The sequence below is a fragment of the Sphaerisporangium sp. NBC_01403 genome, assembly GCF_045040145.1.
Lineage (GTDB): Bacteria > Actinomycetota > Actinomycetes > Streptosporangiales > Streptosporangiaceae > Sphaerisporangium > Sphaerisporangium viridialbum.
Genome location: NZ_CP109534.1, coordinates 4,627,464 through 4,684,069, shown reverse-complemented (window position 1 = coordinate 4,684,069; position 56,606 = coordinate 4,627,464). Strand labels below are relative to the sequence as shown.

General features: G+C 70.7%; 55 protein-coding genes and 1 pseudogene (2 of these 56 cut by a window edge). 26 read left to right on the top strand and 30 right to left on the bottom strand.

Going from position 1 to position 56,606, the window contains the following annotated elements; genetic code table 11:
• The 3 genes in view from OG589_RS21100 to OG589_RS21090 are tightly spaced (at most 9 nt apart) and all read right to left on the bottom strand, a layout consistent with a single transcriptional unit that may run on beyond the window.
• Nucleotides 1-573, bottom strand: partial view of an inositol monophosphatase family protein gene (locus tag OG589_RS21100; RefSeq protein WP_405151540.1) — the 5' portion only. The gene continues 237 nt to the left of window position 1, outside the view; the window shows 573 of its 810 coding nt (coding positions 1-573); it begins with the start codon at nt 571-573; its stop codon lies off the left edge, out of view.
• Nucleotides 574-582: 9 nt separating this feature from the next.
• On the bottom strand, nt 583-1,242 hold the full coding sequence (locus OG589_RS21095; RefSeq protein WP_405151538.1) for a hypothetical protein: 660 nt from the start codon (nt 1,240-1,242) through the stop codon (nt 583-585).
• Complete coding sequence (locus OG589_RS21090; protein ID WP_405151537.1) at nt 1,239-2,276, bottom strand: hypothetical protein; 1,038 nt, start codon at nt 2,274-2,276, stop codon at nt 1,239-1,241. The genes OG589_RS21095 and OG589_RS21090 overlap by 4 nt, the downstream gene beginning before the upstream one ends.
• Before the next feature lie 153 nt (nt 2,277-2,429).
• Here OG589_RS21090 and uvrB point away from each other — a divergent pair, with 153 nt between their 5' ends.
• Nucleotides 2,430-4,538, top strand: a complete 2,109-nt coding sequence (gene uvrB, locus OG589_RS21085; protein ID WP_405151536.1) for an excinuclease ABC subunit UvrB — start codon at nt 2,430-2,432, stop codon at nt 4,536-4,538.
• Between the two features lie 38 nt (nt 4,539-4,576).
• Here the strand turns inward: uvrB and OG589_RS21080 are convergent, their stop codons facing one another.
• The 6 genes from OG589_RS21080 to OG589_RS21055 form a co-directional block, all read right to left on the bottom strand.
• A complete protein-coding gene (locus OG589_RS21080) occupies nt 4,577-5,944 on the bottom strand; it encodes a C45 family autoproteolytic acyltransferase/hydolase (protein ID WP_405151534.1) in 1,368 nt (455 codons plus the stop codon).
• Nucleotides 5,941-6,774 carry an ABC transporter ATP-binding protein gene (locus OG589_RS21075; RefSeq protein WP_405151532.1) on the bottom strand — a complete coding sequence of 278 codons (834 nt, stop codon included), beginning with the start codon at nt 6,772-6,774 and terminating at the stop codon, nt 5,941-5,943. Before OG589_RS21075 ends, OG589_RS21080 begins: the two co-directional genes overlap by 4 nt.
• Complete coding sequence (locus tag OG589_RS21070) at nt 6,771-7,760, bottom strand: ABC transporter ATP-binding protein (RefSeq protein ID WP_405151530.1); 990 nt, start codon at nt 7,758-7,760, stop codon at nt 6,771-6,773. The genes OG589_RS21075 and OG589_RS21070 overlap by 4 nt, the downstream gene beginning before the upstream one ends.
• A complete protein-coding gene (locus OG589_RS21065) occupies nt 7,757-8,626 on the bottom strand; it encodes an ABC transporter permease (RefSeq protein WP_405151528.1) in 870 nt (289 codons plus the stop codon). Before OG589_RS21065 ends, OG589_RS21070 begins: the two co-directional genes overlap by 4 nt.
• The gene (locus OG589_RS21060) at nt 8,623-9,570 is read right to left on the bottom strand and encodes an ABC transporter permease (RefSeq protein ID WP_405151527.1); all 948 of its coding nucleotides are present in this window, start codon (nt 9,568-9,570) and stop codon (nt 8,623-8,625) included. The genes OG589_RS21065 and OG589_RS21060 overlap by 4 nt, the downstream gene beginning before the upstream one ends.
• Before the next feature lie 90 nt (nt 9,571-9,660).
• Nucleotides 9,661-11,292, bottom strand: coding sequence for an ABC transporter substrate-binding protein (locus OG589_RS21055; RefSeq protein ID WP_405151525.1), 1,632 nt, complete (start codon nt 11,290-11,292; stop codon nt 9,661-9,663).
• Between the two features lie 140 nt (nt 11,293-11,432).
• On the opposite strand from OG589_RS21055, the gene OG589_RS21050 reads away from it, so the two are divergent.
• Nucleotides 11,433-12,464, top strand: coding sequence for a LacI family DNA-binding transcriptional regulator (locus OG589_RS21050; RefSeq protein WP_405151523.1), 1,032 nt, complete (start codon nt 11,433-11,435; stop codon nt 12,462-12,464).
• Nucleotides 12,465-12,533: 69 nt separating this feature from the next.
• Here OG589_RS21050 and OG589_RS21045 read toward each other — a convergent pair whose 3' ends face one another.
• The 3 genes from OG589_RS21045 to OG589_RS21035 form a co-directional block, all read right to left on the bottom strand.
• Complete coding sequence (locus tag OG589_RS21045; protein WP_405151521.1) at nt 12,534-13,145, bottom strand: DUF4126 domain-containing protein; 612 nt, start codon at nt 13,143-13,145, stop codon at nt 12,534-12,536.
• Nucleotides 13,146-13,215: 70 nt separating this feature from the next.
• Complete coding sequence (locus tag OG589_RS21040) at nt 13,216-14,364, bottom strand: NAD(P)H-dependent flavin oxidoreductase (protein WP_405151520.1); 1,149 nt, start codon at nt 14,362-14,364, stop codon at nt 13,216-13,218.
• Nucleotides 14,365-14,480: 116 nt separating this feature from the next.
• The gene (locus tag OG589_RS21035) at nt 14,481-15,170 is read right to left on the bottom strand and encodes an acyltransferase (RefSeq protein ID WP_405151518.1); all 690 of its coding nucleotides are present in this window, start codon (nt 15,168-15,170) and stop codon (nt 14,481-14,483) included.
• 182 nt (nt 15,171-15,352) lie between these two features.
• Between OG589_RS21035 and OG589_RS21030 the strand changes: the two genes are divergently transcribed.
• The 11 genes from OG589_RS21030 to der all read left to right on the top strand — a co-directional run bounded on the left by OG589_RS21030 (nt 15,353) and on the right by der (nt 26,944).
• Nucleotides 15,353-17,023 carry a CTP synthase gene (locus tag OG589_RS21030; RefSeq protein WP_405151516.1) on the top strand — a complete coding sequence of 557 codons (1,671 nt, stop codon included), beginning with the start codon at nt 15,353-15,355 and terminating at the stop codon, nt 17,021-17,023.
• Entirely contained in the window at nt 17,020-17,676 is a 657-nt protein-coding gene (locus OG589_RS21025; RefSeq protein ID WP_405151514.1) for an NUDIX domain-containing protein, read from the top strand. The genes OG589_RS21030 and OG589_RS21025 overlap by 4 nt, the downstream gene beginning before the upstream one ends.
• Before the next feature lie 42 nt (nt 17,677-17,718).
• On the top strand, nt 17,719-18,624 hold the full coding sequence (locus OG589_RS21020; RefSeq protein ID WP_405151512.1) for a site-specific tyrosine recombinase XerD: 906 nt from the start codon (nt 17,719-17,721) through the stop codon (nt 18,622-18,624).
• Between the two features lie 91 nt (nt 18,625-18,715).
• Complete coding sequence (locus OG589_RS21015) at nt 18,716-19,642, top strand: ParA family protein (protein ID WP_405151511.1); 927 nt, start codon at nt 18,716-18,718, stop codon at nt 19,640-19,642.
• Between the two features lie 34 nt (nt 19,643-19,676).
• Nucleotides 19,677-20,579, top strand: a complete 903-nt coding sequence (locus OG589_RS21010) for a segregation and condensation protein A (RefSeq protein WP_405151510.1) — start codon at nt 19,677-19,679, stop codon at nt 20,577-20,579.
• Nucleotides 20,569-21,174 carry an SMC-Scp complex subunit ScpB gene (gene scpB, locus OG589_RS21005; protein WP_405151508.1) on the top strand — a complete coding sequence of 202 codons (606 nt, stop codon included), beginning with the start codon at nt 20,569-20,571 and terminating at the stop codon, nt 21,172-21,174. Before OG589_RS21010 ends, scpB begins: the two co-directional genes overlap by 11 nt.
• Nucleotides 21,171-23,195 carry a pseudouridine synthase gene (locus OG589_RS21000; protein ID WP_405151506.1) on the top strand — a complete coding sequence of 675 codons (2,025 nt, stop codon included), beginning with the start codon at nt 21,171-21,173 and terminating at the stop codon, nt 23,193-23,195. The genes scpB and OG589_RS21000 overlap by 4 nt, the downstream gene beginning before the upstream one ends.
• A 52-nt stretch (nt 23,196-23,247) precedes the next feature.
• On the top strand, nt 23,248-23,607 hold the full coding sequence (gene aroH, locus OG589_RS20995; RefSeq protein WP_405151505.1) for a chorismate mutase: 360 nt from the start codon (nt 23,248-23,250) through the stop codon (nt 23,605-23,607).
• Nucleotides 23,604-24,698 carry a prephenate dehydrogenase gene (locus OG589_RS20990; RefSeq protein WP_405151504.1) on the top strand — a complete coding sequence of 365 codons (1,095 nt, stop codon included), beginning with the start codon at nt 23,604-23,606 and terminating at the stop codon, nt 24,696-24,698. Before aroH ends, OG589_RS20990 begins: the two co-directional genes overlap by 4 nt.
• Before the next feature lie 100 nt (nt 24,699-24,798).
• Nucleotides 24,799-25,434: a (d)CMP kinase gene (gene cmk, locus OG589_RS20985; protein WP_405152085.1), complete on the top strand. Its 636-nt coding sequence runs from the start codon at nt 24,799-24,801 to the stop codon at nt 25,432-25,434.
• A gap of 58 nt (nt 25,435-25,492) precedes the next feature.
• Nucleotides 25,493-26,944, top strand: coding sequence for a ribosome biogenesis GTPase Der (gene der / locus OG589_RS20980; RefSeq protein WP_405151503.1), 1,452 nt, complete (start codon nt 25,493-25,495; stop codon nt 26,942-26,944).
• Nucleotides 26,945-27,006: 62 nt separating this feature from the next.
• Here der and OG589_RS20975 read toward each other — a convergent pair whose 3' ends face one another.
• The 6 genes from OG589_RS20975 to OG589_RS20950 all read right to left on the bottom strand — a co-directional run bounded on the left by OG589_RS20975 (nt 27,007) and on the right by OG589_RS20950 (nt 32,206).
• Nucleotides 27,007-28,548 carry an MFS transporter gene (locus tag OG589_RS20975; protein WP_405151502.1) on the bottom strand — a complete coding sequence of 514 codons (1,542 nt, stop codon included), beginning with the start codon at nt 28,546-28,548 and terminating at the stop codon, nt 27,007-27,009.
• A gap of 32 nt (nt 28,549-28,580) precedes the next feature.
• Complete coding sequence (locus OG589_RS20970) at nt 28,581-29,312, bottom strand: LppX_LprAFG lipoprotein (protein WP_405151501.1); 732 nt, start codon at nt 29,310-29,312, stop codon at nt 28,581-28,583.
• A 153-nt stretch (nt 29,313-29,465) separates the two neighbouring features.
• A complete protein-coding gene (locus OG589_RS20965; protein ID WP_405151499.1) occupies nt 29,466-29,804 on the bottom strand; it encodes a TraR/DksA family transcriptional regulator in 339 nt (112 codons plus the stop codon).
• Nucleotides 29,805-29,910: 106 nt separating this feature from the next.
• Complete coding sequence (locus OG589_RS20960) at nt 29,911-30,867, bottom strand: rod shape-determining protein (RefSeq protein WP_405151497.1); 957 nt, start codon at nt 30,865-30,867, stop codon at nt 29,911-29,913.
• Complete coding sequence (locus OG589_RS20955; protein WP_405151496.1) at nt 30,864-31,331, bottom strand: TraR/DksA family transcriptional regulator; 468 nt, start codon at nt 31,329-31,331, stop codon at nt 30,864-30,866. Before OG589_RS20955 ends, OG589_RS20960 begins: the two co-directional genes overlap by 4 nt.
• A 503-nt stretch (nt 31,332-31,834) precedes the next feature.
• On the bottom strand, nt 31,835-32,206 hold the full coding sequence (locus OG589_RS20950) for a hypothetical protein (RefSeq protein ID WP_405151494.1): 372 nt from the start codon (nt 32,204-32,206) through the stop codon (nt 31,835-31,837).
• Between the two features lie 147 nt (nt 32,207-32,353).
• Here OG589_RS20950 and OG589_RS20945 point away from each other — a divergent pair, with 147 nt between their 5' ends.
• Both OG589_RS20945 and secD read left to right on the top strand, forming a co-directional pair.
• Nucleotides 32,354-32,797, top strand: a complete 444-nt coding sequence (locus OG589_RS20945; protein ID WP_405151492.1) for a hypothetical protein — start codon at nt 32,354-32,356, stop codon at nt 32,795-32,797.
• A gap of 37 nt (nt 32,798-32,834) precedes the next feature.
• Nucleotides 32,835-35,114: a protein translocase subunit SecD gene (gene secD, locus OG589_RS20940; protein ID WP_405151491.1), complete on the top strand. Its 2,280-nt coding sequence runs from the start codon at nt 32,835-32,837 to the stop codon at nt 35,112-35,114.
• 44 nt (nt 35,115-35,158) lie between these two features.
• Here the strand turns inward: secD and OG589_RS20935 are convergent, their stop codons facing one another.
• Nucleotides 35,159-35,653, bottom strand: coding sequence for a MarR family winged helix-turn-helix transcriptional regulator (locus OG589_RS20935; protein ID WP_405151489.1), 495 nt, complete (start codon nt 35,651-35,653; stop codon nt 35,159-35,161).
• A gap of 139 nt (nt 35,654-35,792) precedes the next feature.
• On the opposite strand from OG589_RS20935, the gene OG589_RS20930 reads away from it, so the two are divergent.
• The gene (locus OG589_RS20930; RefSeq protein WP_405151487.1) at nt 35,793-36,800 is read left to right on the top strand and encodes a cation diffusion facilitator family transporter; all 1,008 of its coding nucleotides are present in this window, start codon (nt 35,793-35,795) and stop codon (nt 36,798-36,800) included.
• Between the two features lie 87 nt (nt 36,801-36,887).
• Here the strand turns inward: OG589_RS20930 and OG589_RS20925 are convergent, their stop codons facing one another.
• Entirely contained in the window at nt 36,888-38,285 is a 1,398-nt protein-coding gene (locus OG589_RS20925; RefSeq protein ID WP_405151485.1) for an aminopeptidase P family protein, read from the bottom strand.
• 181 nt (nt 38,286-38,466) lie between these two features.
• On the opposite strand from OG589_RS20925, the gene OG589_RS20920 reads away from it, so the two are divergent.
• Nucleotides 38,467-38,895, top strand: coding sequence for a CBS domain-containing protein (locus OG589_RS20920; protein WP_405151483.1), 429 nt, complete (start codon nt 38,467-38,469; stop codon nt 38,893-38,895).
• Between the two features lie 82 nt (nt 38,896-38,977).
• Nucleotides 38,978-39,193, top strand: a complete 216-nt coding sequence (locus OG589_RS20915) for a hypothetical protein (RefSeq protein ID WP_405151482.1) — start codon at nt 38,978-38,980, stop codon at nt 39,191-39,193.
• Here OG589_RS20915 and OG589_RS20910 read toward each other — a convergent pair.
• Nucleotides 39,190-39,927 carry an ABC transporter permease gene (locus OG589_RS20910; RefSeq protein WP_405151481.1) on the bottom strand — a complete coding sequence of 246 codons (738 nt, stop codon included), beginning with the start codon at nt 39,925-39,927 and terminating at the stop codon, nt 39,190-39,192. The two genes, OG589_RS20915 and OG589_RS20910, sit on opposite strands and share 4 nt — an antisense overlap.
• Complete coding sequence (locus OG589_RS20905) at nt 39,924-40,721, bottom strand: ABC transporter ATP-binding protein (RefSeq protein WP_405151479.1); 798 nt, start codon at nt 40,719-40,721, stop codon at nt 39,924-39,926. Before OG589_RS20905 ends, OG589_RS20910 begins: the two co-directional genes overlap by 4 nt.
• A gap of 146 nt (nt 40,722-40,867) precedes the next feature.
• On the opposite strand from OG589_RS20905, the gene OG589_RS20900 reads away from it, so the two are divergent.
• Entirely contained in the window at nt 40,868-41,239 is a 372-nt protein-coding gene (locus OG589_RS20900; RefSeq protein ID WP_405151477.1) for a PH domain-containing protein, read from the top strand.
• A gap of 33 nt (nt 41,240-41,272) precedes the next feature.
• Here OG589_RS20900 and OG589_RS20895 read toward each other — a convergent pair whose 3' ends face one another.
• The gene (locus OG589_RS20895) at nt 41,273-42,067 is read right to left on the bottom strand and encodes an alpha/beta fold hydrolase (RefSeq protein WP_405151476.1); all 795 of its coding nucleotides are present in this window, start codon (nt 42,065-42,067) and stop codon (nt 41,273-41,275) included.
• 138 nt (nt 42,068-42,205) lie between these two features.
• Between OG589_RS20895 and OG589_RS20890 the strand changes: the two genes are divergently transcribed.
• The 4 genes from OG589_RS20890 to OG589_RS20875 all read left to right on the top strand — a co-directional run bounded on the left by OG589_RS20890 (nt 42,206) and on the right by OG589_RS20875 (nt 44,399).
• Nucleotides 42,206-43,063 carry a helix-turn-helix transcriptional regulator gene (locus OG589_RS20890; protein ID WP_405151474.1) on the top strand — a complete coding sequence of 286 codons (858 nt, stop codon included), beginning with the start codon at nt 42,206-42,208 and terminating at the stop codon, nt 43,061-43,063.
• A gap of 174 nt (nt 43,064-43,237) precedes the next feature.
• Entirely contained in the window at nt 43,238-43,720 is a 483-nt protein-coding gene (locus OG589_RS20885; RefSeq protein ID WP_405151472.1) for a GNAT family N-acetyltransferase, read from the top strand.
• A gap of 58 nt (nt 43,721-43,778) precedes the next feature.
• Nucleotides 43,779-44,027 carry a hypothetical protein gene (locus OG589_RS20880; RefSeq protein WP_405151470.1) on the top strand — a complete coding sequence of 83 codons (249 nt, stop codon included), beginning with the start codon at nt 43,779-43,781 and terminating at the stop codon, nt 44,025-44,027.
• Nucleotides 44,028-44,042: 15 nt separating this feature from the next.
• Entirely contained in the window at nt 44,043-44,399 is a 357-nt protein-coding gene (locus OG589_RS20875) for a hypothetical protein (RefSeq protein WP_405151469.1), read from the top strand.
• Nucleotides 44,400-44,583: 184 nt separating this feature from the next.
• Here the strand turns inward: OG589_RS20875 and OG589_RS20870 are convergent, their stop codons facing one another.
• Both OG589_RS20870 and OG589_RS20865 read right to left on the bottom strand, forming a co-directional pair.
• Nucleotides 44,584-45,555, bottom strand: coding sequence for a M48 family metallopeptidase (locus OG589_RS20870; protein WP_405151467.1), 972 nt, complete (start codon nt 45,553-45,555; stop codon nt 44,584-44,586).
• 78 nt (nt 45,556-45,633) lie between these two features.
• Entirely contained in the window at nt 45,634-46,437 is an 804-nt protein-coding gene (locus tag OG589_RS20865; RefSeq protein WP_405151465.1) for a DUF2306 domain-containing protein, read from the bottom strand.
• Nucleotides 46,438-46,581: 144 nt separating this feature from the next.
• On the opposite strand from OG589_RS20865, the gene OG589_RS20860 reads away from it, so the two are divergent.
• Nucleotides 46,582-49,317, top strand: coding sequence for an AAA family ATPase (locus tag OG589_RS20860; RefSeq protein WP_405152084.1), 2,736 nt, complete (start codon nt 46,582-46,584; stop codon nt 49,315-49,317).
• A gap of 933 nt (nt 49,318-50,250) precedes the next feature.
• On the opposite strand, the gene OG589_RS20855 is transcribed toward OG589_RS20860, so the two are convergent.
• Nucleotides 50,251-51,015, bottom strand: a complete 765-nt coding sequence (locus OG589_RS20855) for a transposase family protein (protein ID WP_405151464.1) — start codon at nt 51,013-51,015, stop codon at nt 50,251-50,253.
• An 881-nt stretch (nt 51,016-51,896) separates the two neighbouring features.
• On the opposite strand from OG589_RS20855, the gene OG589_RS20850 reads away from it, so the two are divergent.
• Nucleotides 51,897-53,558, top strand: coding sequence for a hypothetical protein (locus OG589_RS20850; RefSeq protein WP_405151462.1), 1,662 nt, complete (start codon nt 51,897-51,899; stop codon nt 53,556-53,558).
• A 572-nt stretch (nt 53,559-54,130) separates the two neighbouring features.
• Here OG589_RS20850 and OG589_RS20845 read toward each other — a convergent pair.
• Entirely contained in the window at nt 54,131-54,658 is a 528-nt protein-coding gene (locus tag OG589_RS20845) for a MarR family winged helix-turn-helix transcriptional regulator (protein WP_405151460.1), read from the bottom strand.
• A gap of 131 nt (nt 54,659-54,789) precedes the next feature.
• On the opposite strand from OG589_RS20845, the gene OG589_RS20840 reads away from it, so the two are divergent.
• Nucleotides 54,790-55,740, top strand: coding sequence for an NAD-dependent epimerase/dehydratase family protein (locus tag OG589_RS20840; protein WP_405151458.1), 951 nt, complete (start codon nt 54,790-54,792; stop codon nt 55,738-55,740).
• 23 nt (nt 55,741-55,763) lie between these two features.
• Here the strand turns inward: OG589_RS20840 and OG589_RS20835 are convergent.
• The 3 genes and pseudogenes from OG589_RS20835 to OG589_RS20825 form a co-directional block, all read right to left on the bottom strand.
• Nucleotides 55,764-55,871: pseudogene (locus OG589_RS20835) on the bottom strand (helix-turn-helix domain-containing protein); the annotation flags it as partial.
• The gene (locus tag OG589_RS20830; RefSeq protein ID WP_405151456.1) at nt 55,872-56,078 is read right to left on the bottom strand and encodes a DUF397 domain-containing protein; all 207 of its coding nucleotides are present in this window, start codon (nt 56,076-56,078) and stop codon (nt 55,872-55,874) included.
• Nucleotides 56,069-56,606: the 3' portion of a Scr1 family TA system antitoxin-like transcriptional regulator gene (locus tag OG589_RS20825; protein ID WP_405151455.1), read on the bottom strand. It continues 290 nt past the right edge of the window; only the last 538 of its 828 coding nucleotides appear in the window; its start codon lies off the right edge, out of view; the stop codon is at nt 56,069-56,071. The genes OG589_RS20830 and OG589_RS20825 overlap by 10 nt, the downstream gene beginning before the upstream one ends.

Sequence of the window (56,606 nt, the reverse complement as noted above, 5' to 3'; positions counted from 1 at the left end):
CAGCAGGGGCGCCCAGAGCTGCAGGACCCGCCGCGCCCGTACGTCGAGGGCGGCCTTGAGCCCGCGCATGGCCGGATCGTCGCGGGAGACGTCGTGCCCCTGCGTCCAGGCGAGCACCGGCCCGTGCGGGCTCGGCCGGTAGCGGGGGGACGGCACGGGCCCCTGGGGGCCGGAGGCGCCCCCGCCCCTGACCGCCGACCACGTCTGCCGGCCGACGGGATCGTGGACGACTCCGAGCTGCGGCAGGCCGCCGTGGCACAGGGCGAGCCCGACGACGTACAGCGGCAGGCCGATCGCGACGTTGTTCGTGCCGTCGAGCGGGTCGACGAGCCAGGTCCAGTCGCCGTCCGGATCGCCCGAGACACCGGACTCCTCGGCCACGACCCGGTGCCCGGGGAAGGCCGCCTGGATGCGTTCGAGCAGGAGCTTCTCCGAGGCCAGGTCGAGATCGGTGACGATGTCGCCCCGGCCCTTGGAGCGGACCCCGAGGTCGCCCTTCGTCCGCTCCCTGAGCAGAGCCCCGGCCGCCTCCGCGGCCACCACCGCCACGCGGCGGGCGTGATCGAGATCCACGGGATCCTCCTAGGTTCGCGCAAGGTGCTCCGCGGCCAGCCGGGCGGCCCGCGCGGTCTCCTCATCGTCGCAGCGTTCCCTGGTCACGCGGTGGGAGCGCGAGCTCAGCGGGCCGAGGGACAGATCGGTGCCGTGGCGCCCGCTGCCCAGCGCGATCGTGGCCGTGTCTGTGCCCTCGGGAACCACGCTGCGGTGGAAGACCCCCGCGGGAAGCGTGTAGACGTCCCCTGCGCGGTAGACCCCCGACCTGCCCCCGGTGTACCGCACGGTGCGCTCTGTCGGGCTGATGCTGTCGACCCCGCCCGCGCTGACCACCTCGAACACCCGGTGGGTGGCGCCAGCGCCGCTGTCGGCGACGCTGGCCAGCTCGTTGCGCACCTGGCCGTACAGGACGTAGCTCACCAGGTCCCAGCTGTGACAGTGGACCTCGGAGGTGGTGACGCCGGTGCTCGGGAAGCTGCCCGACCACAGGTGCACGCAGACGCCGTGCTCGCCACCGTGCCCACCGCCGCGCTCCACGGGCAGGCACATGAAGCCCAGCGGGTGGCGGATCGCCCTGATCGCGGATCTTCCCGAGGCGATGTCCTCCAGCATCCGCAGCGTGCGGCGGGGGAGGGTGGAGGGGACCGCGCCCGAGGTCAGCTCGTCGTACAGATCCTGATATTTCATATCGAGTATGGGTTCTTCGCTCGAATGGCCTTACGGATGATCTCGACCACGTCGCGGTCGCCGTACGACTTCGGCAGGCCGAGGCCGAGCGCCTCGAAGAGCTTGCGGGCCTCGTCGACCGTGGGCTCGTCGCTGAGCGGCGCCGACCTCGCCGCCTCGATGGGCACACGCCTGGCCTGGTCGAGGCTGGAGAGCAGCTCGGTGGCGCAGTGGTCGTAGTAGAAGCTGCCGCGCCGGCTCATCAGGGCGCGGTTGGGGTCCTCGACCGTGATGATGACGTAGTCGGCCGACAGGTCCCAGCGGAAGGTCGTCATCGTCGCCGACAGCCCGAGGTCGATGTCGAGCAGGCTGAACCGCTGCCGGTGCCAGCAGGCCGCGAGGATCGTCGCGTACGACTCCTTGCGAGTGCGGTCGACCGTCCAGAACTCCCCGGTGCCGTCGGGGGCCTCGGACACCGACCGGCGGAAGCGCACGTACGCCTCGCAGACCCCGGCGTGGGTCGGGTCGATGATCTCCAGCCGTACGAGCAGGGCCCTGCGCTCGCGGCGGGCGGCGACGACCAGATCGGGCAGCGTCACCGCCCGTACGTACGTGCCGGTGCCGCCCTTGAACATCCAGCGGTCGGTGGAGCGCCGAGCCTGGGCGTGGGCCTGCGAGATCTCGTCGGCCCCGTTGAGCGCCTGCACGATCTGCAGGTCGTCGAGCACGCGCCGGGCGCTCTCGACGACGGCCTCCAGCTCGGAGAGGCGGTCGAGGCGCGCGGGCAGGCTCGCCAGGGCTCCTGAGGTGGTGCGGAAGTTCTCCCTGATCGTCTCCTCCATGGGCTCCTGCCGCCAGCGGTCGCGCAGGATCGCGGCGGTCAGCAGCCCGAGGACCAGGAGGGTGACCCCGCTGATCAGCTCGCCCTTCGGCTGGCCGAGGATCTGGTCGCTCGCGGTGAGCCCGAGGAAGGCGATGAAGACGGCGAGCAACAGAGCGATCACACCGTCGGCGTTCTTGCCGACCCAAGCGACGAACTTCCCCACGCGCTCCATGGCGCCCCGCCCCGCCTCGACGATCAGTCAGCCCCGTCGTCATGGTAACGAGACGGTCAAAGATGGGCCAGGGGCAGGGCGAATGAGCGGGGATTCCGGTCCGTCCGGCGCCGGGCCCGGAAATGTCGGTGGCTCCGCGTAGGTTATGGAGACGTGAGGCCGGTAACAGATTTGCAGCGCAGGGTGGCGCCCTTCCAGGTCGTCACCGACATGACCCCGTCCGGCGACCAGCCGACCGCGATCGCCGAGCTCGAGCGGCGCGTCAAGGCCGGAGAGAAGGACAACGTCCTGCTGGGTGCCACCGGCACCGGCAAGACCGCGACGGTGGCGTGGCTCATCGAGCGGTTGCAGCGGCCGGCTCTGGTGATGCAGCCCAACAAGACGCTCGCCGCCCAGTTCGCCAACGAGCTGCGCGAGATGCTCCCCAACAACGCCGTCGAGTACTTCGTCTCCTACTACGACTACTACCAGCCCGAGGCGTACGTCCCGCAGACCGACACCTACATCGAGAAGGACTCCTCGATCAACGACGAGGTCGACCGCCTGCGCCACTCGGCGACCAACTCCCTGCTGACGCGCCGCGACACCGTCGTGGTGGCCTCGGTCTCCTGCATCTACGGCCTCGGCACCCCGCAGGAGTACGTCGACCGCATGGTCCGGCTCAAGGTCGGGCAGGAGATCGAGCGCGACCAGCTCCTGCGCCGCCTCGTCGACATGCAGTACGCCCGCAACGACCTGTCCTTCACCCGGGGCACCTTCCGGGTCCGCGGCGACACCATCGAGGTCATCCCGCAGTACGAAGAGCTGGCCGTGCGCATCGAGATGTTCGGCGACGAGATCGAGAAGCTCTCGACGCTCCACCCGCTCACCGGCGAGGTGATCACCGAGGATCCCGAGCTCTACATCTTCCCCGCCTCCCACTACGTCGCGGGCCCCGAGCGCATGGAGCGGGCGATCCGCGGCATCGAGGCCGAGCTCGGCGCCTCGCTCACCACCATGGAGAAGCAGGGCAAGCTGCTGGAGGCCCAGCGGCTGCGCATGCGCACCACCTACGACATCGAGATGATGCGCCAGGTCGGCACCTGCTCCGGCATCGAGAACTACTCGCGGCACATCGACGGCCGCGAGGCCGGCACCGCGCCCAACACCCTGCTCGACTACTTCCCCGAGGACTTCTTGCTGGTCCTCGACGAGTCGCACCAGAGCGTCCCGCAGATCGGCGCGATGTACGAGGGCGACGCCTCCCGCAAGCGCACCTTGGTCGACCACGGCTTCCGGCTGCCGTCCGCGATGGACAACCGGCCGCTCAAGTGGGAGGAGTTCCTCGAGCGCATCGGCCAGACCGTCTACCTCTCGGCCACCCCGGGCCCGTACGAGCTGGGCCGCAGCAAGGGCGAGGTGGTCGAGCAGGTCATCCGCCCGACCGGCCTGGTCGACCCCGAGGTGATCGTCAAGCCGACCAAGGGGCAGATCGACGACCTGGTCCACGAGATCCGCGAGCGCACCGAGAAGAACGAGCGGGTCCTCGTCACCACGCTGACCAAGAAGATGTCCGAGGACCTCACCGACTACCTCCTGGAGCTCGGCATCCGCGTGCGCTACCTCCACAGCGAGGTCGACACGCTGCGCCGCATCGAGTTGCTCCGCGAGCTGCGCATGGGCGAGTTCGACGTGCTGGTCGGCATCAACCTCCTCCGTGAGGGTCTCGACCTGCCCGAGGTGTCCCTGGTGGCGATCCTCGACGCCGACAAGGAGGGCTTCCTGCGCAGCGAGACGTCGCTGATCCAGACCATCGGCCGCGCCGCGCGCAACGTCTCGGGCCAGGTCCACATGTACGCCGACCGCGTGACGCCGTCCATGGAGCGCGCGATCGAGGAGACCAACCGCCGCCGGGCCAAGCAGGTGGCCTACAACGAGGCCAACGGCGTCGACCCGCAGCCGCTCCGCAAGAAGATCGCCGACATCCTCGACTCCCTCACCAGGGAGGACGCCGACACCGAGCGGCTTCTCGGCGGCGGCCGCCAGCAGAGCCGCGGCAAGGCGCCCGTTCCCGGCCTGTCCGCCCGCCAGACGGGCCAGCATGCCAAGGCGATCGTGGGCGAGATGCCCCGGGCCCAGCTCGAGTCGCTCGTCCAGTCGCTCACCGAGCAGATGCACACGGCGGCCGCCGACCTGCAGTTCGAGGTCGCCGCCCGCCTCCGCGACGAGATCAAGGAGCTCAAACGCGAGCTTCGCGACATGCGCGAAGCCGGCGTCCACTGACCCCACCGTCCCGGCGACCGACGGTGGGGTGAGGGGCGTCAGGTGGTCGGGGACGTGTTCGGTGCGGTGAGGGGGGTCCAGGTCCGGGGGGTGGCGGAGCAGGGGCCGCCGTCGTGCACGTGGAGGCGGCGGGCGGCGGGGTCCACGGCCACCGTGGCCAGCGTCGCCCACCTGGTGCCCAGGCGGCCGGTGGCCGGGGGATGGCAGCACACCTCGGCGCCGCCGTCCGGGTGGACGCTCAGCAGGGCGGCGAGGTCGCCGGCCCCGTCGAGGCCATGCCGCTCGTGGGCGCGCGTGCCGAGCACGCGCAGGCGGTCGTAGGTCTCCGGTTCGAGCCGCCCGCGCAGCTCACCCCCGGCCGGCAGCGGGTCGAGGAAGTGGTTGGTGTGCACCAGCCAGCCCTCCTCGTCCGGGGGAACGGTCACCGCGCCCGCCGGGCTGAGCTCCACGGACGCCACCTGGTCCTCCGTCACGATGGTGATCACGGTGGAGGCCGACACCGGGGCGTCACCCAGGATGGACATGGCCTCGGCGAAGGACGCCGCGCCACCGAGCACCCGGCGGGCGACGAGGTGGACGGGCACGCCGCCGGCACCGTCGTCCTCGTGGCCGAGGATGTTGAACAGCACCCCCACCCCCGCCTCGTTGACGCCGATCTTGCCGAGGATCCCGTACTCGGTGATCCCGGTGAACCCCAGCGCGTCCCCGCGCACCGACTGCGTGTGCCAGGCACCGGCGAGCTCCTGATGCCAGTCCCACGTCTGCCCGCCCCAGGTCTGCCCGCCAGGGGTGTGCTCCCCCAGAGCGTGGCGATCCACGGTGTGTCCGCCCAGGGTGTGGCCGGCCACGGTGTGTCCGCCTGGGGTGTGATCGGCCATGGTGTGTCCGCCCGGGGTGTGGCCGGCCACGGTGTGTCCGCCGGTGTGGACCACCGTGGAGCATTCGCCTGAGCGTGGGGCGCCGGCGACGGCGAGGATCTCGGTGCGGGCGTTGAGCGCGGCGATCATCCAAAGCGGCACTCCGGCACCCTCGGCCACGCCCTCCATCTCGGCGACGAGCTCGGGCGCCCAGGCACGGGTCGCGCTGACGGCACCGAGGGCCAGGGAGGGTACGTCCAGGCTCATGCCTCTGGCCGCCGCGGTGGTCTCGAAGAGCTCCGAGTAGGTCCCCCACGCCCGGGCGATCTCCGCACCGGTCCGCCGGCCGCGATCATCGCCCCGGCGCCTGGGATCGGCCCCCTCCACCCGCAGATGCGCGCGCGCCCCGGGTCTGGTTCCCTCCACCCGCGTGTGCGTGTGCGGCTCCGGGCCGGTTCCCTCGGTCCGCGTGTGCGTGTGCGGCTCCAGGTTGGTCTCGTCCGCTCGCAGGTGGGGTCGGTTCGGGGTATCGCCAGGTGAGGGTGTCATGCGGTCACCTCGGGGGTGGTGGTGCGGCGGGGGTGCCAGCCGGGGCGGGGGGCGCTGTCGCGCAGGAGGCGGGTGTACGGGTGCTCCGGTTCGTCCAGCACCCGCGCCGTGCTTCCGCGCTCCACGATCCGCCCCTGACACATGACGACGACCTCCTCGCTGACCTGCCGTACGACGGACAGGTCATGGGTGATGAACAGATAGGTGAGCCGGCGGGCCCGCCGGATCTCGGCCAGCAGGTTGAGTACCTGTGCCTGCACCGACACGTCCAGCGCCGCCACCGCCTCGTCGAGCACGAGCACACGGGGTTCGGCGGCGAGCGCCCGGGCTATCGCGACGCGCTGCTTCTGCCCGCCGCTGAGCTCGCCGGGCAGCGCCCGGGCGTGCTCGGGCCGCAGGCCGACCTGGTCGAGCAGGCCGGCGACTCGCTGACGCGCCTCGGCGCCGGTGACGCGATGGTGGGCCGCCAGCACCTCCCCGATGGCCGCTCCCGCCGTGCGGCGGCGGTTCAGGGATCCGTTCGGGTCCTGGAAGACCATCTGGACGTCCCTGGCGCGGGCCCGCCGCTCCGCCCGCCGCGGCCGCCGCGCCACCGGGCGTCCCGCGAGCACGACGTCCCCGGCGTCCGCCTGTTCGAGGCCGACGAGGATCCGCGCGAGCGTCGTCTTGCCCGAGCCGGACTCCCCGACCACCGCGAGGCAGCTTCCGTCGGCGACGCTCAGGCTGACGTCGTCCAGCGCGCGGACCGTGCGCCGCCGCCGCCCCTGCCCGCTGCCGAACTCCTTGCACAGCCCGCTGATCTCGATGACGTTCCCGGTCGGATCGCTCACGCCGAGGCCTCCGTCCCTGTCGCGCGGGCCAGCTCGGCCGCGAGCTCGTCACTGCGATGGCACCGTACGGCGCGGCCGTCGCCGTGGACGAGCGGCACCTCGCCGGAAAGGCACTGGGGAGCCGCCCACGGGCACCGGTCCGCGAAGGCGCAGCGTCCTCGCACCTCGTGCGCGGCCACGGGCCGTCCCGGGATCACCGGGAGCACCGGCGCCCTGGTGGTGAGGCTGGGCCGCGAGTCGAGCAGCAGGCGCGTGTACGGATGGCGCGGCGACGCGTGGAGCCGGTCGGGCGTGGCGATCTCGACGATCTCCCCGGCGTACATCACGGCGATCCGGTCGCACACCGCCGAGGCCAGCTCCAGGTCGTGGGTGACGAAGAGCATCGCCATGCCGTTCTCGCGGCGCTGATCGTCCAGGATCGCCATGACCTCCGACTGCGTGGTCACGTCGAGCGCGGTCGTGGGCTCGTCGGCCAGCAGCAGCCGGGGCGATCCGGCCACGGCGGCGGCGATGACCACGCGTTGCAGCATGCCGCCCGACAGCTGGTGGGGGTAGGAGTCCATGCAGCGGTCGACGTCGGCGATGCCGACCTGGGCGAGCAGGTCGCGCGCCCGGCGATCGGCCGCGTCCCGGGTCTCTCCGCGCGCGTCGCAGAGCCCCTCCACGAGGAACCGCGACACGCGCAGCAGGGGATTCAGCGCGGCCCTCGGATCCTGGCTGATCATCGCCAGCGCGCCGGCCCGCAGCCGTCGCAGCTCAGGGGCGCCGAGACCCCGCACATCCTCGCCGTCGAGCGTGACCCGGCCCGTGACGCGGGCTCGCGGCGGCTCGGTGCGCAGGACGGTGCGCAGTGTCATCGACTTGCCCGACCCCGACTCGCCGACCAGGCCGAGCGCCTCGCCGGGGGACAGGGACAGCGAGACGCCGCGCAGGATCGCCCGGCCCTTCACGTCGAGACGTACGTCGTCGAGTTCGAGGAGGTTCATGCCCGGCCTCCGGCCCCGCGGCCACCGAGCCGCTCGCCGATCACGCTGAACGCGGCCACCGCGACGACGATGCAGGTGCCCGCGAGCAGGCTCTGCTGCGGGTGGCCCTGGAGCAGGGAGTCCTGCCCCTGGGAGACCATCAGCCCCCAGTCGGCGGTCGGCGCCTGGACGCCCAGGCCCAGGTACGACAGCGCGGCGAGGTCGATCATCGCGTAGCCGAAGTTGATCGCGGCGCCGGTGAGGATCTGCGGCGCGATGTTGGGCAGGACGTGCCGCCCGGTCACCACGATGCCGGACAGCCCCTGCAGTTCGGCCGCCTGGACGTACGCCAGCCGCCGCTCGCGCAGCGCGACGCTGCGGAGCACGCGGGCGGTGTAGGGCATGTACGCGACCGCGAGCGCGGCGGTGGCCTGCGCGAGGCCCGTCCCGAACACCGCGACGACGAGGATCGCGAGGAGCAGGTTCGGGAACGCGAACAGCAGGTCGAGCACGCGGCCCACCAGTGCGTCCACGCGCCCGCCGAACCAGGTGGCCACAAGGGCGAGCAGGGTGCCGCCCGCCCCGGCGAGCAGCACGACCACGGCGGCGCCCGCCAGGCTGCTCCGGGCGCCGTACAGCAGCCGGGACAGCAGGTCGCGCCCCGACTGGTCGGTGCCGAGCAGGTGCTCGGGCCCCGGCGGGAGGTAGCGCTGGACGATGCTTCCCACGGCGGGGTCGTACGGCGAGACCAGGGGCGCGAGCAGCGCCGCGAGGGCCAGCAGCGCGACCACGGCGGCGGCTGCGACGCCGAGCGGGCCGAGCCGGTTCGCCAGGCCGGCGAGGGGCCGGTGCCGCCGCGCGGGCGGTGCGAGGGTTCCGGTGCTCACGCGCTCTCACCTCCGAGCTGGACGCGCGGGTCGATCACCGCGTACAGGGTGTCGACCACGAGGTTGACCACGCCGAACACCGCGACCAGGACGAGAGCCACGGCCTGCACGACGGCGAAGTCCTTCTGCTGCACGGCGTTGATGAGCAGGGCGCCGACGCCGTCGAGGGTGAAGGCATGCTCGACGACGGCCGCCCCCGCGACCAGGGCCGCGATGTTCACCCCGACGATCGTCGTCACGGGCAGCATCGCGTTGCGGACGACGTGGCGGCGCGCCACCACCCGCCAGGGGATGCCCCGGGCGAGGGCGACGGACACGTGCTCGGCGTCGCGTTCCTCCACAACGGCGGTGCGGGTGATGCGCGCGACGACGGCCGCGGCCGGAAGCGCGAGCGCCACGGCGGGCAGGGTCAGGTGCAGCACGCGGTCGGGGAGCCCAGAGCCCGCGCCGAAGACCGGGAACCAGCCCAGCGTCACGGAGAAGACGCTCATGAGCAGGACGGCCGCGAAGAAGGTGGGGATCGCGAACCCCACGCTGGAGCCGAGCAGGACGCCGGTGTCCAGCGCCCCGCCGCGCAGGCCCGCGACCACTCCGGCGCCCACGCCGAGCACCACGATGAGCACGGCGGCGTACGTCGTGAGCCACAGGGTCGTCGGGATCCTGGACACCAGCAGCGAGGCGACGTCCTGCCGGGTGGTGAGGGACTCGCCGAGGTCGCCGCCGAGCACGCCGGTCAGCCAGTGCCAGTAGCGGAGCAGGAACGGGTCGTCCAGGCCGTACTGCGCCCGGATGGAGGCGAGGACGGCGGGGCTGACGGTCCTGCCCTGGACGAGGAAGCTCTCGGGCGTGCCGGGCGCGGCGTACATGGCCGCGTAGATGAGGAAGCTCGACACGAGGAGTGTGGCGGCGAGCGCGCCGAGCCGCCGGGTCACGAAACGCGGCACGGTGCCTCCTCGGGGGCGCGGCTCACGGGCCGGGGGGCGAGGGGCGGCACCGGGCCCGGGGCGCGCCGGAGCGCCCCGGGCCGGGTGGTGTCAGGCCGCGCCAAGGCTCGCCGCCCACGGGTAGTACAGGTAGACGAACGACGCGGGGACGCCGGTCACGCGCTTGTTGAGGAACAGCCGGACCGACGGCGCCGCGATCGGGATCCACGGCGTCTGCTCCATGACCTTCGCCTGGAGGTTCGCGACGAGCTTGGCCCGCGCCGTGTCGTCCGTCGCCGTGGCCGCCTGCTCGATCAGGCTCTGCGTCTCCGCGTCCTCGTAGCCGTTGAAGTTCTGCGATCCGCCCTTGGCCGCGATGGTGCGCAGGAAGGCCAGCGGGTCGGGAATGTCCATGTAGTTGGTCGTCATGAAGCCGTCGTATCCGGCGCGCGCCTTGGCGTCGGAGAAGAAGGCGCCGTACTGCGCGCTCGGCACCCCCTTGGGCTGGATGGTCAGGCCGAGTTCGCGCGCGGCGTTGGACATCTCCGACAGGATGTCGGCGTAGAACTGGCGCTCGCTGGGGTAGGCGATGGTGATCGGCGCGCTGCCGGGCGTGGCCCCCGCGAGGGTCTTCTTGGCCTCGTCGAGGTTCTTCTTGGTGTCCGGCAGGGCGTCGTACGCGGGCCCGAACACGTCGTCGCCGTACGTCCACCCGCCCTTCGGCACGATCGACCTGGACGCCTGGGCGGTGCCCGCGAACACGGTCTGGGCGATCGCCTCGCGGTCGGTGGCGAGCGCGAGCGCCCGGCGGACCGCCGGGTCGCCGAGGGGCCCGTTGCCGGTGCTGATGACGGCGATCATCTGAAGTGACCTGCCGAGGTAGAGCTTGCCGTTCTTGGAGGCCGTGAGCCGGTCCACGGCGCCGACGGGGACGTCGTAGGAGCCGTCGATGGCGCCGGTGTCGAGCGCGCTCGCGATGGCGCCGGGGTCCACGATGAACTGCAGGTCCAGCTGCTTGGTCTTCGCCTTGCGCTGCGCGTCCCAGTAGTCCTCGTTGCGCTCCAGCGAGATCTTGGAGCCCTTCTCCCACGACGAGAGCTTGAAGGGCCCGGTGCACATGACCGACCCCTCGGGCGTGCCGTACTTGGCGCCGGCCTTCTCGCGCTGCTTCCGCTGGACGACCACGCCGACCGGCGTGACCATGTACGAGTTGATCGTCGCGTCCGCCTTCTTCAGCCGGATCGTGACCTGGTCGTCGCCGGTCTTCTCGATGGACGCGATGTTGCCGGTGATCTGGTCCGACGCCCAGTAGCTGCCTTCCTTGGGGTCGAGGTGGCGCCGGAGGCTGAACACCACGTCGTCCGCGGTCATGGGCTCGCCGTCCCAGAACCGCACGCCCTGGCGCAGCGTGTAGACCAGGGTCGTGGGATCGGGGGTCTCGACCTTCTCGGCCAGGTTCGGCTTGACCGAGTAGTCGGGGTCCAGGCGCATCAGGCCCTCGCACAGGTTCGCGACGACCGTGTTCTCGGGATAGTTGAACGCCTTGATCGGGTCGAGCGACGCGGGCTCGCCGAAGGGCAGGTTCCAGCTCGCCTTGTCGAGTTCTCCCTGCGCCACCGGGGTGGTGACGAGGAGGTCGTCGAGCTTGTGGTCGTCGACGGCGGGAGCGGTCGTCCCGCCGCTGCAAGCGGCGAGCCCGAGGCTGAGCGAGGCGGCGAGGAGCGCCGCCACACGGATACGCATCTGATCCTCCGAACACTGCGGGGGTTTGTCCATCTATGCGCCTATACGTGGCTCTTTCGGCGCGGTAAGCGGCGACGCTATCGCACAAAACCTTTTAGTAAAAGGTTTTGGGGACTCCGATCGCGCTCTACGCTTTCCCTATGCCGGACCAGGAACCCCGAGTGGGGCGCGCGACGATCAGGGACGTCGCCCGCGAGGCGGGCGTTTCCGTCACGACGGTGTCCCACGCGCTGAACGGCAAGGGCACCGCGTCGGAGGCCACGCGGCAGCGTGTCCTCGCCGTCGCCGACCGCCTGGCCTACCGCGCCCATCCCATGGCACGCGGCCTGCGCAGGGGGCGCACCGGCGTGCTCGCCCTCGACATGCGCCCGCTCGACGCCATCGGGTCGTACCTGCCGGTGGGCGTCGACTACTTCGTGCGCTTCGCCGGAGCGGCGGCGGTGACGGCCCTGGACCACGGCCTCGGGCTCATGCTCGTGCCGGACATGACCCGGGCGGACCTTCCTCAGGCCGCCCACGGCGTGGACGGCTATGTCGTCGGCGACCCGTTACGCGACGACCCCGTCCTCACCCGGCTCCTCGACGCGGCCGTACCGGTCGTGACCGTGGGGCGTGACCCCGGGCGGCCGGAGTTCGCCGACTGGGTCGGCCCCGACGACGCGGTGGAGACCGAGCGCGTGCTCGACCTGCTCGCCACGCGCGGCGCGCACGACATCGCCCTGCTGGCGGGCACCGACGACAACGCGTGGAACGTCGACTCCGAGAGGGCCTACCGCGCGTGGGCGCGGCGCCGGCGCATGCCCGCGAGGGTGCTGCACGTCCCCGAGGCGGCGGGCGAGGACGGCGGGCGCGACGCCGCCCGGCGGCTGCTGACGGGCAAGCGGCGGCGGCCCGACGCCGTCTACTGCCAGACGGGCCGGCACGCCGCCGGAGTCCTGGCCGAGGCCCGGCGGCTCGGCGTGGAGGTCCCCGGCGACCTGCTGCTCGCGGCCGGCTCCGACGCGCAGCAGACCCGCCTGGCCCAGCCCGCGATCACCGCGCTCGACCTCGCCCCTGAGGAGACGGGCAGGGCGGCCGTCGAGCTGCTCATCGCCCGCCTCAACGGCGACGCGACGCCAGGGCCGGTGATCGTCCCCGCGCAGTTGCACGTACGGGCGTCGACCGCCCGCTAGCCATATCGACCACGTACGGGCGGCGGCTCCGGCGCGGGTCAGGGGCGCTCGCCGCCGGGCGGAGCCGCGTCAGGTGGGCTGAGGGTCGCGACGGAGGCGTTCGTCACGGCGGGCCCTGCGCCTGCGCAGGGTGCGGATCACCCACCAGGCGGGCACGGCTAGCACGACCAGCGCGACGATCACCAGCACGGGGAAGAAGACGGCGATCAGGCTCATGCCGAGCGATCCGGCGTCCTCCACGGTGCTGACCACGGGAGCGCCGACGCCCGCCGTCGAGACGTTGACGACCGGCCGGGCCGAGGCCTTCATGACGTGCACGGCCAACGCCACGCCGATGCCGAGCACCCAGCTCACCCAGGGGTTGTGGCTCATCCAGGTCGAGTGGTCGAGCTGCGAGGCCGCCTGGGTGGCGCTGAAGACCACGCCGCCCGCGGCCGGCCGCACCGCCGTCTGGATCATGTCGTTGACATGGTCGACCACCGGCACCTTGTCGAGCACGACCTCGGCGAGCAGGAGCACGCCGATGATCGCGATCACCCAGCCGTTGGTCAGCCACGCGTAGTCCTGCGGCAGCCGTACGACGTCGGTGAAGTTGGCCAGGAGACCGACCACGAGCAGCGGGATGTAGGCGTTGAGCCCCGCCGCCGTGGACAGCCCGAGGCCGGTCAGCGCCGCGAGCATCGCACCTCCACAGTCCTTGCTTCCTGAAGAAGAAGACGAAGGAGCAGATGCCCTGCGTTCCCCGGACCAATCAGGATCGGGTGATCTCGCTCACGCGTTCGACCGCCGAGGTGAACTCCTCGATCATCTCGTACACGACCTGGCTGGCCGGCTTGACCTGGTTCAGCTGGCCGACCACCTGGCCGACGAAGTAGTTCGCCAGCTCGCGGGCGCCCGGCTCGCCGCTCTCCGCGGCCTTCCCGATGCGGGCGAGCGCGCCCTCGGCGAGCAGCATCTGCAGGGGCATCGGCAGCGCCCCGGGGCTCTCGGTGGCCTCGTCCCACTCGGTGGTCCAGGCCGACACGAGCTGCCTGGCCGGCTTGCCCGTACGCGACCGGGAGCGCACGGTGTCGAGCGAGGTGGCGTCGAGCATCTTGCGCTTGACCACCGGGGGCGTCTCGGCCTCCTCGGTGGTGAGCCAGACCGAGCCGCACCACACGCCCTCGGCGCCGAGCGCCATGGCGGCGGCCATCTGCCGCCCGCTCGCGATGCCGCCGGCCGCGAGCACCGGCAGGGGCGCCACGGCGTCGACGACCTGGGGGACCAGCACCATCGTGGACACCTCGCCGGTGTGGCCGCCGGCCTCGGTGCCCTGGGCGACGATCAGGTCGGCCCCGGCGGCCACCTGCCGCCGGGCGTGCTCGACCGTGCCGACCAGCGCGGCCACCGGGACGCCCGCGGCCCGCGCCCTGTCGACCATGACGGGCGGCGGCGTGCCGAGCGCGCCGGCGATCAGGCCGATGGGATGCCGCAGGGCGACGTCGATGAGCCCCGTGGCGCCCGAGTGCGTGACCCTGCGCCCGATCTCGTCGGCCTTCGGCGCGGGCGGCCCGGCCTGCCCCGCCTTGAACGTCTTGTCCGAGCTCACCCCGTACTTGGAGAACAGGTGGGCGACGAAGTCGCGGTGGACCTCGGGGATGAAGTCCAGGAGGCGGGCGCCGGGCTCGGAGACCGACCGGTCGATCTTCCCAGGGACCAGCACGTCCACCCCGTACGGCCGGCCGCGCACCTGCCTGTCGAGCCAGGACAGCTCGCGGTCGAGCTGCTCGGGGGAGTAGGCGACGGCGCCGAGCACGCCGAACCCGCCCGCGTTGGTGACCGCCGCGACCACGTCGCTGCAGCGGCTGAACGCGAACAGAGGGAACTCGACCCCGAACCTCTCACAGATCGCCGTCCGCATGCCGTGACCGTAGCCCGCGGGGCGCGGCGCGGTCCAGATCACCGGCGGCGGCTGTCCCGCCCCGGACAGCGAGGCTCGAAGGCGGTCGGGTTGCAAGGGGATCCGGCGCCGGACGGTCAGGCTCCGGGCAGGAGCGCTCCGAGCGGGCTCGGCTCCCCGCGCGGCTCCGGGCGCGGCTCTCCGCTCGGCTCTCCGTCCGAGGCCGGAACGTGCCAGCCCTCCTCCGGCGAGTACCGGCGGACGACCTTCGCGGGGACGCCGGCGATGACGCAGTGGTCGGGGAACTCGCCGCGCACGACGGCGCCGCCCGCGACGACCGACTGCCTGCCGATGCGCGTGCCGGGCAGGATGATCGCGCCGGCGCCGAGCCAGGAGCCCGCGCCGATGGCCACCGGGTTGTTGCGCGGCCACTGGCGGCCGATGGGCATCTCGGGGTCGTCGTACACGTGGTTCTGGTCGGTGATGTAGACGTAGGGGCCCGTGAAGACGTCGTCGCCGATGTCGATGGACTGGTGGCCCACGATATGGCTGCCCCTGCCGATCGAGCAGCCCCCGCCGATGCGGACGATGGAGTCCGGGCCGAGGTCGACGCCCGGTCCCATCCCCGCCGAGATGGAGACGCGCTCGCCGACCAGCGTGTGGTCGCCGATCTCGATCCACGCCTCTCCGAAGATCGCCCCCTGGGGGAAGGACAGGCATGTACCCTCGCCGAGGTGGCGGAACCGGTACCCGGCCGGAGTCTTGGGGGTGACCGCGCCGGTCGCGCGGATCGCGGCCCAGAAACGGTGGATAAGACCGCCCAGCATCCGGCGTAGTGCATCACGGGGTGACATAACCGGAAAAGTTACTCCGTGGTTAGGATGCTGGGAACGGACGCCCGGGGGATGTTCGGGCACTTCGCAAGCGTCCTTTGATATTCTGAGAGCCCGTGGACACGCGGTCGCCCGTCGGGACGGCCACGATCACAACGGACCACGGGAGACCCTCCTTGCGCAGCGCCGCAAACACCAAGCATCTGTTCGTCACCGGAGGCGTTGCCTCCAGTCTCGGCAAAGGGCTCACAGCCTCAAGCCTGGGGCGCCTTCTGAAGCTTCGCGGCCTGCGGGTCACCATGCAGAAGCTGGACCCCTACCTCAACGTCGACCCCGGGACGATGAACCCGTTCCAGCACGGTGAGGTATTCGTCACAGACGACGGAGCCGAGACCGACCTCGACGTCGGCCACTACGAGCGATTCCTCGACACCGAGCTGCACGGCTCGGCCAACGTCACCACCGGCCAGGTCTACTCGAACGTCATCGCCAAGGAGCGGCGCGGCGAGTACCTCGGCGACACCGTGCAGGTGATCCCCCACATCACCAACGAGATCAAGGACCGCATCCGCGGCATGGCCGGTCCCGAGGTGGACGTGGTCATCACCGAGGTCGGCGGCACCGTGGGCGACATCGAGTCGCTTCCGTTCCTGGAGGCGGTACGCCAGGTCCGTCACGAGGTCGGCCGCGACAACGTCTTCTTCCTGCACGTCTCGCTCCTGCCGTACATCGGCCCGAGCGGCGAGCTGAAGACCAAGCCCACCCAGCACTCGGTCGCCGCCCTGCGCAGCATCGGCATCCAGCCGGACGCCATCGTCTGCCGCTCGGACCGGCCCATCACCACCTCGCTGAAGCGCAAGATCAGCCTGATGTGCGACGTCGACGAGGACGCCGTCGTCTCGGCGATGGACGCCCCCAGCATCTACGACATCCCCAAGGTGCTGCACTCCGAGGGCCTGGACGCCTACGTCATAAGGCGCCTCGGCCTGCCCTTCCGCGACGTCGACTGGCACGAGTGGGACCAGCTTCTGCGCCGGGTGCACCGCCCGGCCAAGGAGGTCACGATCGCGCTGGTCGGCAAGTACATCGACCTGCCCGACGCCTACCTCTCCGTCACCGAGGCGCTGCGCGCGGGCGGCTTCGCCTGCGACGCCCGCGTCAACATCCGCTGGGTCAAGAGCGACGACTGCGAGACCGTCGAGGGCGCCGCGCGCGAGCTCGACGGCGTGGACGGCGTGCTCATCCCCGGCGGGTTCGGGGTACGGGGCATCGAGGGCAAGGTCGGCGCGATCCGGCACGCCCGCGAGCGGCAGATCCCGCTGCTCGGCATCTGCCTCGGCATGCAGTGCATGGTCATCGACGCCGCCCGCAACCTCGCCGGCATCGAGCAGGCCAACAGCACCGAGTTCGACCCCGACACGGCCGACCCGGTGATCTCCACCATGGCCGACCAGGAGGACGTCGTGGCGGGCGAGCGTGACATGGGCGGCACCATGCGGCTCGGCCTCTACCCGGCCAGGCTGGCCGAGGGCTCGATCGTCCGGCGGCTGTACGGCTCCGGGAGCGCCGATGAGCGCCACCGCCACCGCTACGAGGTCGGCAACGCCTACCGCGAGCGGCTGGAGGAGGTCGGCATGGTCTTCTCCGGCCTGTCGCCCGACGGCCGCCTGGTCGAGTACGCCGAGCTGGACCCCGAGGTCCACCCGTTCTTCGTGGGCACCCAGGCGCACCCGGAGTTCCGCTCCCGTCCCACCCGGGCGCACCCGCTGTTCAGCGGCCTCATCGAGGCCGCGCTGACGTACGCCGACGTGCGCGAGAGCGTGACCAAGGCCGGGAGGGGCGCGTGAGCGCCTCGGGCCAGGGCCCCGCCGCCAGGGGGCTGACGGCGGAGGACGTCCGCGACGTGCCGGCCTCCTGGGAGGTGCTCGACTCCAAGGAGCGGTTCAGGGGCCACGTGATCTCGGTGCGCACCGAGACCGTGCGCATGCCGGGGGACGAGGTCGCCGACCGCGACTACGTCGTCCATCCCGGCGCCGTCGCCGTGGTGGCGCTGGACGAGGACGACCGGGTGCTGCTGCTGCGCCAGTACCGCCACCCGGTGCGCAGGCTGCTCTGGGAGCTGCCCGCCGGCATCCGCGACATCCCGGGCGAGCCGCTGGTCGAATGCGCCGCGCGCGAGCTGGCCGAGGAGGCGGGCTACCGGGCGGCGACCTGGCACACCCTGGTCGACGTCTACAGCTCGCCCGGCATGACCGACGAGCGCATCCGCGTCTTCCTCGCCCGCGACCTCTCGGAGATCCCCGAAGAGGAGAACGGGTTCGTGCGGCGGCACGAGGAGTTCGACATGCCGGTTGTGTGGATACCCCTGGCAGAAGGGGTGAACAGGGTGCTGGCGGGAATGATCCACAATTCACCGGCCGTCGCGGGTATTCTCGCCGCGTACGCCGCTTTGTCGGACGGTTTCGCCGCCCTGCGTCCCGCCGACGCCGAGGAGGCCTGACAGGAGGTCCCCGTCCTGAGCCCCTACGCCGACAACGAGGCCGTGCTCGCCGGATACCTCGCCCACCTGTCGGTGGAGCGGGGGCTGGCGGCCAACACGCTCGCCTCCTACCGGCGTGACCTCAGCCGCTACCTCCGCCACCTGCGCTCGCGCGGGTGCGTGACCCTCTCCGACGTGGCGGAGGCCGACGTCCTGGCGTTCCTCACCGCCCTGCGGGAGGGCGACGAGCATCACCCCGCCCTGGTGGCCAGCTCGGCCGCCAGGGCCGTCTCGGCCGTGCGCGGCCTCCACCGGTTCGCGGTACGCGAGGGCGTCTCGGCGCACGACCCCGCCCACGAGGTGCACCCGCCCAGCAGGCTGCGCCACCCGCCCAAGGCCATCGGGGTGGCCGAGGTGGAGCGGCTCATCGCCGCCGCCGGCCCGGAGGACGCGCCGCTCACCCACCGCAACCGGGCCCTGCTGGAGGTGCTCTACGGCACCGGCGCGCGCATCTCCGAGGCCGTCGGGCTCACCGTGGAGGACGTCGAGGCCGAGAACGTGCGGCTGCGCGGCAAGGGCGGGCGCACGCGGGTCGTCCCCCTCGGGAGGTTCGCCCGCGAGGCCCTCGGGGCGTACCTGGCGTGCGCGCGCCCGCTCATCTCCGCGCACGGGCGCGGCACCGCGGCCCTGTTCCTGAACGCCCGTGGCGGGCGCCTCACCCGCCAGGGGGCCTGGGAGGTGCTCCAGTCGGCCGCTGAACGGGCGGGCCTGGCCGGGGTTTCCCCGCATATGTTGCGCCATTCGTTCGCAACTCACCTCCTCGACGGAGGAGCTGACGTTAGGGTTGTCCAGGAACTGCTCGGCCATGCCTCGGTGGCGACCACCCAGGTCTACACGCTGGTCGGCGTCGACAGGCTCCGTGAGGCGTACGCGGCGGCCCATTCCCGGGCTCGGCATCCAACTTCATAGCTCTAGGGCGCGTCGCCTTGCCGCATACGTGCCGACCCCATAGTGTCCGTCCGGACGGTCCGGTTCGGGGCCGTCAGGGAGGTTCAAGCTGGTGACTGCGACCACAGACGCTTCTATCCGGGAGGTCCCCGGTGCGCCCGACGCATCCTGGGGCGAAACCAGGAACGAGGGCATTCTGGGTCCAACCGGGCGTCCGCGCCCTGTCTTCCCCGACCCGGTAGCCCCCACCACGCACGGTCCCGCGCGGGTCGTGGCGATGGTCAACCAAAAGGGCGGCGTCGGCAAGACCACCACGACGATCAACCTCGGGGCCTCGCTCGCCGAGTGCGGCCAGCGGGTGCTGCTGGTCGACTTCGACCCGCAGGGCGCCCTTTCGGTGGGCCTGGGCATCGACCCCCGCCCGCTGGAGTCGACCGTCTACGACCTGATCATGGAAGAGCCCGACGTCACCGCCGAGGACGTGCTGCTCAGCACCAGCGTCGAGGGCATGGATCTGCTGCCCAGCAACATATTCCTGTCCGGCGCGGAGATCAGGCTCGTCAACGAGGTCGCCAGGGAGTACGCCCTGGGCCGGTCGCTGGAGCCGCTGCTTCCCCACTACGACATCTGCCTCATCGACTGCCAGCCGTCCCTCGGCCTGCTGGCGGTCAACGCCCTGACCTGCGCCCACAGCGTGATGGTGCCCCTCGAGTGCGAGTTCTTCGCGCTGCGCGGCGTCGCCCTGCTGATGGAGTCGATCACCAAGGTCCAGGAGCGGCTCAACAAGAACCTCGAGATCGACGGCATCCTGGCCACCATGTACGACCCGCGCACGCTCCACGCGCGGGAGGTCCTCGCCACGATCATGCAGGGCTTCGGCGACAAGGTCTTCCACACGGTGATCAACCGCACCGTCCGGTTCCCCGACGCCACGCTGGCCGGTGAGCCGATCACCCAGTTCGACCCGGCGTCCATGGGCGCCACCGCCTACCGCGAGCTGGCCCGCGAGGTCCTCGCCCGGTGGTCGCAGGACGACTGAGCGCCACCGCGCCGACGTGCGGGACAATGGGGCGGTGACCGATCAGCCCGCCACCGGCCAGGCGCGGCCCGAGGCCTTCCAGGTGCACCTGGAGGTCTTCGAGGGGCCGTTCGACCTGTTGCTCGGGCTGATCTCCAAGCACAAGCTCGACATCACCGAGGTGTCGCTGCATCAGGTGACCGACGAGTTCATCGCCCACATCCGCTCGATGGGCCCCGAGTGGGATCTCGACCTGGCGAGCCACTTCCTGCTCGTCGCGGCCACGCTGCTCGACCTGAAGGCCGCGAGGCTCCTGCCCACCGGCGAGGTGGAGGACGAAGAGGACCTTGCCCTGCTGGAGGCCCGTGACCTGCTGTTCGCCCGCCTCCTGCAGTACCGCGCCTACAAGGAGGTGGCGAAGGTCTTCGCGGGCCGCATGGCCGAGGAGGCGCTGCGCTTCCCTCGCGTGGTGCCGATGGAGCCGCGGTTCGCCGGCCTGCTGCCCGAGCTGGTGCTCGGCATCGGCCCTGATCGCCTGGCCCGCATCGCCGCCCGGGTCTTCACGCCGAAGCTCCCGCCATCGGTCTCCACCGCCCACATCTATCAGCCGGTCGCCAACGTCCGCGAGCAAGCGGCTATCCTGGTTGCACGGCTCCGGCGCATGCGCACGGCCACGTTCCGGGCCCTGACCGCCGACTGCGCGGGCACCTTCGAGGTCATCGCACGCTTTCTCGCGGTCCTGGAGCTCTTCCGGGAGGCCGCGGTCTCCTTCGAGCAGATCGAGCCGCTCGGGGATCTGCACGTGACCTGGACCGGTGCCGACGACGGAGACATCGCGGTGGCCGACGACTACGACGAGGGCTCCCCGGGCGACGACGTCCCGGAGGGCCATGAGAGCCGGCCGGGCCCACCGGGCGCCGGCAGCCGAGAGAGCGAAGATGCAGCCGATGAGTCCTGAGGGCAGCGAGGACACCGGGGACCCCGAGGTCGCCGACGAGACCGCCGAGGCCGAGCCGAGCCTGCGGGCGGCTCTCGAGGCGATCCTGCTCGTGGTCGACGAGCCGGTCGCCGAGGTCACCCTGGCCCAGGTGCTCGAGCGCCCCTCGCGAGAGATCGCCGAGGCGCTGACGGCGCTGTCGGCGGAATACACCGCCGCGGGGCGGGGTTTCGATCTCCGGGAGGTCGCCGGAGGCTGGCGTCTGTACACGCGGGCCGAGTGCGCCGCCCTGGTCGAGCGGTTCGTCCGTGACGGGCAGCAGACCAGGCTGACGCAGGCCGCCCTCGAGACCCTCGCGGTCGTGGCCTACCGCCAGCCGGTGAGCAGGGCCAGGGTCGCCGCCGTCCGGGGCGTCAACAGCGACGGCGTCATGCGCACGCTGACGGCGCGCGGGCTGGTCGAGGAGGCCGGCACCGACCCCGAGAGCCAGGCGATGCTCTACCGCACGAGTTCGTACTTCCTGGAGAGGCTGGGGCTGCGGAGTCTCGAAGAGCTCCCCGCGCTCGCCCCGTTCCTCCCCGACGACGTGGAAAACCTAGAGGAGCAACCGAAGTGAACAACAGGCGTGGTACCCCGTCCGGTGATGGACGCGGTCGAGGACGCGGCGGCGCCGCAGGCGGTGCCTCAGGCGCGAGGGGAGGTGCCGGGTCCCGAGGTGGCTCCGGCGGCTTCCGTGGCGGTGGCGGCCCGCGAGGAGGCGCTCAGGGCGGCTCCTGGGGCGGGTCCCGCGGCGGGAGCGACCGCCGCGACGCCTTCCGCTCCGACGAGCGTTCCGGCGCGTCCGATCGCGGAGCCTACGACCGCGGCTCCGCCTCCTCTTCCCAGAGTTCGAGGGGACGCTACGGCAGGCCAGGCGGCGACGACCGCCGAGGCTCCTTCCGCGACGACCGCGCGGGCTCTCCCGGCGGCGACCGCGGCGGTTCGTATGGTGACCGTCCGTCCGGCGACCGTCCGTCCCGCAGTGGTTCGTATGGTGACCGTCCGTCCCGTGGCGGTTCGTACGGCGACCGGGCGGGCTCGTCCCGTGGCGGTTCGTACGGCGACCGAGGGGGCTCGTTCCGCGCGGGCCCGTCCGGCGGCGACCGCCCCACCTTCTCCCGCGACGACGACAGGGGTTCCTTCCGCGAGGGCCGGGGCGGCTCCCGCGAGCGGTACTCCGCTCCCGGCGGCGACGAGCGCCGAGGCTCCTTCCGCGACGACCGCGCGGGCTCTCCCGGCGGCGACCGCCGTGAGTCCTTCCGCGACGACCGTGGCGGGTCCTTCCGCGACCGGGCGGGTTCTTCCCGTGGCGACCGTGGCGACCGTGGCGGCTCGTCCGGCGGCGACCGCCCCACCTTCTCCCGCGACGACGACAGAGGCGCCTTCCGCGCCGGCCGGGGCGGCTCCCGCGAGCGGTACGGCAGGGACGAGACCGGCCGCGACCGTCCGGTCCGCGAGGAGGGCCGCTACTCGGGCGACTCCAGGAGCGGCTCCCGTGGCGGCTACGACCGGGGCGACCGGCGCGACGAGGTGCAGACCATCGGGCGCACGGAGAGTCCCTCCCGCGGCAGGTACGGCCGTCCGGAGCCGGGCCGCGCCGGTGGCAGGCCGGGCCGTACGGGCGGCCAGGCGGGCCGTTCGGGTGGCCAGGCGGGCCGTTCGGGTGGCCAGGAGGGTCGCGGCGGGGCCCCGGCCGGCCGGGGCAAGGCGACGCGCGGGGGAGCCCCCGCGGCCCGCGGTGGGGGCTTCGCGGGGCGCGGCCAGGCGGCCCGTCCCGAGCGCCCGGCGGCCTTCAAGACCTCCCGGCAGCCGCTGCGCGACCCCGACTTCTTCCCCTCCGACTACGTCGACGAGCGCGACACCACCGAGGTGCCGGACGGCATCCGCTTGCAGAAGGTCCTCGCCCAGGCGGGCGTGGCGGCCCGCCGCACGTGCGAGGAGATGATCGGCGAGGGCCGCGTCACCGTGGACGGCCAGGTCGTGCGCAGGTTCGGCGCCCGGGTCGACCCCGCCAAGCAGGTGATCCACGTCGACGGCAAGCGCATCCCGACCGCGCCCGACCTCGTCTACTTCGCGATCAACAAGCCGATCGGCGTCGTGAGCACGATGTCCGACCCCGAGGGGCGCCCCGCCCTGTCCGACTACGTGGCCGACCGCACCGAGCGGCTCTTCCACGTCGGGCGTCTCGACACCGAGACCGAGGGCCTGATCATCCTGACCAACGACGGCGAGCTGGCCCACCGGCTCACCCACCCCAGCTTCGGCGTGCAGAAGAAGTACTGGGCCAAGGTGCCCGGGCCGATCCCGCGCGACCTGGCCCGCCGCCTGAAGAGCGGCGTCGAGCTGGAGGACGGCGTCGTCAAGGCCGACGACTTCAAGATCGTCCAGGAGCACGGCCAGCAGGCGCTGGTCGAGATCGTGCTCCACGAGGGCCGCAAGCACGTCGTCCGGCGGATGCTGGAGCAGGAAGGCCACTCCGTGATCGACCTGGCCCGCATCGAGTTCGGGCCGGTCAAGCTGGGACGGCTCAAGCCGGGCACGGTGCGGTCGCTCACGCTCAAGGAGGTTGGCGACCTTTACGCCGTCGTAGGAATGTAATCTGTCCGAAAAGCCAGGCTTGCGTGGGGCGGCTGGGTCAGAAGGGGATGACATGGTGCGGGCAATCCGGGGTGCCACCCAAATCGACTCCAATGATCGTGAGGCGATCCTCGTCGCGGTGACCGAACTGGTCAGCGAGGTCATGGAGCGCAACCGCCTGACCACCGACGAGGTGATCAGCGTGATCTTCACGGCCACGCCCGACCTCACCGCGGAGTTCCCCGCGCTCGCCGCCCGCAAGCTCGGCTTCCACGACGTGCCGCTGATCTGCGCGAGCGAGATCGACGTGCCGGGCGCGCTGCCGCGCGTGGTGCGCCTGATGGCCCACGTGGAGACCGACCGGCCCCGCCATGAGATCCAGCACGTCTATCTCCGCGGGGCCGTCGCCCTGAGAGTGGACATCGCCCAGTGAGCGACCACGCGACCGGTGTCCGGAGCGTCCTGGTCGTCGGCACCGGCCTGATCGGCACCTCCGTCGCCCTCGCCCTGCGGGAGCACGGGGTGACGGTCAAGCTCGCCGACCAGGACTCCCGGGCCGTCCTGCTCGCGCGTGAGCTCGGGGCGGGCGAGGAGTGGGCGCCCGGGGCCGAGCGGGTCGACCTGGCCGTGATCGCCGTGCCGCCCCAGTTCGTGGCACAGTGGCTGTTCGACCTGCAGAAGACCGAGGCCGCCCGGTTCTACACCGACGTGGCCAGCGTCAAGGCGCTGCCCATCACGCAGGCGGCCCATCTCGGCTGCGACATGAGCACCTACATCGCGGGGCACCCGCTGGCCGGTCGCGAGCGGTCAGGTCCCGCGGCGGCGCGCGCCGACGTGTTCCTCGGCCGCCCCTGGGCGTACTGCCCGGGTCCCGAGACCTCGGCGGAGGCCGTCGAGGCCGTCCTGTCCCTGATCGGGCTGTGCGGGGGCAACGCCGTCGAGGTCGACCCGGTCGCGCACGACGAGGCGGTCGCCCTGGTCTCGCACGCCCCGCACGTCGCGGCGTCGGCCATGGCCGCCCGCCTGGCCGACGCCTCCGAGACCGCGCTCGGCCTCGCCGGGCCGGGGGTGCGCGACGTCACCCGCGTCGCCGGGGGAGACCCCGGCCTGTGGACCGTCATCCTGTCGGGCAACGCCCGCCCGGTCGCCGAGATCCTCGAGGCCGTCGCCACCGATCTGTCGGCCGCGGCGGCGGCCCTGCGCGCCGTGTCCGTCGACGACGGCGCGGCCATCGGCAGGGTCACCGAGCTCCTCAAGCGGGGCAACGCCGGTCAGAGCCGCATACCCGGCAAGCACGGCGGCCCCCCGAGGTCGTACGCCGTGGTCCAGGTGCTCGTCGGCGACCGTCCCGGCGAGCTGGCCCGCCTCTTCCAGGCGGCCAAGGACGCCGGGGTCAACATCGAGGACGTCCGCCTGGAGCACACTCCCGGCCTGCTCCTGGGCGCCGCCGACCTGTCCGTCCAGCCCGAGTCGGCCGAGGTTCTCGCCGAGGCCCTCCGCGCGCACGGATGGCACGTCCCGTAGGGGCGACGATGCCCGGGTGGTGGACGTTTCCCGGTAACCTCTTTGCGGACAACTCAATCGGGACGCAGAGGGAGAGGCCGTGACCGCACTGGTCGTCGCCATGGACGGCCCTTCGGGGTCGGGCAAGTCGAGCGCCTCGCGCGGAGTGGCGCGCGCGCTCGGGTTCCGCTATCTCGACACCGGGGCGATGTACCGCGCGATCACGTGGTGGATGCTCGAGCACGGCGTCGAGGTGACCGACCCTGCGGCGGTCGCCGCCAGGGCCGCCGAGCCCGTGCTCGTGATCGGCACCGACCCCGAGGCGCCCGGCGTCACCGTCGACGGCGTCGACGTGGCGGTCCAGATCCGCACCCACGAGGTCACCTCCGCGGTCAGCGCGGTCAGCGCGGTCCCCGAGGTCCGCGGCCGCCTGGTCGCCGAGCAGCGCGCCATCATCGGCGAGGGCGATATCGTTGTCGAGGGCCGGGACATCGGCACGGTCGTGGCCCCCGGAGCGCCGGTCAAGGTCTACCTCACCGCGAGCCCCGAGGCCCGCGCCCGTCGCCGCACCGCCGAGCTGAGTGGCACGACGGTTGAGGCGCAGCAGGCCGAGATGGCCCGCCGTGACACCCTGGACTCGACGCGTAAGGCCGATCCTCTGGTGATGGCGGCCGACGCGGTCGAGCTCGACACCACGGAGCTCAACCTCGAAGAGGTCGTCTCCGAGGTCCTGAGACTTGTGAAAGAGCGCACCTGACCGGTGACGCCGCGAGGCGGGCGTAAGACGCCCCGCCCCGTCGAGCCGCTGGAGATGAGTGAGCACAAATGGAAACGGACGTGACGTGACGGGGGAGTACGGCGACGAGGGCGGCTGGATCGAGGCCCATATCGCGGAATTCGAGGACGACGGCGTTCCGACCGAGGAGGAGCCGGATTCCGGTCCCCTCCCGGTGGTGGCCGTGGTCGGGCGTCCCAACGTGGGCAAGTCCACGCTGGTCAACCGCATCATCGGCCGCCGCGAGGCGGTGGTGGAGGATGTCCCGGGCGTGACCCGCGACCGCGTGACCTACGAGGGCACGTGGCGAGGCCGCAGGTTCACCCTGGTCGACACCGGCGGGTGGGATCCCGACGCCACCGGCATGGCGCTGCGCATCGCCGAGCAGGCGCAGATCGCGGTCGAGCTGGCCGACGTGATCCTTTTCGTCGTGGACGCGACGGTCGGGGTCACCGACGCCGACGAGACGGTGGCCGCGGTGCTCCGGCGCTCGGGCAAGCCCCTCGTGCTGGCCGCCAACAAGGTCGACGACCAGCGCATGGAGCTGGAGGCCACCTCGCTGTGGTCGCTCGGGCTCGGCGAGCCGCAGCCGGTCTCGGCCCTGCACGGCCGTTCCAGTGGCGACCTGCTCGACATCCTGCTGAACGCCATGCCGGAAGCGCCGCCGCAGCGCTTCGGCGCCGAGCGCGGTCCCCGCCGCATCGCCCTGGTCGGCAAGCCCAACGTCGGCAAGTCCTCCCTGCTCAACAAGCTGGCGGGCGAGGAGCGCGTGCTGGTCGACCCGATGGCCGGCACCACCCGTGACCCCGTCGACGAGCTGATCCAGCTCGGCGGCAAGCCCTGGCGCTTCGTCGACACCGCGGGCATCAGGCGCCGCGAGCGAGAGCTGCAGGGTGCCGACTTCTACGCGGGCATGCGCACCAAGGCCGCCCTGGAGCGGTCCGAGGTCGCCGTGGTGCTCATCGACGCCTCCGACGTGCTCACCGAGCAGGATCTGCGCATCATCAGCATGGTGATCGAGTCGGGCCGTGCGATGGTGGTGGCGTTCAACAAGTGGGACCTCGTCGACGAGGACCGGCGCTACTACCTGGAGAGGGAGATCGACCGCCAGCTCGTCCGCGTCCCGTGGGCCCTGCGCGTCAACATCTCCGCCAAGACCGGGCGCCACGTCGAGCGGCTCGTCCCGGCGATCGAGCGCGCCCTGGACTCCTGGAGCACCCGCGTGTCCACGGGCCGGTTGAACACCTTCCTGGCGGAGCTCGTGGCGGCCACGCCCCCGCCGGTCCGCAGCGGCAAGCAGCCGAAGATCCTCTTCGCCACCCAGGCGTCGATCGAGCCGCCGAAGTTCGTGCTGTTCACCTCGGGCTTCCTGGAGGAGACCTACCGCCGCTTCATCGAGCGCCGCCTCCGCGAGGAGTTCGGCTTCGCCGGCTCCCCGGTCGAGGTGACCATGCGCATCCGCGAGAAGCGCGGCGCCCCGAAGAAGAAGTAACCCCCCTGCGCTGACGGGACCCCATGGCCTTCGTGGGGTCCCGTCGCCGTTCTCGCCCGGGACTACGCCGAGCGGCGGGGCAGGGCGAGGGCCACGATCGCGCCGATGCCGCAGAGGACCGCCGTCAGCAGGAAGATCTCGGTGTACTCCGTGTGCAGGGCCTCGCTGACCTTGGCGGTGTACGCCGCGAGGCGCCGGGCGTACTCCGCGGGCTCGACGCCGAACGGCAGCGGGGTGTCCAGGTGCGCGGTCAGCGACTGGAACCGGTGGAAGCCCCAGGCGGAGAGCGCCGCGACGCCGAGCAGCATGCCCATCATGCGGGCCACCACGACCGAGGCCGAGGCCACCCCGTGCCGTCCCGCGGGCGTCACCCGGAGCACCGCCGAGGAGATCGGCGCGATCACCGCGCCGAGCCCGAGACCCGCGATGACGAGGTCGACGTCCACCCGGGGGAGCCCGAGGGGATACTCAGCGGCGGCCAGGCCGACGGGCCACCGGGAGATCAGTGCGTAACCGGCGCAGGCCACCGCCAGCCCCGCCACGGCGACGACGCGCTCGCCGTACCGGCGGGCCAGCACGCCCCCGGCGAAGGCCGCGACGGCCAGCGCCACCAGGAACCTCGACAGCACCAGCGCCCCGCCCACGGTGTCCTCGCCGAGCAGCGTCTGCGCCGTGAGCTGCACGTCCACCAGCGTGACCAGCAGCGCGGCGCCGGTGAGGAAGCTCGCGGCGAGCGAGGCGAAGAACGGGCCCTTCAGCACCCCCGACATGTCCACGAGCCTGGTCTCCGAGCGGAGCTCCCACCCGACGAACAGGACCGCGGCGACCACCCCGGCGGCGATGGCCGGCACGCCCCACGAAGGCAGCACCGCCTTGTCAGGCTCGGGGTTGTAGAGCCCGGCGACGAGCAGGCCCAGCGCCAGCGCGAGCAGCAGGCCGCCCACGACGTCGATGCGCGCCCGAGGCCCGCTCTTGGGCCGCGGCCGGGGCACCGTGCGGTGTACGGCGATCGCCGCGAGGAGCGCGAGGGGGAGGTTCACCCAGAAGATCCCGCGCCATCCGACCAGGGCCGCCAGCCCGGCGCCGTACAGCGGGCCGAGAACGCTTCCCAGCTCCTGCGCGGCGCCCACCGCTCCGAGGGCCACCGGGCGGGCGTGCTCGTCCCACAGGTCGCCGACCAGGGCCATCGTGATCGGCAGCAGCGCTCCGCCGGCGATCCCCTGGAGCGTACGGCCGGCCGTCAGCATCGGGATCGACCCCGCGAGCGCCGTCACCGCGGAGCCCGCCGCGAACCCGGCCAGGCAGGCGTGGATCAGCGGTCGGCGCCCGTACCGGTCGGAGAGCTGCCCGAGCAGGGGCATCGCCGCGATGTATCCGAGCAGGAACCCCGTGACGACCGGCGTGGCACGTTCGAGGTGGTTGAGCGGCACCCCCACGTCCTTGGCGATGTCGATCAGGACGGTGACGACGACGTAGGCGTCCAGCGCGGCCAGCAGCACCGCGGTGCCCCCGACCCCCAGCGCCACGCGACGGGTGCCGCCCGGCCCGGGTACGGGCGTCTCCGCGGAGGCGGCGCCGGCGACGGGATTGGAGGGGCTGGTCACAGGGTCACCTCACCGGCTCGTTGATCATCGGGCTACTTCGGCGGGGCGGTGATCGTGACGGGGGCGTCGTAGTCGCCGAAGGTGACGACGACCGTGCCCGCGTTGGCGCCGCCGCCTATGGGCAGGCCGGCCTTGAGCAGGCGGTTCGTGGCCTTGTCGATCCACACCTGCCCGTTCACCCCCTGGTTCACGCCGGGCACCAGCGCGGTGATGACCTGCTGCGACAGGGCCACCGCGACGCGGTAAGCGTCCACGCCGCCGACCTGCTCCTCGGCCTCGGTCCTCGGGTCGGACGCGGTGGCGAGCAGATGCGCCACCCCCTTGTCGGGGTTGAGGATGGCCGACGGGTCGTAGATGCCGGCCAGCTCCTTGCGGGTCATCGTCTGATATCCGCCGGTGGGGCCCTTGAAGTACACGGTGTCGCCCGTCAGGACGAAGTTGAGCTCCTGGAGGTTGCCGAGCACGTCGATCTGGAGCGTGCCCTTGGCGTCGCCTTCCTTGGTCAGCGAGCCCTCGGCGTGCTTGACCGGGACGGGAGGCTTCCCCTCGGTCGCGATCGTGAAGGCGACGGTCCTGACCGACCGCATCGCCTCCGAGGACTTCTTCACGAGCTCCTGCCCGCTGGGCAAGGCGGCGGCACTCGGGGACGAGGTGCACGCGGCGACCAGGCACAACGAGGCAAGGAGCAGCGCCAGGATCCGCGGCGCGCGAGCACCGGGCACGCGGAGACCGGGCGACCAATGGATGAGCGACCTTTTCGACACAGCCCGGATGCTAGCGATCGCCGGCCGTACGACAGCACTTTTCGCGGGTATCGGTTTGGGGTCGCCCCTGGCTCGTCCGCCCGCTGTGGTGCGGCGGGCGGGCGAGCCAGGGGCATTGGGGGATGCTTCGGCCGGAGTTCGAGTCCGAGGCGGTCAGCGGGACTCGTGCCGCAGCTGGCAGGCCATGCAGTAGCGGCTGAGCGGCCTGATCTTCAACCGGTCGAACGGGATGCCCGAGCCGCAGCCGGCGCACCGGCCGTAGGTTCCGTCGTCCACCCTGCCGAGGCCGTGCCGGATCTCCGCGATGACGCGGCCGGTGGCGGCGATGTCGGCGAGCACCTCCTGCCGCGCGTCCTGCACGTCGCCGTTTTCGATCGAGGCCTTCAGATCGCTCAGCTGGGTGGTCCGCCACACCAGCTGCGACTCCATCTCCTCCCTGAGGACACGCATCTGCACTGCACTGAGCCGGGTCATCTCCCCGTTGGTCGTCATGGTTCCGGACCCCTTTCGAGAAGGTCGTACTGCTTAGGGAAGCCTTCGTGCGCGTATTCGCCCGTGGCGGGCGAGCACCCGCGGACGATCACCATTCCTGAGGCCCTCATCGCATCTGCCCGGCGATCAAGGCGGAGAGAGATGGCAGACACAGGCGGGCCAGTCCTCTGACGGTCGCGTGCGCGGGCTCGGGCGCCGTGCTGACGGCGATGCGAAGCTCCGCACAGAGATGACTGGCCAGCTTCGGCCGGTTCGCCCCGCCACCCGTGAGGAGGAGGCCTCCCTCCCTCGCGCTTCTCCTCAGATGCGGTGGAAGCCGCGCGAGAAGCTCGGCGACCATCGCCGTGACCCGTTCACGGACGTGCGCCGGTTCGTCGCCGTCCGCCTGTTGGCCGTGCTGCGCCGATCCGTCGTAGTGTGCCGGTCCGTCGTGGTGTGCCGGTCCGTCGTGGTGTGCCGGTCCGTCGTGGTGCGCCGGCCCGTCGTGGTGCGCTGGTTCGGCACCGTGCGCCGGGTCGTCGGGCTCGGGGACGGCGGTGGCCTGCACGGCCCCGGCGTCGGAGATCTCGCCCTGCCGGATGAGGACCGCCTCGATGATTCCCCCGCCGACGTCGAGCAGCAGCCGGGGGCGCGGGTCGGTGACGTCGAGCCCGCAGCCGATGGCGGCGGCGAGAGGTTCCTCGACGATCACGACCGGGCATCCCGCCGCCGTGCTCACGGCCGTACGCGCGACCATGCGATCGAGCGCCGAGGCCGTCACAGGAACCCCGAGCACGACGCGCTCCAGCGGCCAGGCGTCGTACGGCGCCCTGGTGCTCAGCACCCTGCGGGCCAATCGCGAGCACGCCGCCCCGTCCTTGACCATTCCGTGCCTGACCGGCCACAGCATGTCCGCGAGCAGCGAGACCGCGCCGTCGGGGTTCTCTCTGGCCATGCCGGCCAGTACGGCGGACGGCTGGTCCACGATCACGGCGTCGCCGGACAGCAGGGTCCGGGTGCGGGAGGTGCCCAGGTCGAGAGCGGCGAGACGACCGGTGCTCGCGCGACCGCCGGCGGCCCTCATGCCGTCGACCGAGCGTGTTCGGCCTCGCCGCAGGCGGCGCACCTCTGCTGGTGCGGAGCGCGCAGCAACTCCTTCAGCGGGATGAACGCTCCACACTGCTTGCAGGTGCCATAGAGCCCGCGGTCCATCCGCTCGATGGCGGACTCGATCTCGATGACGTGCAGACGCACCTGCCGGAGGGGCCCGCCCACACCGCTCCCGGAGCCGCCATGGTCGCCCGGCGCCGTCCCGGAGCCGCCAAGGCTCCTCCTGGAGTAGCTCAGGGCGTTTCCTGCGCCGTTGGGTGCGCCTTCGGAGCCCGGGGCGGCGGCTCCGTCGTGCCCGGGCTCCTGCTCGGTGAGCCGTCGCAGCTCGGCTCTGGCCACGACGAGCCGTTCCTCCAGCAGCAGGCGGAGCTCCTCCAGCCGCGTGACGTGCCGCTGGTAATCCTCCATGAGGCTGTGCACGGACTTGATCTCGGCCATGACGGCATGACTCCTCACTTGACGGATGGGCGACGCCCGCCCGCCCGGGGCCTGAGGCGGCCCCCGGGCGCGGCACGGCGCGAGTCGGGTACGGAGGGGTACGGACCTCGCGTGATACGCGGGCCCGATCGGACGTTGAAGGAGCCGGATACCGCGCAGGTCCCACCGGTCCCGAGGATCGCGCGGTGAGCGGATCCCGGTTCAGGTGAGCGCGGCTGACAGTTCGGACGCGTCGGTTGAGATCAGCGGACCTGACTGTTCAGATGCGTTCGGAAACGTGTTGGTTCAGACCAGTGGACCTGTGGTTCACGGTGAGCCGGAATCCGGGACCTGGCGGCTCAGGGCTGGATGCGGCCTTCCTGGCCCGCCGCCCCCCGGGCGCAGGCGGAAGAGGCCGCGAGCACAGGGCGTGGTGGACGACACGCGTGTGGATCGGGCTACGCGGTCGGGTGACCAGGTACGCCGTGCGCATCGCGGCACGTCAGCGGGAGAACCGGCTCCGGCTAGGCCTGGGGCGGGCTGCGGGAGCCCGCGGTGCGATGAGCGGTCTGCTGGGGACTGCGGATCGCATCGGGATCGGGCCACGTGGAGACGAGGACCGGCGCCGGCGCGGCCATCTCGGGCGCCGGCGAGTGGCGGAGCCAGTGGGCCGGCGGGTGCTCCTGGCCGGGAGAGGACATCGGCGGCGTGGTCGACGTCTCCACGATCCAGCCCGTGGGCGCCCACACGTCGGTGGCCACGCCGGAAGACTGCTCACCAGGGCCGTTCTCGTACCAGGCCGGGGTGAGGGCGACCAGTGTCAGGGCGAGCAGAAGCAGGCCCACCACCGATGTGAAGGCGGTGGACCCGTGCGCGCTTCGCCCCCAGGTCGCCATGCTGCCGACCATAGCCCAGCCCGGCGAAAAGAGCACATGTCTGCTCCGCGGCCCGGTGACCCCTTGACCGGGCGTGCCCGGGTCCGGTGCGGCGCGGGCCATGGCCGTACCGGGTACGGTGAAGCCCAACCCGGGAGAGGAGGGGTCGTGCGGACCAGATCGCCTGCCGCGTTGCTCCTCCTGCTGTTCTCGATCTTCCTGGTCGTCGGCGGGGCCCCGGCGGCCACCCTCGCGGCTCCCGCGCATCACCCTGTCGCCGCTTCCGCGAACCCCCAGCCCAGCGTCCCCGCACACCTCACGGTTCCCGCGCGTTCCTCGGGCGCGGTTTCCGGGGGCGCGACGCGGCCGGCGATCTCGAAGATTCGTCAGGTCCCCGAGGACGAGCGGTTCCTTCCCGTCGGCACCGGGCCCGGGTTCCGGCTGGGAGCCGGTGGGCAGGCCCCGCACGGGGGTCTGGCCGCGGTCCCCGCCGCCTCGCCGTACCACGGGCGACCTCACGCGGCAACGGCCGCGGTGGCTCGCCTTGAAGCGCCCGCGCAGCCGAGCCTCACGGTGTGCCCGGCCCGGGCGCCACCCTCCACAGCGCTCTGACACATCCCCCATTTCGACAAGCCTGTGGAGGCTTCCCATGTCACGTGCGCCCAAGTGGCGTGCGGTGATGGCGCTCGCCGTCATCGCGATATCGCTGGTGCCGCTCCTGACCATGGCCCCGCGCCTCGGTCTGGACCTGCGCGGCGGTACCCAGCTCGTCTTCGAGACGAAGGACTCCCCGACGGTCAAGGCGGACGCCGCCGCCGCGGACCGTGCCGTCGATGTGCTCCGGCGCCGGGCGGACGCGCTCGGCGTCGTCGACCCCACCCTGGTGCGGTCCGGAGAGAAGAGGATCATCGCCGAGCTGCCCGGCGTGCTCGACCCCCGCCAGGCCGCCGAGGTGATCGGCAAGACCGCGCAGCTCATGTTCCACCCGGTGCTCGGCGTGGCCGAGGCCGGCGATCCCACCGCCGAGCCAGACGGTTCCGAGGCGGGGGATTCCGTTGTCAAGGCGGATGAGGCCGGGCAGCGGCTCAGGCTCGGCCCGCCCGCCGTCAGCGGCGAGGGCGTGCAGGACGCGGCCGCGCGTAGCGACCCGCAGCAGGGGCTGGGCTGGTTCGTCACCGTCGAGTTCCGTGACGCCGGTTCCTGGCAGCGGCTGACGGGGGCGGCGGCCTGCGAGCCGGTCGGCGACCCCCGGCGCCGGGTCGCGATCGTGCTGGACGACAAGATCATTTCCTCGCCCCAGGTGGACCCGTCCGTACCCTGCCGAACGGGTATCCCAGGCGGTTCCACCCAGATCACCGGTTCCTTCACGCACGAGGAGGCACGGGATCTGGCCGTGCTCATCAAGGGCGGCGCGCTGCCCGTGCCGCTGGAACTCGTCGAGCAGCGCACGGTCGGCCCGACGCTCGGCGCCGAGGCGATCGAGGCCAGCGCCAAGGCCGGGATCGTCGGCGTGGCACTCACCGCCCTGTTCATCGTGGTGGTCTACCGGCTGGTGGGCCTGCTCGCCGCGATCGCCCTGGGCGCGTACGGCCTCATCTCGTACGCCGCGCTGGTGGCGCTCGGTGCCACGCTGACGCTGCCCGGCCTGGCGGGGTTCGTCCTCGCCATCGGCATGGCCGTGGACGCCAACGTGCTGGTGTTCGAGCGGGCCAGGGAGGAGTACGCCCAGGCGCCGGGGCGGGGCCTGAGGTACGCCCTCGACCGCGGTTTCAAGAACGCCTGGAGCGCGATCGCCGACTCCAACATCACCACCCTGCTGGCCGCCGGCCTGCTGATCTGGCTGGCCTCGGGACCGGTCAAGGGCTTCGGCGTGACGCTGGCCATCGGCGTGCTCGCCTCGCTGATCTCGGCGATGATCATCACACGCGCCCTCACCCAGATGGTCATCGGCAGGATCGGCCCCCGCCTCTCCGGCCTCGGCTCGACGGGGCGGCTCAGGCCCTGGCTGGCCAGGCGGAAGCCGGATCTGATGGCGGGCGGGCGGCTCTCGCTGGCCGTGGCGGGCGTGGTGCTCGTGGCTGCGTCCGCCGGGCTGGTGGCCCGGGGGCTGAACTTCGGCGTCGAGTTCACCGGCGGGCGGATCGTGGAGTACGCCACGACCGGGCAGGTCAGCCCGGACGTCGCCAGGCAGGCGGTGCGGGACGCGGGGTTCCCGTCGGCGGTCGTGCAGACGTCCGGCGACGCGATCTCCGTACGCACCGGGCAGATCGGCACCGAGGACGTGGCCCGCATCGAGAGCGCGATCGAGGCGAAGGCCGGAGAGGTGACCAAGCGGCGTGACGAGCTGATCGGCCCGAGCCTCGGCGAGGAACTGCGGCGAAACGCGCTCATCGCCCTCGGCGTGGCGCTGGTGGCCCAGTTGCTGTACCTGGCGGTGCGGTTCAGGTGGACGTTCGGGGCGGCGGCCGTGCTGGCGCTCGTCGTGGACGGGGCCGTCGTCCTCGGCGCGTTCGCCTGGCTCGGCAAGCCGGTCGACGGCGTCTTCCTGGCCGCGATGCTCACCATCATCGGCTACTCGGTGAACGACAAGGTCGTCGTCTTCGACCGGGTACGCGAACTGTGGGCGGGGCGGCGCACGGCGCGGTTCGCCGGCGTGGTGAACGACGCGATCCTGCAGACCGTGCCGCGCACGGTGAACACCGGCATCGGGGCGCTGTTCATCCTCATGGCGCTGGCGGTGTTCGGCGGGGACTCGCTGCGGGACTTCGCGATCGCGCTGCTCATCGGCATCGTGACCGGCACGCTGTCCTCCGCGTTCGTGGCGGGGCCGGCCGCGATCGAGCTGGAGAGGTTCAGCGACCGACCGCCTCCCCAGCCCGCCGAGCGGCGCGCGCCCCAGCGCCGTGAAGGATCGGGCGCCGTGGTGTGAGCACGGCCGTCCGTCCCCGCCGGAGCCACCGGCGGGGACGGACGCTAGGCGCGCTCCTCGGCCCGCAGCCGCAGCAGGTGCGACACGACGGGGGCGTAGGCGGCTTCCAGGGCCTCGATCAGCTCAGGGGCCAGGCGGTCGATGAAGTGGTAGCGGACGTTGGCGACGTGCATGGGCGCGACCCGCTGGATGGTGTCCCAGCCGTGCTCGGTCAGCACCGCGAACGTGCCCCGCCGATCGTCCGGGCAGCTCTCGCGGCGGACCAGGGAAGCGGCCTCCATGCGGGCGATCTGGTGGGACAGGCGGCTCCTGGACTGGATCGTCGCCTCGGCCAGGTCGCTCATGCGCATGCGGTGACCGGGGTTCTCGGAGAGGTTCACGAGGATCTCGTAGTCGTTCACCGACAGCCCGAACTCCTGGAGCTCGCGGTCGAGCCGGTGTTCGAGGAGCTTGTGCGCGGACAGATGGGCACGCCAGGCTCGTTGCTCGCCGCTGCTCAGCCAGTTGGGGTCGAGGTCTTCGGATTCCGCCGTGCTCATGGTGGTGAATCTATCTCTCTCAGCCGCGAACCAGGCGCATGAGCCTGGCCGAATGCGGTTATTACTGTGATCTGTCCAAGGATCAAACTTTCCCGGCTACAACCGATAGTAAGCGGCGGTCCGGGGAAGGACGGGCGAGATGAGCGACAAGGCGGAGTCGGGCGAAGGCAGCGAGAGCTTCCGCACCGTACTGGTGGCGGCCGGGGTCAACCTCGCGATCGCGGTGGCCAAGCTGGTGGCCGGGCTCCTCAGCGGTTCCTCGGCGATGCTCTCCGAGGCGGCGCACTCCGCCGCCGACACGGTGACCGAGGTCCTCCTGCTGATCGCCGTACGGCGGGGCGAGCATCCCGCCGACCGCCTGCACCCCTTCGGCTACGGCAAGGCGGGGTTCTTCTGGGCGCTCATGGCGGCGGGCGCGACGCTGGTGATCGGGGCCGGGTTCTCGATCACCCACGGGGTGCAGACGATCTGGCACGGGGAGGAGCTGGGAGACCTCTCCATCTCCTACATCGTCCTCGCGGTGTCCTTCGTGCTGGAGGGCATCTCGTTCGTAAGGGCCGTCCATCAGGTACGCGGCGCGGCCAGGCGCTGGAGCGTCAGCCCCCAGCGGTACGTCGCGCACACCTCCGACACCGCGGTCAAGGCGGTGGTGTTCGAGGACTCGGCGGCCCTGGTGGGCATCGTCGTCGCGGCGCTCGGCCTGCTCGGCTTCCAGCTCACCGGCTCGCCCGTGTGGGACGGCGTGGCCTCCGTGGTGATCGGCCTGTTGCTGCTCGGCGTGGCACTGCACCTGATCAGGGCGAACGCCTCCCTGCTGATCGGCCAGGCGGCCCCGCCGTCGCTGCAGCGCGAGATCCTCAAGGAGCTGATGTCGCAGGAGGAGGTCAGCGACGTCGTGGAGCTGCTGACCATGATGCTCGGGCCCAACGAGGTGCTGGTGGCCGCGAAGATCGACTTCGTGGACGAGTGCACGGGGGACCGGCTGGAGGAGGCGGCGGACCAGATCGAGCACCGGCTCGCCGAGCGCTTCCCGGAGATCACCCACGTGTTCCTGGACCCCACTCCCGGTCACGCGGCCAGGCGGGCGCGCTCGGGCGACACCTCCTCCGGCGGCCACCCGGACCCGGAGAGCTCCGGGGCCGACTAGACGAGTAAGCCCCGAAGTACCTCGGCGGTCGCCGCCGACCATGCGAACCTCGGGTCCGCGTGAACCTCGGCGGGCTCCGCGCGGGCGTCAGCTCAGGAGCGTGCCCATCCAGGTCTCGATCTCGTCGGGGTGGCGGGGCAGGCCGGAGGACATGAGCCGGGCGCCGTCCTCGGTGATCACCAGGTCGTCCTCGATGCGCACCCCGATGCCGCGGAACTCCGGCGGAAGGGTCAGGTCGTCCGGCTGGAGGTACAGGCCGGGCTCGACGGTCAGCACCTGGCCGGCCGCAAGCACGCCGTCCAGGTAGACCGACGCGCGGGCGCTGGCGCAGTCGTGCACGTCGAGGCCCAGCATGTGGCCGCTGCTGCACAGGGTGTACCTGCGGTGGAGGTCGTCGTCAACGGACTTCAGCACGCCCCACTCGCGAAGGCCCTCGGCGATGACCCCCATCGCCGCCCGGTGGAAGTCGCGGAACCTGGCACCCGGCCGCAGGACGGCCATGGCCGCCGTCTGCGCCTCGTACACCAGCTCGTAGACCTGCCGCTGGATCGGGCTGAACCGGCCCGATATCGGGAGGGTGCGCGTGACGTCGGCGGTGTAGAGGTTGTCGGTCTCCACGCCCGCGTCGAGCAGCAGCAGCTCGTCGCGGTCGAGGCGGCCGTCGTTGCGGATCCAGTGGAGCACGCAGGCGTGCGTGCCGGACGCGGCGATCGTGCCGTAGCCGGTCGCGTTCCCCTCCAGCCGGGCCCTCAGCCCGAAGACGCCCTCGACGTACCGCTCACCGCGGAAGTGGGCGAGGGCCTGCGGCAGCGCGCGTACGACGTCCTCGAAGCCGCGCCCCGTCGCGTCCACCGCGTGCTGCAGCTCGGCGATCTCCCACTCGTCCTTGATCAGCCGCATCTCCGACAGGAACGAGGCGAGCTCGCCGTCGCCCTCGTGCGGCGCCACCCGCGCGTCCACCGAGGCGTCCACGCCGCGCAGCACGCGCGCCGGGCCGGTGAGCGCCTCGGGGAGGCGGTCGATGGGCGCGCACTCGATCTGGAAGAGGGCCTCAGCCTCGTCCAGGGTGGGCCGAGCGCCGACCCAGAACTCGCCGTACCTGCGGTCGCGGTAGAACTCCTGCCCCGCGGTGCCCTCGGCGGACCTTTGGGAGCGCGGGCGGGTGAACAGCGTGGCCACGCCCGAGGGCGCGATGACCAGCACGTCGTCCGGCTCCTGGCTTCCGGTGAGGTACGCGAACGCGCTGTGCGCGCGGAAGCGGTAGTCGTCGTCGTTGCTGCGCGCCTTGAGCGTCCCTGCGGGGATGACCAGCCGCTCGCCGGGGAACCGCCGCGCGAGCGCGGCGCGGCGCTTGGCGGTGCAGGCGGCCAGCGGCACGGGCGCGAGGCCGGGACGGCTCGTGTCGTCCCAGTCGCGCGTCATGAACTCCGCGAGGGCGTCGGAAATGGGCAGGTCATGGCTGCCGGTGTTCAGCTGATCGGTCATCGGAGATCCCCGTGGAGAGAGGTGGCGCGTGACATGCTACTGACTGGCCCCGCCGTGCCGGGATCCGGAGCCCATTGGATCACCCGGGTCCTTTACCGCCACACGCGATTAACGATGACGTCAGGTGGGGAAGCCACAGGTACCCTAGCCGGGCCTCTCCGAGGTTGACGAGGTGGTGTCGATGCTCATCAGCGCGATCCTGCGACACAAGGGGACCACGGTCGCCACCGTGGCGCCGCAGGCCACGGTCACCGAGCTGCTGGCAGCTCTGTCCGACCACAACATCGGCGCCGTCGTGGTGTCGGAGGACGGCATGACCATCGTCGGCATCGCGTCCGAGCGGGACGTGGTGCGGCAGCTGCACCTGCGGGGCAGGAGCGTGCTCGACGAGCCGGTGTCCTCGATCATGACCACCGCCGTACGGACGTGCGAGCTCGACGCCGACGTCGACGACCTCCGCAAGACCATGACCGACCATCGCATCCGGCACCTACCCGTGCTGAGCGAAGGACGGCTGGCGGGCATCGTCAGCATCGGAGACGTGGTCAAGAGCGCCATCGAGGAGCTGGAGACCGAGAAGGCCGCCCTCGTCGACTACCTGCACAGATGACCCGTCTACCCGCTGGTCGCGGCCTGCACCCCATGGCTGGTCCCGCCCTGCCCGCCGGCCCGGCGCCGAGATCCCCACGCGGGTGAAGGCCTCGTACATCGTGGGCATCTCGGTGCCCGTCGAGGAGTTCCGCGCCCGGCTGGCCGAGATCCCCGGCGCGGTGCTCGTCCAGGAACTGCCCCACGACCGTGTCGTCGTGGTGCTCGGATCCCGCTCGGGGAGCACGGCGCTGGCCTCTCTAAGCGGCGTGACGACGGTCCGTGAGGACCGCCCGGAGCGGCCCCTCCCACAGTCCTAGGTGGTGCGCCGCCGCAGGGTCGCCGCGGCGAGGGTCAGGGTCACCATGACGCAGCCCACGATGACGCCGAAATCGCGCCACAGGGTGCCGGTGGCCTCGGTATGCGCGCCGACCTCCTGAAGGGCCTCCACGGCGTACGTCATCGGCAGCACGTCGCTGATCGCCCGCAACCAGCCGGCCATCTGGGCCCTGGAGACGAAGAGGCCGCAGAGCAGGATCTGCGGGATCACCACCACCGGCATGAACTGGACGGCCTGGAACTCGGTGCGGGAGAACGCGCTGCACAGCAGGCCCAGCGCGACGCCCAGCACCGCGTTGGCGATCGCGATGAGGATCACCAGGCCCACGCCGCCGGGGGTGTCGAGGTCCAGTAGCCAGTAGGCGACCGCCGAGGCCACCGAGGCCTGGACGGCGGCGGCGGCACCGAACGCGAGCCCGTACGCGAACAGGAGATCCAGTTTCCCCATCGGCGTGGTGAGCAGCCGCTCCAACGTTCCGCTCGTGCGCTCGCGCAGCATCGCGATGCTGGTGATGAGGAACATGATCGTGAAGGGGAAGACGCCGAGCATTATCAAGCCGATGTGATCGAAGACGCCGGGCACGTCGTCGAACATGTAGTAGATCAGCGTCAGCAGCAGGATGGGCGCGATGAGGAGGAGCGCCACGGTGCGCTTGTCGTGGCGTAACTGGCGGAGGATCCGTCCGGCCGTACCGGTCAGGATGCGAAGGTTCATGAAATCCCCTGCTTGGCGCGGATCAGGTGGAGGAATGCCGCCTCAAGGTCCGGAGTCCCTGTCCCGGCCCGTACCGCTTCCGGCGTGTCGTCCGCGATGAGCTCTCCATCCCGGATGAGAAGCAGCCGGTCGCAACGGCCGGCCTCGTCCATCACGTGGCTCGACACGAGGACGGTGGTGCCCGCTGCGGCCATCGCACGGAACCGCCGCCACAGGTCGTCGCGCAGGACCGGATCCTGCCCGACCGTCGGCTCATCAAGGACCAGGACCTCGGGCCGGCCGACCAGGGCACAGGCCAGTGACGCCCGGGCGCGCTGCCCGCCGGACAGATCGCCGACGAGCTGACCGGCGGCATCTCCGAGCCCGACGTCGGTGACGGCGGCGTCCGCGTCGGCCGCTGTGAAGCCCTTGTAGAGCGACGCGAAGTACCGGGCATTCTCCCTCACCGTCAGGTCGGCATAGACGCTCGGCGCCTGGGTGACATAGCCGATCTTGGTACGCAGCAGGGCGGAGCCGGCCGGGACGCCGAGCACGGTCACCGTCCCGGCCTTCACCACCTGGACGCCGACGATGGCGCGCATGAGGGTGGTCTTTCCGCTGCCGCTCGGGCCGAGCAGGCCGGTGACGCTACCGCGCGGAATGGAGCAGCTCAGACCGTGCAGAACGCGGCGCTTGCCACGCTCGACGATGAGATCTCGAACCTCGATCGCAGGCTCCACAGGCACCTCGGACTTCCCGGAAGGTAATTCAACGGATGTTGAAATTAACCTAGATGAGATCGGCAAGGGTTTCAAGACGGGAGCTTGGCGCGATCAGGTCGACGATGCGGCTATGCGGCGCACGTCCCTGGGCCGTTCGCGCTCCGAGATCGGTTCGTGAGCTCCGTCGATGAGAATCGACCCTGACCAGTGCCGGACCGAGCGCGAAACGAGGAGCGTACGTGAGCCAGACTGTCCCGTACGACAGGCCGGAACAGCTCCAGCAGATCCAGAGCGGCCTCATGCAAGGCGAGCAGATCATCGCCGTCTATGACGCGATCGGCGCGGGAACCGGCTTCCTGGGCCTCACCGACCGCCGGGTGATCATCCAGGACAAGTCCTTCATCGGCAAGAAGATCGCGATCACGAGCATCCCGTACTCGAAGATCACCAGCGTCAGCGTGGTGAGCAACAAGTCGCTGGCGGGGTCCTTCTTCTCTTCGGGCTCGATCGCGATCAACGTGGGCACTCACGTCTACGAGGTCGAGTTCCGAGGCGAGCAGAAGAGCCAGCACGTCCACAACGTGATCCTGCACTTCATCGCCGGGCCGTAAGCGGAGTTCCCGGCTGTCGCCGAGAAGGGGGTGTCAGGACTTCCGGTGGCCGGGACGGTCCAGGAAGGCGCGGACCAGGTCGGCGAACTCGGCGGGGCGCTCGAAGAGCACCACGTGGCCGCTGTCGATCTCGGCGTAGTCGCTTCCCGGGATGCCGGCGTGCAGGGCCCTCGCGTTCTCCACCGGGATCGTGTGGTCCTGGGAGCAGCCGATGACCAGGGTCTCCGCCTGGATCCCGGGCAGCAGGCGGCGGATGTCGATCCGCAGGTTGAGGTCGATCTGCCGCAGCCGTTCCGGGGTCGGACGCAGGTTCGGGACGAGCTTCTCGACCTCTTCGGCTCCCAGGGCGTTGAGGAACGCCCGGCTGAACCCGGTGAGCGTGGCGAACCGGCCGAACGCGTCCGCGTCGCCGGCTACGCGCCGCCACACGGTCATGAGGTTACGCATGTACTCGTCGTCCGGGCCGCTCCAGCCCGCGACCAGGACCAGGCGCCGCACCAGCTCGGGCCGGGTGGCCGCGACGGCCGCGGCCACGGGGGCCCCGAGGGAGAACCCGACGAGGTCCACCGGCTCGGCACCGGCGTCATGGATCACCGCCTCGACCTGGCCGGCGAGCAGCTCGACGGTGAGCTCCTCCCCGCCGTCGACGGCATGGTCGCTTCCCGACAGATCGGGGGTGATGACGGTGCGACGGCCGGCGAACCGCTCCGCGATCCCACCCCAGGTGATGTCGGCGCCCGGGCCGGTGCCGTGCACCAGCAGCAGGCCCGGCCCTGACCCCTTCGTCTCGTACGGCAGGCGGGCGCTCCCCAGGGACACGGTGGGCATGGCGCGTTCCTCTCGCTTAGTGGCGGTGACTCGGTGATCAGGAGGCTTCCACCGCCGAGCCCGGACGAGGAGCGGACCGCTTTCCCTAGGACCGCTGGTCCGTGGTTACGCCCGTGGTGATTCGTGATGATTGTCGGTATGGAGATGGATCGCCGTGAGCTAGCAGACTTCCTCCGCCGGTCCCGGGAGCGGCTTCGGCCCCAGGAAGCCGGGCTGCTCTCGGGGCCCCGCCGCCGCACTCCCGGGCTGCGCCGTGAGGAGGTCTCCCAGCTCGCCGGGATGTCGGCCGACTACTACATGCGGCTGGAGCAGGCCCGCAGCCCGCAGCCGTCGGTTCAGTTGCTCGCCTCGCTCGCCCGTGCCCTCCGGCTGAACGAGGACGAGCGCGACCATCTCTACCTTCTCGCCGGTCACCGGCCGCCCGAGGGCCGCCAGGCCGGCAACCACGTACGGCCCGGCCTGCTCTACCTGCTGGACCGGCTCGCGGACACCCCGGCGCAGATCCTGAACGACCTCGGGGACCTGCTCGCGCAGAACCTCCTCGCCGAGGCCCTGTTCGGCTGTGTCTGCACGGTCAGCGAACCCGATCGCAACATCGTGTGGCGGTGGTTCACCGACCCCGTCGTGCGCCGCGCCTACCCGGCAGGCGAGCAGGACCACTACAGCCGCGTCCACGTCGCCGACCTGCGCGCGGCGTTCGGCCGCAGAGGCGGCGACGCGGCGGCCACCGGCCTGGTCAGGCGCCTGCGCGCGGCCAGCGAGGAGTTCACCTCGCTGTGGGACCGCCACGAGGTCGCCGTACGGCGAAGCAGCCGCATGCGGGTCTTGCACCCCGAGACCGGCCCGATCGAACTCGACTGCGAGACCCTGCTCACGCCCTCCGAAGACCAGTACCTGGTGGTCTTCACCCCACCGCCCGGCACGTCCAGCGCCGACCACCTCGCGCTGCTGCGCGTGCTCGGGCACGACCGGTTCGCCCGGACGGAGCCGACATAGGCCCCGGGGCCTGCCGCGCCCCACACGCGGGCGAGGCGGCGTGTCGAGGTACAGTCCCATGCCGACGACGGACCGCGGCAGTCCGCCGCCAGGCCGCGCGGGCGGGCTTGGACGCCGTGAGCGCGGGACGTCGTCGTCACCGCAGGGCACTGTCGCAGAGAAGGACGTACTCACATGGAACTTCGCCGTGTCTCGTTCGGTCATCCGGACGCGGTCAAGCTCAACGACCTGGTACAGCGTGAGTACGCCGAGCGGTATGACAGCGAAGGCGACGTGACCCCGTTGGAACCGGCCATGTTCGAGCCGCCCCACGGCCTGTACCTCATCGCGTACGACGAGAACGGCACCCCGCTGGCCACCGGTGGCTGGCGCGCCCAGGAGGCGGATGAGATGGGCTATTCGGACGGCGACGCCGAGCTCAAGCGGATGTTCGTGGTCGAGGAGGCTCGTCGCCAAGGCCTCGCACGCCGCATCCTGACCGCTCTTGAGGACGACGCCCGCGCGGCGGGGCGTACGCGGATGGTTCTGGAGACCGGCATCGTGCAGCCTGAGGCGATAGCGCTGTACACCTCCGACGGCTACGAACCCTGCGCCAAGTTCGGCCACTACCGCTTCGAGCCCCGCAGCCGCTGCTTCGCGAAGCCCCTCCGGCCCTGATGGCGATGAGGGACCCATCCCCGAGATGGAGCGGCCGAGCCGGTCGAGCGGAGGAGCCGTGATCGCAGGAGACAAGCCGGAGAGGCGGGCATTCGGGGCCGTCGCGGTGGTTCATGTGACGGCCGTGGCACTCACGTGGCGGGACCTGCGGTCCGGGACGGCCGGGCAGGTGCGCGGCGACAAGAGGGTCTGGCGGATGGCCAGCGCTTTGAACACCCTCGGCTCGGCCGCCTACTGGCTGTTCGGGCGGCGTAAGGATGCGGGTCCGCTGACGCACACACAGATACGGGCGATCGGCCCGCAGTGAAGACCAGGAGTGCAGATGAGCCGCGAGAGCACGACCCCTTATGACGACGGCGGGATCCGCTGCGACGATCAGGGCCTTACCATCCGCCGCTACTACCCATGGGGGACAAAGCAGATCTCCTACACCTCGATCAGAGGCGTCATGAGACTTCCCCTGACCGGAGCGAACAGGGTGCGGAGGTGGAGAATCTGGGGCTCGGGTGACTTCCTCCACTGGTGGAACTTCGATTCGCAGCGGCCCAAGAAGAACATGGCGCTCGTGATCGACATCGGACACCATGTACGCCCTACGATCACTCCAGACGACCCGGATGCCGTCGAGCGCATCCTTGCCGAACGCCGGCTCTGCCGCCCCCGGCCGGCGGTTTCATAGGCGTGGATGACACTCCCATCACTAGCACTATGCAATCATTCTGCTACCTGTAGTGACTAGGCATGGATCAGGTGCCCTGGCGGCGCTCCCTGACACGTACCTTCGCGAGGTCGCCTCCCCTCTCCGTCCGATGCGGTGCCCGTGTGTCCGGCGCGGCGACGGCGAAAGGGAGGCGGCAGCGGTATCAGGAGATCAGGCCGAAGCCGCGTATCGCCCGGGAGAAGTGAGGGGACAGTTCCTCGTCGACGGCCGCTGATGACGAGAGGTCCAGCAGACGCTCACCGCGAGGGGTGGTGGCGGCGCTCTCGTCCAGGTGATCCGAACCGGCCAGCGTCGATTGGATCTCGGATATGGTCGCCCCCCGCAGTGCCGCCGCCTGCACGGGTGCCAGGAAACGCCGCCCTTCGATCAGTTCGGTCAACCGGGTCACCTCCGCCTCCGTGGCGACACCGTCGATCGGCGCCGGCCTTCGCCGGAGCGCCTGGCCGTCATGCGAACGGGTGAGCCAGAGCAGCGCCCGTTCCAGCAGCAGCGCCGGCCAGCCCAGCACATAGCCGACCACCTGGCCGAGGGTGCCGGCGGCCTGGTAGGTCCCAGACGGCGCTTCCGCGCCCAGGGACATCACGATGCGATTGTGCGCCTCCTCCCGCTGCTCCAACGCCCCACCGCTCGTCAACGACTCACGCCACTGCGCCAGAGTCCACAGCGCTCCACTCACCAGGAGGCCGTGATCCTTCTTGCTGGTATAGGTGCGGGCCAGCAGCACCACCCGCTGCCTCGCTGACAGCACCAGCCAGAGGGGCAGTCCGACGACGAGGACGGGCCTGCGCCGCCAGCCCACTTCGACGTATTCGCTGGCCACCTCAAGGTCCCTGACCGCCACTGCCGCCGGTGGCCGCGCGCCGACGGCCTCGGCCACGCGCCGCGCGGCACCGTACATCTCCGGGGCTGAAGAGCGTGCCAGCACCTCGGCATCGGCGGGCAGCCGGCGTGGCCGGGGAAACAGCAGCGCGCCGATCGCGACGAGCAGGCCGCCGACCAACCAGGCGAGCAGGAACCCCGGACTTCTGTAGACGATAGAAACGCCCAATACGATGAACATGACGGTGAGCGCATGCACCGCGAGCGAAACAAGAGCAGCGGCGATATTCTTCATGACCTCCATTGTTCATGCAGTCCGTAGAGCCGTAACCGCTTTCCCGTATCGAACCGGTTGAACGGAAGGAAGAGAAGCTCACCGACGTAGGGGATCAGAAGCGGACATCGGCGGGGACGCGACGCGTCCCCGCGGGCGCCTGCGGGACTTGGGCTTGCCGGTATGGTCGGTGTACTCCAGCCACCATTCGGCGATCACCAGGTTGACGACCCAGCTGAGCCATACGCCGGCGGCTCCGATCGCTATGATCATCGCCTGCTCGTCGCCGCCGTAGGCGGTGTCGAGCCGCGGAAGCTGCACGGCGAGCAGCACACCGGCCCACAGACGGCTCACGACGATCGACGTGGTGAGCGCGAAACTGCGGATCATCCACCTGCGGTGCTCGGGGAACCGCCGCTGCCGCGCCATCCGCCACCCGGCGAAACCGGTAATCAGCCACACCACGCCGAGCATGGTGTTCCCGGCGTTTCCCCCGAACCCCGTGTGGCCGAATGGGGCGACCCCGAGAACGGCGATGCCGGCGGGAAACACCCCGCCGAAGAAGTACGCCCGCCCCATCCAGCGGTGCGCCTTGGGATACGAGCGGCGGAACCACGGCCACACCTGGAAGCACCCCGTCAGCAGGGCCACCATGCCGAAGATGATGTGCGCCACGAGCAAGGGATAGAAGAATGGGGGAGAATCGGACACTTCAACCCGTGATCGCGCCGGGTCGAAGGTGAGGTACGGCGGCACGGAGTACACCACGAAGGCGAGCATCACGATGAACAGCGGAATGATCCAGCCGAGCTGGCGCCGCCTCCTCGCCATCGGGCGTGGAGATGGCGGCCCTGCTCCGTCCTCGTCGGGTACCGGGCCCGGTGCCCCCAGCGTCGTGGCCACAGAAGGTCTCCTCATCGTCGTCGGGGCCGGCGCGCCTTGCCCGCCCATCGCCGCCAGCCTTGTGGGGACGCGGGTCTGGGGCCAGAGTCGAACCGACTGCAGTCACCCGGGACGCCGCCGGCGGAGAACCGGGACTCGCACGTGATGCACGGCCGGCACCGGGAACAAGAGGCCATCGCCCGGTTGCTCGCCGACGCTCGGGGCGGACGCAGTGGGGTGCTGATCCTGCGCGGCGAAGCGGGGATCGGCAAGAGTTCGCTGCTGCGCCATGCCGTCGCGACCGCGGCGGCCGCCGAACCCATGCGGGTGCTGGCCTGCGCCGGGGTGGAATCCGAGGTCGAGCATGCGTTCAGCGGGCTGCTCGGGCTCCTGCGGCCGGTGCTCGATCACCTCGGCGCGCTGCCCGGCGTCCAGGCCGAGGCGCTGCGCGGCGCGCTCGGCATCACCGACTCCGCGGCCTCGGACTTCCTGGTCTCGGCTGCGGTGCTCACTCTGCTCGCGGCAGTGGCGGCGGACCGCCCTTTGCTGGTCACGGTCGACGACGTGCAGTGGCTGGACCGCGCCTCCGCCTCCGCCCTGCTGTTCGCCGCTCGCCGGCTGGCCGACGAGCCCGTCGCGATGCTGCTCACAGTGCGCGAACCCGAACCGCTCCCGGTCAACACGGCCGGGCTGACCGAACTGGTGCTGCACGGACTGCCGCCCGAGGACGCCGCGCGGCTACTCCACGCGCACGGCTGGACGCTGCCCACCCGTCAACGTGACGCCCTCGTCGCGGCGACCGGCGGCAACCCGCTCGCGCTGATCGAGCTGGCCCGGCTCGACGAATCCGACCGGGCCATGCCCGACCTCGTGATGACCGGAACCCTGCCCGTTAGCGCCCGCGTCCGGGCGGCGTTCCTGCGCCAGGTCGACGCCCTGTCCGCGGACGGCCGCGCGGCGCTGCTGGTGGCGGCCGCCGAGGAGACCGGGGACGCCGGCACCGTCCTTGGGGCCGTCGCGCGGCTGGGCCTGCCGGCCGACGCTCTGGACCCGGCCGAGCGGGCGGGGTTGGTGCGGCTCACCGGGGCCGAGCTTCGCTTCCGGCATCCGCTGATCCGCTCCGCCGTCTACGCCGACGCCCCTTTCGACCGCCGCCGCGCCGCGCACCTGGCCATCGCCGCGTACCTGAGCGCCGCCGGAGAGGACGACCAGGCGACCTGGCACCGCGCCGTGGCCACGACCGCACCGGACGAGAAGATCGCCGGCGCGCTGGAACGCAGCGCCGACGCCGCGCGGCGGCGCGGCGGCGCGGCCGCGGCGATCTCCGTCCTGCAGCAGGCCGCGCGGCTCAGCGAGTCGCCCGCCGACCGCCGCCGCAGAACGGTGACCGCCGCGTTCGTGTCGCTGGACGCCGGTCGGCCCGGTCTGGCCCGGACGCTCGTCGACCAGGTCATGGCCGAGCCCGTGCCCGCCGTGACACTGGCCCAGCTCAACGGGACCATCGAGCTGTACAGCGGGGACCCCGCGATCGCCTACTCACACTTGATGCGGTGCGCCGAGCTCATGGCGTCCACCGAACCCGAGGAGGCCGCCTGGACCCTCACACTCGCGGCAGGATCGGCGTTGCACTCCGGAGACATGGAGGCGACGCTGCTGGCGACCCGGCGCATCACCGACCTGGACTGCGCACCGGCGACGCTCCGCGCCGCCGAAGGTCTCCTCGGAAGCCCCGAGGGCGTCATCACCGGGGCCGAGCTGTGGGAACTGCCGGGCGCCCTGGCCCAGGGCCAGGGCGAGGGCGGTGAGCGGCACTGGATGTGGGCGACCGTGATCGGCTGGATGGGGCCCGACGACCATCAGGCACTGCGGCTCGCCGAAGCCACCGGCCGCAGGCTCCGCGCCGCGGGCTATCCCGCGCTCTTGACCGAGGTGCTGTTCTACCACGCCGACATCGAGTTCCGGCTCGGGCGCTGGACGGAGGGGGCCGCGCATGCCGAGGAGGGCCTGCGGTTCAGCTACGAGACCGGACAGCGGGGGTGGACGGCCAACTTCCTCGCCCAGTCGGCCCGGTTCGCCGCCGTGCGCGGCGAGGCCGCGGAATGCCGCCGGCAGGCCCGGCAGGCGCTGGAGATCGCGCTCCCGCTGCGGGAGCGCATGGCCGCGGCCATGGCGACCGGCGCCCTGGGTCTGCTGGCGCTGGGGGAGGGCGCGTCAGGGGAGGCGTTCGCGGAGCTGATGCGCCTGGTCGACCGGGATTCGCCTCGATCCAATGATTTCATCGCCTTCGCGATGCTCCCTGACCTGGTTGAGGCCGCCGTGGGCGCGGGGCATCCGGAGCCGGCCCAGCGGGTCGCCGCGGCCATGGAACCTCGGACCGGCGGTGTCGGCGGGCCCGCCGCCCTGGCCCGGAGGCACCGTTGCCGCGCGATTCTGTCGGACGACTCCCACGCCGAGTCGCACTACCGGAGCGCGCTGGCGGGCGGCGGGCTCGACCAGCGCCCCTTCGACCGGGCGCGGACCGAACTCCTCTACGGCGAGTGGCTGCGCCGCAACCACCGCAGGACGGAGGCCCAGCCGCTGTTGAGGGCCGCGGGCGAGACGTTCGACGCGGTGGGAGCGGCACCGTGGGCACGGCGCGCGGTCGCCCAGTTCCGCGCGGCCGGCGGCGCAGTGCCCCACAGGAGCCGGGCGGTCGCCGCCCTGCTCAGCCCGCAGGAGCTGGAGGTGGCCAGGCTCGCGTCCGAGGGGCTGAGCAACCGGGAGATCGGCAGCCGGATGCACCTCAGCCCGCGAACGGTGGGCTCCCACTTGTACCGGGCGTTCCCCAAACTCGGGATCTCCGCACGCGCCGAGCTCCGCGACCTCGACCTCGACCTCGAACTCGACCTCGACCTCGACTGACAGTGCGTGAGCGGGGTCGCTCGCGGCGTGGCAAAGGCAGGACTTGTGGAGTCTTGATGCCGACCAGTTGACGTACCACCCCCTGGTCTCCGCGACGTCGGGCGCAAGGGCCGAGCCGTCGCTGTACCGCGGATAGACGCGGAACTTCGTCGCGGTGGGGAAGTAGACGGTGCTGGTACCCGTCAGCTGAAAGTACTTGCTAAGACCACCGACCGAGATGACGTAAACGGGCGTGCCGGAGAAGTGAGCCGAGCTGTATCGGCGTCCAAGGCGATGCCGTCGGCGTTGTAGAGGGTCCAGCCGTGCGGCCGGCGCCGATCTGAATGCTCGCCTGCGCTGACGGTGCCGCTCCGGCGCCACCTGGTGAGGAGTCGGTGCACCCCCTCCATCAATCCATAGGGGGACGCCGATCATCGTCGCCAGGTGCCGGACGTTGTAGCACGCCAGGGGTGATCGAGCGTGTCCAAGCGATGGAACCGTCCGAGAGCAGGCCGGCGGCCAGATGCGACAGGGAATGCAATGTGACAGGGGAATGCGTCCGGGGGCCATTAATTCGCAGTTCAGGGGCGTGATGGCGCGGCGGCGTCGATTCCGGACCTCCTCGTTCGACGCGTCAGCGAGACCGGGCGAAACCGGCGGACCGACAGCAGCGACGCATCTGGCGTCACACCAGAAAGGAACAGCCATGACCGCCGTCCAGCCCCTGCGCTCCACTGGAAACACCTACACAAGGGTGATGGGCTGCGCGTCCGCCGTCTGACGACAACGTCGGCCACCATGAGTGAACGGCCGCATCTCTTGAGCACCGCTGACCCCGTGGCGCACCAGTATCCGGTACATCGTGGGCTCGCTGCACAGGTAGGTGCCTTCGTTCAGCAGCATGTGCCGGGAATTTGAAGCAACTTCTCTGCGCGTCTCGACAGTGAACGTATTTCACCCTGCTTCGCGGGTCTGAAGGACGAAGATGGCTTTGACGAGTTGACCTGCGCGAAGTGGGCAGCAGCGTAGTTTCCGCAGGATGCGCCAGGTCTTCAACACGGCGTTGGCGCGCTCGCCGGGGCCGCGGAGCTTGGCGTGGGAAGAGTTTGCTGCCTTCTGTGAGGCTGGCTTGTTTCTTCCCTTGTAGGGCACCAGTACCGGCTGACCTGCACCGACGTAGCCCTTGTCAGCGAGGGTGATCAGACCGGCTGCCCGCAGACGCCGGATGATGCCCCAGATCCGCGCCGCCGTCAGATCGTGCACCGAGCCCGGCAGTGATCCCGATGTCCACAGCGGCGTGCCGTCCGGAGCGGCGATGACCTGGATGTTCATGCCGTGTTTCTTGTGTTTGCCGGAGTAGTACGGGCGGTCGGCGGCAACGCGGTCGATCGGGATGAGCGTGCCGTCCAGCACGACGAAGGCGTATCCGGCGCGCTTGGCCGTACGGAGTGCCTGGTCCAAGGTGGGCGAACGCTCGGCGAGCAGGGCCACGGCCTCGTGGACATAGCGCCAGGCGGTGGCTGCCCCGACTCCGAATCCGGCGGCGACCTCGGCGAATGTCTCGCCTTTGCGCAGGTAGACCAGTACCAGCATGGCTTGCCGGCCGGGGTTGAGTCGGCGCCAGGTCGACCCGATCGCAGCTCGGTGGCGGCGGATCATGCCGGTCAGGTAAGTCAGGGTCCGGTGTGACAACGGCAGCGCAGCACGATAGAACAGCAACTTGAAGCCTCTGGTTACAGGTTGATCTTGGTCGACAACCCTTCTACCAGGGGCTTCTCTATTTCAGAATCAAGACCAGCGATCCGCAACGAGCCTGTGACCTGCGACATCAGGTTGGAATGAGCTCAGTGAAACAAAAACACAAGGAGGATAAGTGAGTTCCAGGCTGCGCAGGTTCGCGCAAACAATCGCAACGGTTCCCATTGCGGCGGGCGCCCTACTTGCAGTTCAAATCCCCGCCAATGCCCAAGCGGTCCCTGCGTCGGCACTGCTCGATCCCGGAGGGTGTACTTTTAATACCTCCACAACCGGTGTCAGCCAGGGCAGCATCGGGGGAATGCAGCTGGGAGTGAAAGTCAAGCTGGTCGAAAACGGTTGCCGGTCCACCATTCGCGCATACGTTCATTGCGACGGATTTCCATTCGGGACCTATTATTCGCAGGGCTCTTCGATTTCTTCGACAGGGGCCACGAGTACCGCCTGGTGTGTCCCTGAAGACCCTCGCTATGGTAAATCAGGATACGAAATTCTGTCCGGAGGCACTTGGTACAGAGTGCCGACGTGGGGCGCCTAAGCCGGGGCCCGGCCGCCACACGTGCTCGACGCCGCCACGCGGCTGCGCTGTCCCAGATGGCGCGTTTAATCCGTAGGTTCGGGGTTCGAGTCCCTGGCACCCCACCTTCGTTTCTTCGACAGGACCCCACTGCGACACGAGAGCGTCCAACCCGTCTATCCGGGCGGACGGGCTCAAGCAACTCCACACACGAGACGATCACCTACTCACCGAAAGCTGTAGTTATCTTGAACGGATGCAACAAAGATCCCCGGCATATGCGAAGTGCGACTGAAGCCCGGCAGGGTCCCACGTGTCGCTAGACCCGATGCGGGACAACCCGCTGCTGACAGAACTGGCTAAACCTATCTCAGCCACAGTGGCGTCGTTCTTTGGGCGGGCTCTGTCCGCGACCGTTGCCGCGGCCCTGCTGGCCATGGGCATCACTACCATCGCGATCTTCACCGTACGTGCGCCGGCCCAGGCGGCGGCGACATGCCTGGGCAGCTCCAGCGAGAGCAGCAACGGTCCAGACGAGAAGATGTCTCGGGGCCGGGCGCTCGCTCGCGCACAGGAATGGGTCAGGGCAGGGTGGACTTACAGCCAGTCGTGCCGGGTACCCGAAGCCAGCAATAGCGGCGGCAACTACCGTACTGACTGCTCCGGCCTGGTCTCCATGGTGTGGGGCTTGAACAGGAGCTATTCGACGGACCAGTTCCGAGATCTAATAGCTCCCGTGTACGAGATCTCGCGAGACGAGCTCCGACCCGGCGACGCAGTCGTGAAGACCGGGCATATGGAGCTGTTCGCTAGGTGGAAGAACACCGCGGACCACAATCAAGGAGCCTACGTCTACTCGTTCAACACCAATGGCCAGACAGTGCAGAACCCATACGCCGATAATAACTACGGGGATCTCGGGTACAACAGCGGCACTGAAATGGCCACGTACCAGGCGATCCGCTACAAGGGAATAACCGAAGACGAGGGCGCCTGGGCTACGGCCTTCAATGCCGACGGCACCCTGGAGGTGTTCGCCCGCGGTTCGGATGGCAATCACTCCTTGAACCTATGGCAGTGGAAGTTCGGTGCCGAGAGCACGACGCAATACCTGGGTGGCTCGATTACAGGTAATCCGGCGACAGCTGTATCGCCCAACGGCGACCTGCAGGTCCTCGCTCGCAGCATGGACGGATCACTGCGCCAGTGGGCCAAGGGTGGCGCTAACGGCTCCTGGCCAGTCCAGAACAGCAACCTCGGTGGCGGCTCCATCGTCGGAGATCCCGCAGCGACCTACTACGGCTCGAACAACAGTCTTCAGATCTTTGCCCTCGGCGCCAACGGCCACCTGCTGCATTGGTCCTGGACCATCGCAGGCGCATGGAGCTATGAGGACCTAGGCGGAAGCATCGTCGGGTCGCCTGCCGCGATCACCGATGGTACGAACACGCTGCGCATCCTGGCGGTGGGTTCGGACGGACAACTGCGCCTATGGTCCAACAAGCCTGGTAGTGGCTGGACCGACCAAAACGCAGTGGTGCCGAACAGTAGCGGCCTGATCGGGGATGTCGCCCTCACCATCTCGCGTGACCGGGCGATGCAGGTCCTCGCTCGCGGAACCGACGGGACGCTGCGCCACTTCGCTATGTTGGATAACGCATGGCCAGTAACCAACGAGAACCTGGGCGGTTCCATTTCCGGAAACCCGGCCGCCACCACGAGCGAGGACAGCACCATCAAGGTGGTGGTTCGGGGCGTCGACGGTCATCTACGCTACTGGAGCTTCGCATGGGGCTCGGGTTGGACAAAGAACGTGGACAAGGGCGGCAGCATCGCCGGGGATGTCGCTGTCACCAACTCTCCCCAAGGCAACCTGCAAATCTACGGTTACGGCACGGACAACGTGCTGCGCCAGTGGGCTTATGACTACGCCGGCGGTACCGGATGGCATGACAACGAAATGCTGTCCCTCGGTGTGACCGCCAGTTAGACGAGTAAGTCCTTCCGGATTACGGAACGTGGGTCAGAGTCAAAGCTCTGGCTCACGTTCCGCGGCGCTGGTGATTCGATCGCCAGGTACTTGGACAGCACCTACAGCAAAACCTGGCGCCGCCCACCTACGCGGGGGGTAATTTGGGCGGGCGTGAGCACACTCGTTTGGGGGCCGAGTTCCATGTATTCGCGGGCCTCATGGCGGGCGAAGATGTCCATCGCCGCGGCGATGAGGGTTCGGGCCACGGCGGCGTCTCCGGCGGCCCTGGACAGCCTCGACCGCCGCATCTCCACCACGACGCGCCATCGCCTGAGCAGGGCCCACGCCCGCATGGATCGCGGCGAGCTCCCCGCGCTAGCCGAGTTCGACGCCATCCGTGACCTGTCCGGAATCGGCGCACACCTGGCCGCGCAACTGTCTCAGGCCGCCGTGGCCTCCCCTGGCCGGGGAAGGGTTCGACGCTCATGGCGTTCCTCCCGAAATAAGGTGAACGCACGAGCGATACACCCGCCAGCGGGTACGCCGGGATAGGCCCTCCACGGCACAGCAAGGGCCTGATCAGCCGGCGGTCACGGGGGAGGGGAGTCGGCGGCGTCCGGCCCCAGCGGTTGACCCGCCGCGGTCGTCCCATCGGAGGTGTCGCCGAGGGCGCCGTGGACATCGCCGGAGCCGAACATGCCCGGGCCGCCGTCCATCTGCTCGAGGATCTTTTCCAGGGCACTGTGCAGGTGGCGCCGCTCGGGCTCGGTGAGCGTCGCGGTGGCGTGCTCGGCGATGCGCCGTCTGGCCTCCTGAATCGGCTCTTGCGCCGCCCGGCCCTTGGCGGTGAGGTACAGGCGGACAAGACGCCCGTCGGCGGGGTCGCGGCGCCGTACCAGCAGGCCGGCTGATTCCATCCGGCTCGCGGTGTTGACGACGGTCGGCGTGGTGTAGCCCAGGTGCGCGGAGAGCTCCCCCGGCGTCAGGCCGTCGGTCTTCCACAGGACCTCGAGCACAAGGTTCTGCCCGATGCGCACACCGTGTCGGCTCATTGCCTCGTCGGCGGCGGCCCTGAGCATCTTCTGCGCGCGGGTGATCAGCCTTAGCAGTTCCGTCACCGGCCCAGTCTACAAATCGATTGCATGCTAACGATCGTCTTCGCTACCGTTTCATTAGCTTGCTAGTGAAATTCTCCGGACGCCTCGGCGCGGTCGCCGCGCGTCACGGATCCGACCATGGGAGTACCGAAATGATCCTTGTGACAGGTGGACTCGGCTTCATCGGTGCGCACGCGACCCGAGCCTTGCTGGACCTCGGCGAGCGGTGCGTGATCGCCGGACGCCGAGTGGAGGCGCCGCCCGGCGTCCTGGCGGACTCCGGCGACCGTGCCGTCATCGAGCGGATGGACTGCACCGACCTCGACAGCGTCCTCGACGTCGGCAGGCGCCACCAGATCACCGGCATCGTGCACTTGGCCTCGGCGAGCATGGGCGGAGCGCCGCTGAACGAGCTGCGCACCAACACGCAGGCACTGTTCACCATGTTGCATGCCGCGCAGGCCTGGGGCGTCTCCCGCGTTGTGCAGGCCAGCACCATCGGCGTGTACGCCGGCGTCATAACCGGCACCTATCGCGAGGACACCGCGCTGCCCATCCCCAGTTTTCACGCAATCCCCGCGTATAAGAAGAGCGCCGAGATCATCGCCAGCGCCGTCGCCGCAGGCACCGGCCTCGACATCGTCAGTGTCCGGATCGGGGCGATCTGGGGCCCGTTGGGGAGGGCGTCCTCGCCGTTCTTCGGAGCTCCCCAACTCGTCCACGCCGCGGTCGCGCGCCGTGACGCCGGGGCCGAGGCTCCGGCGAGGCCGTTGTACGCCGACGACGCGATCGACATGTGCTACGCCCGCGACTGCGGCAGGGCGATCGCACTCCTGCAGACCGCGGGCAGGCTCAACCACCAGACGTACAACGTGGGTAGCGGACGTACCACGACCAACCGCGAAGTGGCCGATGCCCTCATCCGCGCCGTCCCAGGTACCACGCCCGACCTCGTCGAAGGTAGCTCCCCGCACACCCCGGCCGGGGACGCGCACCTCGACATCAGCCGGCTGCGCGCCGACACCGGCTTCGCCCCCCAATTCGACCTCGACCGCGGTGTCGCCGACTACGTCCACTGGCTCCGCGACGGTCACTCGCGGTAGTCGCCCGAGACGGGATAAGCGTTGCGTCTGACCTCCCGGCTGATCGTGGACGGGATGCGGCCCATCTCAACCGCGAACGACCGGATCGACAGGCCCTCCCGCAGTAGACGGGCGATCGCGATGTCCGGCAATCACGCCAGATGGCCAAGGTCGCCACCCTTGAGGCCGCCGATGAAGGAGTTCCACTCGGTGGGGGTGAGGAGCAGCTTGGGGCCGTCGGGGTGCTTGCTGTCGCGGACCGCGACCACGCCGGGCAGGTTGACGGCAACCTCGACGCACTGACCGCCGTTCCCTGAAGAGCGCGATGACTTCCGCCATACGGCAGTGCTCAGGTCCATTCCTGTTTCACTTCCTCGATCATTTTGAGCGATACACGCTCAGGATAAGCCCACAGTCGTATGGCTTCATATCGTTTTCGGATGGCTACCACGAATTCGTGGTTAGTCGTGATCTGACCCTGCACTGGCGAATCGGCGTGGATAGTGTCCGGCTGGCCGTTCGGAAGCTCGGCGATCATGAAAGGCCCCGCCATGCCTGGGAGACATTCGGGATCGACGAGTTGCAGGGAGACGGTTGGTCGCTGGGCCGCCTCAAGCAGGTAGTCGAGCTGCTCTCGCATCACCTCCGGTCCGCCGACTCGGCGGCGGAGCACCCCTGCGTCGATGAGCACCAGGACCAATGGAGGGTCTTCTCTGTCGAGAACTCCCCGGCGAAGCATGCGGGCCTCGGTCCGCTCCTGTATCTCCTCTGGGGTGATCTGAGGCTCCTGGATGAATATGTGCCGAGCGTATGACTCGGTCTGGAGGAGGCCGGGGATCAGAAGGGGGTCCCAGGAGCGGAGGACGAGGGCGTTGGGTTCGATCTCC

Coding starts and splice junctions, on each gene's coding strand:
- OG589_RS20830 (WP_405151456.1), bottom strand. CDS start 56,078: ATGGACCTGAGCACTGCCGTATGGCGGAAGTCATCGCGCTCTTCAGGG.
- OG589_RS20860 (WP_405152084.1), top strand. CDS start 46,582: ATGCACGGCCGGCACCGGGAACAAGAGGCCATCGCCCGGTTGCTCGCC.
- cmk (WP_405152085.1), top strand. CDS start 24,799: ATGGACGGCCCTTCGGGGTCGGGCAAGTCGAGCGCCTCGCGCGGAGTG.
- OG589_RS21095 (WP_405151538.1), bottom strand. CDS start 1,242: ATGAAATATCAGGATCTGTACGACGAGCTGACCTCGGGCGCGGTCCCC.
- OG589_RS20875 (WP_405151469.1), top strand. CDS start 44,043: ATGAGCCGCGAGAGCACGACCCCTTATGACGACGGCGGGATCCGCTGC.
- secD (WP_405151491.1), top strand. CDS start 32,835: ATGTCACGTGCGCCCAAGTGGCGTGCGGTGATGGCGCTCGCCGTCATC.
- OG589_RS20955 (WP_405151496.1), bottom strand. CDS start 31,331: ATGGCCGAGATCAAGTCCGTGCACAGCCTCATGGAGGATTACCAGCGG.
- OG589_RS21035 (WP_405151518.1), bottom strand. CDS start 15,170: ATGCTGGGCGGTCTTATCCACCGTTTCTGGGCCGCGATCCGCGCGACC.
- OG589_RS20965 (WP_405151499.1), bottom strand. CDS start 29,804: ATGACGACCAACGGGGAGATGACCCGGCTCAGTGCAGTGCAGATGCGT.
- OG589_RS20870 (WP_405151467.1), bottom strand. CDS start 45,555: ATGAAGAATATCGCCGCTGCTCTTGTTTCGCTCGCGGTGCATGCGCTC.
- OG589_RS20950 (WP_405151494.1), bottom strand. CDS start 32,206: ATGGCGACCTGGGGGCGAAGCGCGCACGGGTCCACCGCCTTCACATCG.
- OG589_RS21045 (WP_405151521.1), bottom strand. CDS start 13,145: ATGCTCGCGGCGCTGACCGGCCTCGGGCTGTCCACGGCGGCGGGGCTC.
- OG589_RS20895 (WP_405151476.1), bottom strand. CDS start 42,067: ATGCCCACCGTGTCCCTGGGGAGCGCCCGCCTGCCGTACGAGACGAAG.
- scpB (WP_405151508.1), top strand. CDS start 20,569: ATGAGTCCTGAGGGCAGCGAGGACACCGGGGACCCCGAGGTCGCCGAC.
- OG589_RS21090 (WP_405151537.1), bottom strand. CDS start 2,276: ATGGAGCGCGTGGGGAAGTTCGTCGCTTGGGTCGGCAAGAACGCCGAC.
- OG589_RS21070 (WP_405151530.1), bottom strand. CDS start 7,760: ATGAACCTCCTCGAACTCGACGACGTACGTCTCGACGTGAAGGGCCGG.
- aroH (WP_405151505.1), top strand. CDS start 23,248: ATGGTGCGGGCAATCCGGGGTGCCACCCAAATCGACTCCAATGATCGT.
- OG589_RS21080 (WP_405151534.1), bottom strand. CDS start 5,944: ATGACACCCTCACCTGGCGATACCCCGAACCGACCCCACCTGCGAGCG.
- OG589_RS21050 (WP_405151523.1), top strand. CDS start 11,433: ATGCCGGACCAGGAACCCCGAGTGGGGCGCGCGACGATCAGGGACGTC.
- OG589_RS20910 (WP_405151481.1), bottom strand. CDS start 39,927: ATGAACCTTCGCATCCTGACCGGTACGGCCGGACGGATCCTCCGCCAG.
- OG589_RS20930 (WP_405151487.1), top strand. CDS start 35,793: ATGAGCGACAAGGCGGAGTCGGGCGAAGGCAGCGAGAGCTTCCGCACC.
- OG589_RS20890 (WP_405151474.1), top strand. CDS start 42,206: ATGGAGATGGATCGCCGTGAGCTAGCAGACTTCCTCCGCCGGTCCCGG.
- OG589_RS20960 (WP_405151497.1), bottom strand. CDS start 30,867: ATGAGGGCCGCCGGCGGTCGCGCGAGCACCGGTCGTCTCGCCGCTCTC.
- OG589_RS21040 (WP_405151520.1), bottom strand. CDS start 14,364: ATGCGGACGGCGATCTGTGAGAGGTTCGGGGTCGAGTTCCCTCTGTTC.
- OG589_RS20850 (WP_405151462.1), top strand. CDS start 51,897: ATGCGGGACAACCCGCTGCTGACAGAACTGGCTAAACCTATCTCAGCC.
- OG589_RS20935 (WP_405151489.1), bottom strand. CDS start 35,653: ATGAGCACGGCGGAATCCGAAGACCTCGACCCCAACTGGCTGAGCAGC.
- OG589_RS20840 (WP_405151458.1), top strand. CDS start 54,790: ATGATCCTTGTGACAGGTGGACTCGGCTTCATCGGTGCGCACGCGACC.
- OG589_RS20920 (WP_405151483.1), top strand. CDS start 38,467: ATGCTCATCAGCGCGATCCTGCGACACAAGGGGACCACGGTCGCCACC.
- OG589_RS21055 (WP_405151525.1), bottom strand. CDS start 11,292: ATGCGTATCCGTGTGGCGGCGCTCCTCGCCGCCTCGCTCAGCCTCGGG.
- OG589_RS20885 (WP_405151472.1), top strand. CDS start 43,238: ATGGAACTTCGCCGTGTCTCGTTCGGTCATCCGGACGCGGTCAAGCTC.
- OG589_RS20925 (WP_405151485.1), bottom strand. CDS start 38,285: ATGACCGATCAGCTGAACACCGGCAGCCATGACCTGCCCATTTCCGAC.